The 57,671-nt window shown below is 57.6% G+C and carries 49 protein-coding genes, 1 tRNA gene and 3 rRNA genes (2 of these 53 running past the window's edge); 40 read left to right on the top strand and 13 right to left on the bottom strand.

From position 1 onward, the window contains the following. The 28 genes from argH to CSING_RS07055 all read left to right on the top strand — a co-directional run. Positions 1–546, top strand: the 3' end of a protein-coding gene (argH, locus tag CSING_RS07185) for an argininosuccinate lyase (RefSeq protein ID WP_042530988.1). The gene continues 888 nt to the left of window position 1, outside the view; the window shows 546 of its 1,434 coding nt (coding positions 889–1,434); its start codon lies beyond the left edge, outside the window; its stop codon occupies positions 544–546. A 426-nt stretch (positions 547–972) separates the two neighbouring features. Continuing rightward, positions 973–1,995 carry a hypothetical protein gene (locus CSING_RS07180; protein ID WP_236683942.1) on the top strand — a complete coding sequence of 341 codons (1,023 nt, stop codon included), beginning with the start codon at positions 973–975 and terminating at the stop codon, positions 1,993–1,995. Positions 1,996–2,031: 36 nt separating this feature from the next. Continuing rightward, on the top strand, positions 2,032–3,597 hold the full coding sequence (locus CSING_RS07175) for a vWA domain-containing protein (RefSeq protein ID WP_042530986.1): 1,566 nt from the start codon (positions 2,032–2,034) through the stop codon (positions 3,595–3,597). A gap of 33 nt (positions 3,598–3,630) precedes the next feature. Then, positions 3,631–4,224, top strand: a complete 594-nt coding sequence (locus CSING_RS07170; RefSeq protein ID WP_042530984.1) for a hypothetical protein — start codon at positions 3,631–3,633, stop codon at positions 4,222–4,224. A gap of 11 nt (positions 4,225–4,235) precedes the next feature. Next, on the top strand, positions 4,236–4,415 hold the full coding sequence (locus tag CSING_RS07165; protein WP_042530982.1) for a Trm112 family protein: 180 nt from the start codon (positions 4,236–4,238) through the stop codon (positions 4,413–4,415). A 44-nt stretch (positions 4,416–4,459) separates the two neighbouring features. Then, complete coding sequence (gene tyrS, locus CSING_RS07160; protein ID WP_042530980.1) at positions 4,460–5,719, top strand: tyrosine--tRNA ligase; 1,260 nt, start codon at positions 4,460–4,462, stop codon at positions 5,717–5,719. 612 nt (positions 5,720–6,331) lie between these two features. Next, a 16S ribosomal RNA gene (locus CSING_RS07155) occupies positions 6,332–7,850 on the top strand. Positions 7,851–8,319: 469 nt separating this feature from the next. Beyond that, positions 8,320–11,394: ribosomal RNA gene (locus CSING_RS07150) — 23S ribosomal RNA — on the top strand. Positions 11,395–11,516: 122 nt separating this feature from the next. Continuing rightward, a 5S ribosomal RNA gene (gene rrf / locus CSING_RS07145) occupies positions 11,517–11,634 on the top strand. The 16S, 23S and 5S rRNA genes sit together here, the layout of an rRNA operon. Before the next feature lie 406 nt (positions 11,635–12,040). Further along, complete coding sequence (locus tag CSING_RS07140) at positions 12,041–12,796, top strand: hypothetical protein (protein WP_052471397.1); 756 nt, start codon at positions 12,041–12,043, stop codon at positions 12,794–12,796. A 127-nt stretch (positions 12,797–12,923) separates the two neighbouring features. Continuing rightward, a complete protein-coding gene (locus CSING_RS07135) occupies positions 12,924–13,883 on the top strand; it encodes a tetratricopeptide repeat protein (RefSeq protein WP_042530978.1) in 960 nt (319 codons plus the stop codon). Between the two features lie 2 nt (positions 13,884–13,885). After that, the gene (locus CSING_RS07130; protein WP_042530977.1) at positions 13,886–14,869 is read left to right on the top strand and encodes an HAD-IIA family hydrolase; all 984 of its coding nucleotides are present in this window, start codon (positions 13,886–13,888) and stop codon (positions 14,867–14,869) included. Further along, on the top strand, positions 14,860–15,021 hold the full coding sequence (locus CSING_RS13835; RefSeq protein WP_169744722.1) for a hypothetical protein: 162 nt from the start codon (positions 14,860–14,862) through the stop codon (positions 15,019–15,021). The genes CSING_RS07130 and CSING_RS13835 overlap by 10 nt, the downstream gene beginning before the upstream one ends. 14 nt (positions 15,022–15,035) lie before the next feature. Then, positions 15,036–15,845 carry a TlyA family RNA methyltransferase gene (locus CSING_RS07125; RefSeq protein WP_042530975.1) on the top strand — a complete coding sequence of 270 codons (810 nt, stop codon included), beginning with the start codon at positions 15,036–15,038 and terminating at the stop codon, positions 15,843–15,845. Continuing rightward, positions 15,842–16,753, top strand: a complete 912-nt coding sequence (locus tag CSING_RS07120; RefSeq protein WP_042530973.1) for an NAD kinase — start codon at positions 15,842–15,844, stop codon at positions 16,751–16,753. The genes CSING_RS07125 and CSING_RS07120 overlap by 4 nt, the downstream gene beginning before the upstream one ends. A gap of 44 nt (positions 16,754–16,797) precedes the next feature. Next, positions 16,798–18,474, top strand: coding sequence for a DNA repair protein RecN (gene recN / locus CSING_RS07115; protein ID WP_042530971.1), 1,677 nt, complete (start codon positions 16,798–16,800; stop codon positions 18,472–18,474). A gap of 26 nt (positions 18,475–18,500) precedes the next feature. Beyond that, positions 18,501–19,685 (top strand): putative cytokinetic ring protein SteA, encoded by a 1,185-nt coding sequence (steA, locus tag CSING_RS07110; RefSeq protein ID WP_042530969.1) that lies wholly within the window; start codon positions 18,501–18,503, stop codon positions 19,683–19,685. Then, on the top strand, positions 19,685–20,647 hold the full coding sequence (locus CSING_RS07105; protein WP_042530967.1) for a copper transporter: 963 nt from the start codon (positions 19,685–19,687) through the stop codon (positions 20,645–20,647). Before steA ends, CSING_RS07105 begins: the two co-directional genes overlap by 1 nt. Next, complete coding sequence (locus tag CSING_RS07100) at positions 20,648–21,286, top strand: NUDIX domain-containing protein (RefSeq protein ID WP_042530965.1); 639 nt, start codon at positions 20,648–20,650, stop codon at positions 21,284–21,286. Between the two features lie 41 nt (positions 21,287–21,327). Continuing rightward, entirely contained in the window at positions 21,328–22,206 is an 879-nt protein-coding gene (gene xerD, locus CSING_RS07095; RefSeq protein ID WP_042533265.1) for a site-specific tyrosine recombinase XerD, read from the top strand. Positions 22,207–22,240: 34 nt separating this feature from the next. Beyond that, positions 22,241–23,383 (top strand): EGFR-like transmembrane domain-containing protein, encoded by a 1,143-nt coding sequence (locus CSING_RS07090; protein WP_042530963.1) that lies wholly within the window; start codon positions 22,241–22,243, stop codon positions 23,381–23,383. A gap of 142 nt (positions 23,384–23,525) precedes the next feature. Next, positions 23,526–24,404 (top strand): ParA family protein, encoded by an 879-nt coding sequence (locus CSING_RS07085; protein WP_201773939.1) that lies wholly within the window; start codon positions 23,526–23,528, stop codon positions 24,402–24,404. A 9-nt stretch (positions 24,405–24,413) separates the two neighbouring features. Next, complete coding sequence (locus CSING_RS07080; protein ID WP_042530960.1) at positions 24,414–25,211, top strand: segregation and condensation protein A; 798 nt, start codon at positions 24,414–24,416, stop codon at positions 25,209–25,211. A gap of 41 nt (positions 25,212–25,252) precedes the next feature. Further along, positions 25,253–25,825, top strand: coding sequence for an SMC-Scp complex subunit ScpB (gene scpB / locus CSING_RS07075; RefSeq protein ID WP_042530958.1), 573 nt, complete (start codon positions 25,253–25,255; stop codon positions 25,823–25,825). Between the two features lie 85 nt (positions 25,826–25,910). Continuing rightward, positions 25,911–26,828: a pseudouridine synthase gene (locus tag CSING_RS07070; RefSeq protein WP_042530956.1), complete on the top strand. Its 918-nt coding sequence runs from the start codon at positions 25,911–25,913 to the stop codon at positions 26,826–26,828. Next, a complete protein-coding gene (cmk, locus tag CSING_RS07065) occupies positions 26,828–27,538 on the top strand; it encodes a (d)CMP kinase (RefSeq protein WP_042530954.1) in 711 nt (236 codons plus the stop codon). The genes CSING_RS07070 and cmk overlap by 1 nt, the downstream gene beginning before the upstream one ends. Then, complete coding sequence (der, locus tag CSING_RS07060; protein WP_042530951.1) at positions 27,531–29,159, top strand: ribosome biogenesis GTPase Der; 1,629 nt, start codon at positions 27,531–27,533, stop codon at positions 29,157–29,159. The genes cmk and der overlap by 8 nt, the downstream gene beginning before the upstream one ends. A 313-nt stretch (positions 29,160–29,472) precedes the next feature. Further along, complete coding sequence (locus CSING_RS07055; RefSeq protein ID WP_042530949.1) at positions 29,473–30,858, top strand: anaerobic C4-dicarboxylate transporter; 1,386 nt, start codon at positions 29,473–29,475, stop codon at positions 30,856–30,858. Positions 30,859–30,865: 7 nt separating this feature from the next. Here the strand turns inward: CSING_RS07055 and CSING_RS07050 are convergent, their stop codons facing one another. From CSING_RS07050 to CSING_RS07030, 5 genes are all read right to left on the bottom strand, one after another. Beyond that, a complete protein-coding gene (locus CSING_RS07050; RefSeq protein ID WP_042530947.1) occupies positions 30,866–31,474 on the bottom strand; it encodes a response regulator transcription factor in 609 nt (202 codons plus the stop codon). Then, the gene (locus CSING_RS07045) at positions 31,471–32,586 is read right to left on the bottom strand and encodes a sensor histidine kinase (RefSeq protein WP_052471396.1); all 1,116 of its coding nucleotides are present in this window, start codon (positions 32,584–32,586) and stop codon (positions 31,471–31,473) included. Before CSING_RS07045 ends, CSING_RS07050 begins: the two co-directional genes overlap by 4 nt. Continuing rightward, positions 32,583–33,380, bottom strand: a complete 798-nt coding sequence (locus CSING_RS07040) for an ABC transporter permease (RefSeq protein WP_042530945.1) — start codon at positions 33,378–33,380, stop codon at positions 32,583–32,585. Before CSING_RS07040 ends, CSING_RS07045 begins: the two co-directional genes overlap by 4 nt. A 13-nt stretch (positions 33,381–33,393) precedes the next feature. Continuing rightward, positions 33,394–34,332, bottom strand: a complete 939-nt coding sequence (locus CSING_RS07035; protein ID WP_201773938.1) for an ABC transporter ATP-binding protein — start codon at positions 34,330–34,332, stop codon at positions 33,394–33,396. An 87-nt stretch (positions 34,333–34,419) separates the two neighbouring features. Next, entirely contained in the window at positions 34,420–35,232 is an 813-nt protein-coding gene (locus tag CSING_RS07030; RefSeq protein ID WP_407637920.1) for a class I SAM-dependent methyltransferase, read from the bottom strand. A gap of 71 nt (positions 35,233–35,303) precedes the next feature. On the opposite strand from CSING_RS07030, the gene CSING_RS07025 reads away from it, so the two are divergent. Further along, positions 35,304–36,350, top strand: a complete 1,047-nt coding sequence (locus CSING_RS07025; protein WP_236683941.1) for an alpha/beta hydrolase family esterase — start codon at positions 35,304–35,306, stop codon at positions 36,348–36,350. 25 nt (positions 36,351–36,375) lie between these two features. On the opposite strand, the gene CSING_RS07020 is transcribed toward CSING_RS07025, so the two are convergent. Further along, positions 36,376–37,626: a site-specific DNA-methyltransferase gene (locus CSING_RS07020; RefSeq protein ID WP_042530942.1), complete on the bottom strand. Its 1,251-nt coding sequence runs from the start codon at positions 37,624–37,626 to the stop codon at positions 36,376–36,378. Between the two features lie 520 nt (positions 37,627–38,146). On the opposite strand from CSING_RS07020, the gene CSING_RS07015 reads away from it, so the two are divergent. The 5 genes from CSING_RS07015 (at position 38,147) to CSING_RS06995 (ending at position 45,517) form a co-directional block, all read left to right on the top strand. After that, positions 38,147–38,380, top strand: a complete 234-nt coding sequence (locus CSING_RS07015) for an antitoxin (protein ID WP_042530940.1) — start codon at positions 38,147–38,149, stop codon at positions 38,378–38,380. A gap of 247 nt (positions 38,381–38,627) precedes the next feature. Further along, the gene (locus CSING_RS07010) at positions 38,628–40,031 is read left to right on the top strand and encodes a WHG domain-containing protein (protein ID WP_042530938.1); all 1,404 of its coding nucleotides are present in this window, start codon (positions 38,628–38,630) and stop codon (positions 40,029–40,031) included. A 377-nt stretch (positions 40,032–40,408) separates the two neighbouring features. Further along, positions 40,409–42,229: a collagen-like protein gene (locus tag CSING_RS07005; protein ID WP_042530936.1), complete on the top strand. Its 1,821-nt coding sequence runs from the start codon at positions 40,409–40,411 to the stop codon at positions 42,227–42,229. 256 nt (positions 42,230–42,485) lie between these two features. Continuing rightward, complete coding sequence (locus tag CSING_RS07000; protein ID WP_042530934.1) at positions 42,486–44,837, top strand: FtsX-like permease family protein; 2,352 nt, start codon at positions 42,486–42,488, stop codon at positions 44,835–44,837. Then, positions 44,834–45,517: an ABC transporter ATP-binding protein gene (locus CSING_RS06995; RefSeq protein ID WP_052471395.1), complete on the top strand. Its 684-nt coding sequence runs from the start codon at positions 44,834–44,836 to the stop codon at positions 45,515–45,517. Before CSING_RS07000 ends, CSING_RS06995 begins: the two co-directional genes overlap by 4 nt. Positions 45,518–45,562: 45 nt before the next feature. Here the strand turns inward: CSING_RS06995 and CSING_RS06990 are convergent. The 3 genes from CSING_RS06990 to CSING_RS06980 form a co-directional block, all read right to left on the bottom strand. Beyond that, positions 45,563–45,636: transfer RNA gene (locus tag CSING_RS06990), tRNA-Pro, on the bottom strand. Positions 45,637–45,757: 121 nt separating this feature from the next. After that, positions 45,758–46,156 carry a YchJ family protein gene (locus CSING_RS06985; RefSeq protein ID WP_042530932.1) on the bottom strand — a complete coding sequence of 133 codons (399 nt, stop codon included), beginning with the start codon at positions 46,154–46,156 and terminating at the stop codon, positions 45,758–45,760. An 8-nt stretch (positions 46,157–46,164) separates the two neighbouring features. Then, positions 46,165–47,358 carry a bifunctional alpha/beta hydrolase/OsmC family protein gene (locus tag CSING_RS06980; RefSeq protein ID WP_201773937.1) on the bottom strand — a complete coding sequence of 398 codons (1,194 nt, stop codon included), beginning with the start codon at positions 47,356–47,358 and terminating at the stop codon, positions 46,165–46,167. A gap of 97 nt (positions 47,359–47,455) precedes the next feature. Here CSING_RS06980 and secA2 point away from each other — a divergent pair, with 97 nt between their 5' ends. From secA2 to CSING_RS06955, 5 genes are all read left to right on the top strand, one after another. Next, the gene (secA2, locus tag CSING_RS06975) at positions 47,456–49,747 is read left to right on the top strand and encodes an accessory Sec system translocase SecA2 (RefSeq protein ID WP_042530928.1); all 2,292 of its coding nucleotides are present in this window, start codon (positions 47,456–47,458) and stop codon (positions 49,745–49,747) included. A gap of 87 nt (positions 49,748–49,834) precedes the next feature. Beyond that, positions 49,835–50,266 carry an oxoglutarate dehydrogenase inhibitor Odhl gene (gene odhI / locus CSING_RS06970; RefSeq protein WP_042530926.1) on the top strand — a complete coding sequence of 144 codons (432 nt, stop codon included), beginning with the start codon at positions 49,835–49,837 and terminating at the stop codon, positions 50,264–50,266. Between the two features lie 82 nt (positions 50,267–50,348). Beyond that, positions 50,349–51,098, top strand: a complete 750-nt coding sequence (ftsR, locus tag CSING_RS06965) for a transcriptional regulator FtsR (RefSeq protein WP_042530923.1) — start codon at positions 50,349–50,351, stop codon at positions 51,096–51,098. Between the two features lie 69 nt (positions 51,099–51,167). Then, complete coding sequence (locus CSING_RS06960) at positions 51,168–51,764, top strand: bifunctional nuclease family protein (protein WP_042530921.1); 597 nt, start codon at positions 51,168–51,170, stop codon at positions 51,762–51,764. A 269-nt stretch (positions 51,765–52,033) separates the two neighbouring features. After that, positions 52,034–52,588: a MerR family transcriptional regulator gene (locus CSING_RS06955; protein ID WP_141741443.1), complete on the top strand. Its 555-nt coding sequence runs from the start codon at positions 52,034–52,036 to the stop codon at positions 52,586–52,588. A 172-nt stretch (positions 52,589–52,760) separates the two neighbouring features. On the opposite strand, the gene CSING_RS06950 is transcribed toward CSING_RS06955, so the two are convergent. The 3 genes from CSING_RS06950 to CSING_RS06940 all read right to left on the bottom strand — a co-directional run bounded on the left by CSING_RS06950 (position 52,761) and on the right by CSING_RS06940 (position 55,910). Next, a complete protein-coding gene (locus tag CSING_RS06950) occupies positions 52,761–53,645 on the bottom strand; it encodes a vWA domain-containing protein (RefSeq protein ID WP_236683940.1) in 885 nt (294 codons plus the stop codon). 64 nt (positions 53,646–53,709) lie between these two features. Beyond that, complete coding sequence (locus CSING_RS06945) at positions 53,710–54,567, bottom strand: hypothetical protein (RefSeq protein ID WP_042530915.1); 858 nt, start codon at positions 54,565–54,567, stop codon at positions 53,710–53,712. Beyond that, complete coding sequence (locus CSING_RS06940; RefSeq protein WP_042530913.1) at positions 54,564–55,910, bottom strand: DEAD/DEAH box helicase; 1,347 nt, start codon at positions 55,908–55,910, stop codon at positions 54,564–54,566. Before CSING_RS06940 ends, CSING_RS06945 begins: the two co-directional genes overlap by 4 nt. Positions 55,911–56,083: 173 nt before the next feature. Here CSING_RS06940 and CSING_RS06935 point away from each other — a divergent pair, with 173 nt between their 5' ends. Continuing rightward, positions 56,084–57,049: a hypothetical protein gene (locus CSING_RS06935; protein WP_144403122.1), complete on the top strand. Its 966-nt coding sequence runs from the start codon at positions 56,084–56,086 to the stop codon at positions 57,047–57,049. A gap of 89 nt (positions 57,050–57,138) precedes the next feature. Here CSING_RS06935 and gndA read toward each other — a convergent pair whose 3' ends face one another. After that, a protein-coding gene (gndA, locus tag CSING_RS06930; RefSeq protein ID WP_042530908.1) for an NADP-dependent phosphogluconate dehydrogenase crosses the window boundary here: on the bottom strand, positions 57,139–57,671 show its 3' portion. It continues 925 nt past the right edge of the window; only the last 533 of its 1,458 coding nucleotides appear in the window; the start codon falls outside the window, past its right edge — the gene reads right to left on this strand; its stop codon occupies positions 57,139–57,141.

The following is a 57,671-nucleotide window of genomic DNA, read 5'->3' as shown; positions in this document are numbered from 1 at the left end:
CTCACACGTGGCAAGACGGGCCGCCTCATCGGTAACCTCACCGGTCTACTGTCCACCCTGAAGGCCCAACCTTTGGCGTACAACCGTGACCTGCAGGAAGACAAGGAGCCCATCGTGGACTCCGTGGCACAGCTCAACCTCCTGCTGCCGGCTATGACTGGTCTAGTAGAGACATTGACCTTCCACGAGGACCGCATGCGCGAGCTTGCTCCGCGCGGCTTCACCCTGGCTACCGATTTGGCTGAGTGGATGGTCCGTCAGGGAGTACCGTTCCGTGAAGCGCACGAGGCTTCCGGCGCTTGTGTTCAGCTTGCAGAGTCCCGCGGGGTGGACCTCGTGGATCTCTCGGACGAGGATCTGAGGGGCGTCGATAAGCGCCTGCTTCCAGAGGTTCGTGAGGTACTCACCATTGATGGTGCTGTCGCCTCCCGTGCGACCAAAGGCGGCACTGCCGGCGTACGCGTCGCCGAGCAGCGCCAGCGCGTGGACGAACTCACGGCGAGCTTCCGTGACTGGGCCAGTACCCCTGTGATTCCGGCCACGTAGCTCATAGAGAGCTCCCACGGCAGCATGCTGTGGCCCCTGTATTGCCACCTCGGTGGTGGCACAAGGGGTTGCATCGGCCGTGAACTATGAAGGTGGCCAGTCGCTGTCCACTGTGAGAAAGGTGCAGCCGCAACCAGGAGAATGGTTGACGGCGAAGGCAAGCTAGGAAAGACGAGCAGTGAGCTCGCGCTCCATCTCAGTGATTTCTCACCGCAGGAGATTCTCCGAATGCTTGAGCTCCTGACAATTTGGGGGACTTTTGTGGGGGTGAGTGCGTGTGAAGTTCAGCGATGTGGGCAAGCACTCTTTATGATTTAGGTCATGAGCAGCCCATCGTCGAAAGGACGCAGCAAGTCTTTCGTGGCCGCCTTGGTTTTTCTTGTGATTGCGGTGGTGTCAATCGTCATCGGGCGTGGGGGAATTTCCATGCCAGACTTTGATTCCTCTGAGGATGTCCACCACATCACAGGTGCCATTAGCCCTGAGCACGAAGAGTACTTCAAGGATCCCGCAACGATAAAAGCCTTGAAAGAACGACACATTGAGCTTGAGGTCGATGTGTTTTCAGCACCAGACATGATTGGGCTCATCGAGAACTCCCCCAAAAAGTATGACTTTTTTATGGCCGAGCTGGACGGTGCCGCGCACACTCTTGAGACATGGGACGCTAACACTGTTCGTACGCAGTCGGACGGCAGCTCCAAGCGTGTCTTTTCCACACCACTTATTGCGCTCGTGCACAGCGACCTAGTCGAAGACATGAAGTCCCATAACGTGGTGACTGAGGAAAATGGCTACGAAACGCTCAACCTTCACACGTTGGTCGATCTTTCGCTAGAGGATAAACGTTGGCGGGACATTAGTCCGGCCTTTGGTTCCCCTCGTGCTGTAGATGTGGCGGTACCACGGGTGACGGAGTCAAATGCCGCCCTGCGATACGCCGCTGAGATTAATTCCGTAGCCATGGGGCCTGCCGCCGAAGAAGTTGGCCGCGATGACATGGCGAGAGTACGCGAACGCGCAGGTGAGATCACTCGCCTTCTCGTAGCGGACCAAGGTTACGGTGAGACCACATCACAGGGAATGCTTGATGCCTTTTTACGGATGGGCAAGGGGGAAATGCCCATGGTGCTGACGACTGAGGCGCAGTACCTCCGTCTTGTCAGTGACGGTAAGGATATGTCGGCCTACACCTCGTTGCTCTTGAGTCCATCGGCATCACTCAACAGCACAGTGGTCCCCAGCACAGAGGAAGGAGACATGATGGCTACGGCATTGGGTCAGGAGCCCTTCCAAGAAGCGGCGGCGAAACGTGGCCTCCGGACTGTGAAGCCCGAGTATTTCGCAAACTTTGCGTGGCAACACGACTACGACATCCTCAAGCATGATGACGAGGTAAATCCGCCCATGTGGGATCAATACGACATGCTGTTGAAGGAACTGAGCTAGGACCGGCCAGTGAGAACATCAGGAAGGAAAATGAGAATGTTTCGCTCTGTGAAAGTGCTGCTTGCCATGATGAGCGCCATGGTGTTGTCAGCATGCTCCTTGGAGGGTCTGCTGGATGACACGGATACTCCTGACTCCGGTACGTCCTTCAGTGGCGGCCTCAACATCGTGGCAGCAACGGAGCTGAAGCCTTTGGCGCCGGTGCTTGATGACGCCTCCCGGGCCCTCGGCTTTGATATCACGATGACTACCGAGGACGGCACCCTAGCGAATTCTCATACCCTCAAGCAGGGCGGATTCGACGGCACCTACGATGCCACGTGGTTTGCTACCAACCGCTTTGCACGCATTATTGGTGCCGACGGAAAGCTGGGCAAAGAATATAGTGTGGCACGCTCCCCAGTGGTGCTCGGAGTGCAGTCCTCCGTCGCGACCGAGAAGGGCTGGACCACGAAGCAGCCGACGTGGCAGGAGATAGCAGACTCCGGGATTACGTTTGGTATGACTGATCCAACGACGTCGAATTCGGGTTTCTCCGCCCTGTCTGCGGCGACGACGGCGTTTGCTGACACTGGCCGAGCGCTTTCTGAGGCAGACATCCGTCAGGCCACAGGCAAGGTTCAGAAGCTCTTTGCCCACCAAACCTTGACGTCGGGTTCCTCGGGCTGGCTGGCAGATCGGTTCCGAGAGCACCCAGAGCAGGCTGATGCGATTTTCAATTATGAGTCGGTGCTGTACCAACTTAAGGACGAAGGAGCCGACCTCGAGGTTGTCATCCCTTCCGATGGTGTCATTTCTGCGGATTACCCGCTGTCAGCGCTGTCTAGCTCGCAAGACACGGAGGCCGAAGGAAAAGTTCAGGCTCTAGCTGAATGGTTGGGTGAGCACCCAGAGAAACTTAAGGACTACCACCTGCGAGTTGACGACACTGACTTGCCGGGCACTGTCTTTGAGCTGCCGTACCCGGCCAATGAAAAGACGGTGGAGGCCCTAGGGGATGCCTTCGCTCACGAGCTTCGTAATCCGGGCAATACGGCCTTGGTCCTTGACACCTCTGGGTCGATGGAAGGGCAGCGCATCGACCTTCTCAAGAACAGTTTGCTCCCGTTGATTGACGGAACTGCTGATGGCTCCGCCGACGGCGAAGGCCAGGTCGCCTTCCGTAACCGCGAGCAAATTAAACTCATCCCGTACTCCTCCGAGCCCCAACAGCCAACCCGTGCCCGGGTTGACAAGGACAACCCCGCAACGACGAAGGAGCTAGCGGATCGAGTGGAGCGTCTCGTTGCCGACGGCGACACCGCCACCTTCGAAGCAGTCCTCTCCGCCTTTAACGAGGTAGACACCAACAGCGGAGATATAGGCACTGTGGTTCTCATGACTGATGGTGAAGTGACTCGCGGACGCACGTTCGCGCAGTTCAAGGAAGCATATGAGCAGCTCCCTCCGGAGAAGAAGGAGATTCCCGTCTTCGTCATCTTGTATGGTGAAGCCAACATCCAGGAGATGCAGGAACTGGCAGCACTCACCGGCGGCAAGACCTTTGACGCACTGAACGGTGACCTCGCTGCGGCATTCGAAGAAATCCGTGCCTACCAGTAAAGCAACTCCGCCTACTCCTAGGAGGCAAACCCTATGAACGCTGTGAATTCGCGAAAAGTTGTCGTCGGTTGTGTGGTGACGGCCCTCGTTGTCATCCTGCACGTGCTCACCGGCGGTGGCCTGGGCTTTTTGTGGCCCGTTGTGGCAGTGTGTGCCGGTGCGGCAGCGGGACTGGTGACACCGCCGAAGCAGGAGAAGGTTCTCGAAGCACCGAAGGCCGGCCCGGGCCAGCTAGTCAGTACGTTGGAGGGAATCCGTTATAACTTGCGTCGCCGCAAGGTCCCTGGTCCCGTCCAGCATGCTTGGGATTCCTTTGATGAATCTGCTTTGTGGGTACTGAACAACTGGCATCGTTTGGATGATGCTCCTCACCAGCAGGCTTTGGTACGCGACATGATTCAAGAGCACTCCGACGAGCTGGTGAAGTCTTACCTTGAGGTTACCGACCTGAAGAATCCCGTCGCAGTCCAGGAGATGAGCGAGTCGCTGGGAATCCTGGGCCGTGAGATGGATGAAATCCGTGAAGCTATTGCGCAGAATTCGGTACGAAACCTGCGTAATCACTCGATGGCACTCAAACTCGAATACGACGGGACCCTTCCCTCTATCGAATCTAAGGAGGTGTAGGGTTAGCGACTATGAGTCTCGATCCGAAGCTGCTTGACATCCTGGTGTGTCCGCAGGATAAAGGTCCGTTGAAATATTTGGCTGAGGAGCAAGTCTTGGTCAACGAACGCCTAGGCGTGGCCTATCCCATTGAGAACGACATCCCTGTCATGTTGGTCGACCACACGATCCCGTGGCCGCCCGAAAAATAGTCCTCACAGCACAGCACGGTATCGACATCTAAAAAGGAGCTTTCATGAACATCATTGATGAGCTGCAGTGGCGCGGTCTCATTAACCAATCCACCGACCTCGACGCACTTCGCGAGGCCTGTGAGGAGCCCATCACTCTGTACTGTGGTTTCGACCCGACTGGAGATTCTCTCCATGCTGGTCACCTCGTTCCGATGATTATGCTTCGTCGTTTCCAGGAAGCAGGACACCACCCAATTGCCTTGGCCGGTGGCGCCACTGGCCAGATTGGTGATCCGCGCGATGTGGGGGAGCGTTCCATGCTCTCCCAGGAGACCATCAATGACAACTTGGTGGCGATCAAGAAGCAGTTGCGTCAGTTCATTAACTTTGACGGCGACAATGCTGCCACCATGGTGAACAATGCTGACTGGATTTCTCAGATGTCTGTCATCGATTTCCTGCGTGATGTAGGCAAGAACTTTTCCCTTAACACCATGCTGGATCGCGATACCGTGAAGCGCCGCTTGGAATCGGATGGCATTTCCTACACCGAGTTTTCCTACATGCTTCTTCAGGCCAATGACTATGTACACCTTCACAATGAGCATGATTGCGTACTCCAAATCGGCGGTGGCGATCAGTGGGGCAACATCGTTTCCGGTGTAGACCTCAACCGCCGCGTCAATGGGGCTAAAGTCCATGGCCTGACTGTTCCGCTCGTCACGGATGCGCAGGGGCAAAAGTTTGGTAAGTCCACCGGTGGCGGCAAGCTGTGGCTGGATCCGGAGAAGACGTCTCCTTACGCCTGGTACCAGTACTTCCTGAATGCCGGGGACTCCGTCGTTATTGACTACCTTCGTTGGTTTACCTTCCTGACTCAGGAAGAAATCGCTGATTACGAGCAGAAGGTGGCTGACGAGCCTTTCCGTCGCGAGGCACAGCGACGCCTGGCTCAGGAAATGACCACACTGGTCCACGGCGAGAAGGCCACGAAGTCTGTAGAGCTTGCCGCCCAAGCTCTGTTCGGAAAGGCAGAGCTTGCAGATTTGGATGAAGGCACTCTGGCAGGAGCGCTTTCTGAAACTGAGGTAGCGGAGATCGCAGCCGACGAGCCGCGCACCATTATCGATCTTTTAGTGGCCTCCGGCCTTGCGGACTCTAAGGGTGCTGCGCGTCGTACCGTTAAGGAGGGCGGCGCGTACGTCAATAACCAGCGCATCGAGTCTGATGATTGGGAGCCGGCGGAAGAGGATCTTCTTCACGGTGTGTGGCTCGTGCTGCGTCGCGGCAAGAAGAACTTTGCCGGTGCGAAGCTGAGCTAGCCGAACCATCTGCTGCTAAGGTAACCGCCATCATGCCCGTCGAAATTCTCGACGGGCATTGGTCGTTTTAGACCGTTTGCGAAGCTTAGAACTTTTCGAATAGTAAAAAGCGGGCATGACCTGCCGATTTGTCGAAATATGGGGCCGTGCGTATATTTATCGAGGTCGCCGCGACAAGCGGATGACACGGAGATTAACTCCTAGTTGACAAAGATTAAACTTGTTAGCTAGAGTATGAACTCCAGCCGCTCAGAGCAGCAACCATCAGATGTTAGCTGCGAAGAACGTGCGGATGATGTGTGAGAACTCAATAGTGTGCCAATGTACTTTTTTGTGTTGGTTGGTTTTTATTGTTCTGGCTGTGTTGTGCTGTGTGTGCGGCATGGTTGGTGTATGCCGGATGGCGCTTTTTCAAGCGGCGTCATTGTAAATAACAGTAAGTTGTTTGGGCGTATTGATTTAAATCTTCTAACGTGGCCAGCCTCCTGTATCCCCGTCGGGTTGGGGGTTGGTTGTTGATTTTTTCTTTATGTAATTTTTGGATATGCCAGTCCGTGCTGTGCACGGTTTGGTTTGTCTTTTTTGTCTAGGTTTGGGCTTTTCACGGCCTTTTTTGTGGAGAGTTTGATCCTGGCTCAGGACGAACGCTGGCGGCGTGCTTAACACATGCAAGTCGAACGGAAAGGCCCTAGCTTGCTAGGGTGCTCGAGTGGCGAACGGGTGAGTAACACGTGGGTGATCTGCCTTGTACTCTGGGATAAGCTTGGGAAACTGGGTCTAATACCGGATAGGAACTGCCTTTAGTGTGGTGGTTGGAAAGTTTTTTCGGTGCAAGATGAGCTCGCGGCCTATCAGCTTGTTGGTGGGGTAATGGCCTACCAAGGCGTCGACGGGTAGCCGGCCTGAGAGGGTGTACGGCCACATTGGGACTGAGATACGGCCCAGACTCCTACGGGAGGCAGCAGTGGGGAATATTGCACAATGGGCGGAAGCCTGATGCAGCGACGCCGCGTGGGGGATGACGGCCTTCGGGTTGTAAACTCCTTTCGACAGGGACGAAGCTTTTTGTGACGGTACCTGTATAAGAAGCACCGGCTAACTACGTGCCAGCAGCCGCGGTAATACGTAGGGTGCGAGCGTTGTCCGGAATTACTGGGCGTAAAGAGCTCGTAGGTGGTTTGTCGCGTCGTCTGTGAAATTCCGGGGCTTAACTCCGGGCGTGCAGGCGATACGGGCATAACTTGAGTGCTGTAGGGGAGACTGGAATTCCTGGTGTAGCGGTGAAATGCGCAGATATCAGGAGGAACACCGATGGCGAAGGCAGGTCTCTGGGCAGTTACTGACGCTGAGGAGCGAAAGCATGGGTAGCGAACAGGATTAGATACCCTGGTAGTCCATGCCGTAAACGGTGGGCGCTAGGTGTAGGGGGCTTCCACGTCTTCTGTGCCGTAGCTAACGCATTAAGCGCCCCGCCTGGGGAGTACGGCCGCAAGGCTAAAACTCAAAGGAATTGACGGGGGCCCGCACAAGCGGCGGAGCATGTGGATTAATTCGATGCAACGCGAAGAACCTTACCTGGGCTTGACATACACCAGATCGCTGCAGAGATGTAGTTTCCCTTGTGGTTGGTGTACAGGTGGTGCATGGTTGTCGTCAGCTCGTGTCGTGAGATGTTGGGTTAAGTCCCGCAACGAGCGCAACCCTTGTCTTATGTTGCCAGCATTTTAGTTGGGGACTCATGAGAGACTGCCGGGGTTAACTCGGAGGAAGGTGGGGATGACGTCAAATCATCATGCCCCTTATGTCCAGGGCTTCACACATGCTACAATGGTCGGTACAACGCGCAGCGACACTGTGAGGTGGAGCGAATCGCTGAAAGCCGGTCTTAGTTCGGATTGGGGTCTGCAACTCGACCCCATGAAGTCGGAGTCGCTAGTAATCGTAGATCAGCAATGCTGCGGTGAATACGTTCCCGGGCCTTGTACACACCGCCCGTCACGTCATGAAAGTTGGTAACACCCGAAGCCAGTGGCTCAAACTTGTTAGGGAGCTGTCTAAGGTGGGATCGGCGATTGGGACGAAGTCGTAACAAGGTACCCGTACCGGAAGGTGCGGGTGGATCACCTCCTTTCTAAGGAGCATTATTTTTTAACACCAGTTGGTGTTTAACCATCCAGACCCCCTTTCTTTTTGTGGGTGTGTGGTGGTTGTGGTGGTTGATGTAGACGCGTGTTCTGCTGCCACCTTTTTTTAATCGGGTGGAGATACACCTTAACCAGAGTCTTAATTTATCTAATCGACGCAAGTTACTTTTTTCTTTTGTATGTTGGTGCATTGTTGGGTGTCTGGGGCATTATCCCCTGGTTGTAACCCATGCTGGTAACACACTGTCGAAGCCTTGTTGCTTGGTGGTGGTTGTGGTGTGGGGTGTTGTGTGAGAACTGTATAGTGGACGCGAGCATTAAATCGCATGCTTGTCACCGTGTGGTGGTGGGTGTGTGGTTTGTGTGATTTCTGTTCTTTTGTGTTTTGTGTAGTTCACGCCGGCCGCATACGTGGTGATGGTGCTTTTGGCATTGTTGTTGTGTGTGGTTGGTTGTGTGTTCGTTATTTAGGGCGCATGGTGGATGCCTTGGCATGCTGAGCCGATGAAGGACGTGTAAGGCTGCGTTAAGCCTCGGGGAGTTGTCAATAAAGCGTTGATCCGAGGATGTCCGAATGGGGAAACCTGGCACCTGTTATGGGGTGTTACCCTTCAGTGAATTCATAGCTGTTGTGGGGGTTTACGCGGGGAAGTGAAACATCTCAGTACCCGTAGGAGGAGAAAATAATATTATGATTCTGCTAGTAGTGGCGAACGAACGTGGATGAGGCTAAACCGTATGCATGTGATACTTGGTAGGGGTTGTGTGTGCGGTGTTGTGGGGCCCGATTTTAAGCTAGCTACCACTGGTTTGCGTGGGTGTTGTTGTTAGGCGAAGTGGTGTGGAAACACCTGCCAAAGAGGGTGATAGTCCCGTAGTTGAAGACTTCAGCATCTGTGTGGTTGGGTGCCCGAGTAGCAGCGGGCTCGTGGAATCTGCTGTGAATCTGCCGGGACCACCCGGTAAGCCTAAATACTTAGTGTGACCGATAGTGTATGAGTACCGTGAGGGAATGGTGAAAAGTACCCCGGGAGGGGAGTGAAATAGTTCCTGAAACCATGTGCTTACAATCCGTCAGAGCACCTTTTTTTGTGTGTGATGGCGTGCCTTTTGAAGAATGAGCCTGCGAGTCAGCGGCATGTCGCGAGGTTAACCCGTGTGGGGTAGCCGTAGGGAAACCGAATCCTAATGGGGTGTTTTAGTGGCATGTCCTGGACCCGAAGCGGGGTGATCTACCCATGGCCAGTGTGAAGCAGCAGTAAGATGCTGTGGAGGCGCGAACCCACGTAGGTTGAAAACTGCGGGGATGAGCTGTGGGTAGGGGTGAAAGGCCAATCAAACTCCGTGATAGCTGGTTCTCCCCGAAATGCATTTAGGTGCAGCGTCGCATTAGCTTGGTGGAGGTAGAGCTACTGGTTGGTTGAGCGGGACTACAATCTTAGCAATGTCAGCCAAACTCCGAATGCCATCAATYGTGTTGTGCGGCAGTGAGACTGTGGGGGATAAGCTTCATAGTCGAGAGGGAAACAGCCCAGATCGCCGGTTAAGGCCCCTAAGGGTGTGCTAAGTGGAAAAGGATGTGGGATCGCGAAGACAGCCAGGAGGTTGGCTTAGAAGCAGCCATCCTTGAAAGAGTGCGTAATAGCTCACTGGTCGAGTGGTCCTGCGCCGACAATGTAGTGGGGCTCAAGCACACCGCCGAAACCGCGGCAATAACTTGTTATTGGGTAGGGGAGCGTCGTGCATGTKTKGAAGCGTTACCGTAAGGAGGCGTGGAGTGTGTGCGAGTGAGAATGCAGGCATGAGTAACGAATTGGAAGGTGAGAATCCTTCCCGCCGGATGACTAAGGGTTCCTGGGTCAAGTTCGTCTTCCCAGGGTGAGTCGGGACCTAAGGCGAGGCCGACAGGCGTAGTCGATGGATAACCAGTTGATATTCTGGTACCCGTATGTCCGCGCCCATGATAAAGCACTGATACTAACCACCGCGGATATGATTGATGTGTTCTTTGAACACGTTGGTTGTTGATGTCGTGGGGCCTGATGTGTGGTTCAAGTGATGGGGTGACACAGAGTAGTAGCCATGCCGCTTAGTGGATTGTTGGTGTAAGCGTGTGAGGTGGTGTGTAGGTAAATCCGCACACCGTATAGCCTGAGGCGTGATGCGTAGCCCGATTGGGGTGAAGTTGGTGATCTAGTACTGTCGAGAAAAGCCTCTAGCGATGTGGATGTATGGCCCGTACCCTAAACCGACACAGGTGGTCAGGTTGAAAATACTAAGGCGTTCGGGTGAACTGTGGTTAAGGAACTCGGCAAAATGCCCCCGTAACTTCGGAAGAAGGGGGACCACACGACTTAAACCAGTCTKTGCGCTGGTGGTGGGTTGTGGGGTCGCAGAGAATAGAGGGAAGCGACTGTTTATCAAAAACACAGGTCCATGCGAAGACGTTAAGTTGATGTATATGGACTGACGCCTGCCCGGTGCTGGAAGGTTAAGAGGACCGGTTAGTCAACTTTGTTGGCGAAGCTGAGAATTTAAGCCCCAGTAAACGGCGGTGGTAACTATAACCATCCTAAGGTAGCGAAATTCCTTGTCGGGTAAGTTCCGACCTGCACGAATGGCGTAACGACTTCTCTGCTGTCTCAACCACAGGCCCGGTGAAATTGCACTACGAGTAAAGATGCTCGTTACGCGCGGCAGGACGAAAAGACCCCGGGACCTTCACTATAGCTTGGTATTGGTGTTTGGTTCGGTTTGTGTAGGATAGGTGGGAGACTATGATACGCGTGCGCCAGCACGTGTGGAGTCGTTGTTGAAATACCACTCTGATCGGATTGAGCATCTAACCTTGGCCCATGATCTGGGTTGGGGACAGTGCCTGGTGGGTAGTTTAACTGGGGCGGTTGCCTCCCAAAATGTAACGGAGGCGCCCAAAGGTTCCCTCAGCCTGGTTGGCAATCAGGTAGCGAGTGTAAGTGCACAAGGGAGCTTGACTGTGAGACAGACATGTCGAACAGGGACGAAAGTCGGGACTAGTGATCCGGCACCTACTTGTGGATGTGGTGTCGCTCAACGGATAAAAGGTACCCCGGGGATAACAGGCTGATCTTCCCCAAGAGTCCATATCGACGGGATGGTTTGGCACCTCGATGTCGGCTCGTCGCATCCTGGGGCTGGAGTAGGTCCCAAGGGTTGGGCTGTTCGCCCATTAAAGCGGCACGCGAGCTGGGTTCAGAACGTCGTGAGACAGTTCGGTCTCTATCCGCCGCGCGCGTTGAAACTTGAAGAAGGCTGTCCCTAGTACGAGAGGACCGGGACGGACGTACCTCTAGTGTGCCAGTTGTTCCGCCAGGAGCATCGCTGGTTGGCTACGTACGGAAGGGATAACCGCTGAAAGCATCTAAGCGGGAAGCCTGTTTTAAGATGAGGTTTCATTTGAGGTCCCCTACAGACGATGGGGTTGATAGGCCAGACCTGGACACACCGCAAGGTGCGAAGGCTACTGGTACTAATAGACCAAAACAAACACACCAAACAAACAATGGTTTGGGGAATAAACACAAACACGAAGACAAAAAATCACTGTCGCTCGCGTCCACTACACAGTATCTGACACAACACACACAACCAGACCAGGTGTGCTCTACGTGTTTGTCGGTGGCCTATAGCAGCAGGGAAACGCCCGGACCCATTCCGAACCCGGAAGCTAAGCCTGCCCGCGCTGATGGTACTGCAACCGGGAGGTTGTGGGAGAGTAAGAAACCGCCGACACCAAACAACAACAAACAACTCAATACAAACCCAAAGAGAGGGGACCGCTAAAGCAACACCGCTTTAACGGCCCCTCTTTTCCTGCGTTTTCACACACACCACCCCCAGCACGAACAACACCACAACCTCACTCCGCGCGACTGGTTCCACGCCCTGCCCGTAGGGCGGAGACTTGAACCTAAAAGTGCAGACCTGAAAACCCAGACCCCCAGCACAGCACCCACCACCAGCCACACCCACCAACCAGTCCACCAGCACGTCTGGACATCCAGGTCTGGCCAAATAGAAACCCAGCACAACGTTCGCTCTGTAAGGAGGCGTGGTATACGTGCGTATTAGCGTTGTTCTCGCACTTTTTGCGGGTCTTGTTTACTAATATGTTGCGTAGCGCGATCTTGGCGGCGGGATGGAGGAGATTTTGGTGGATTTTTCCCAATCTTCGGTGGCTTTTAAAAATTCCTATAACCCTGTCTTTCTCGCCGATCTTGAATCTGTTCCATACAAGGAAAAGAATGAAGACGCTTCGCCCTATAATCTCTATGAGGTGTTCAAAGAGGAGGGGCCTGTTCCCGATGGCGGGACGTGGCTGGAGGCCTTTTTGTTTCTAGGAATCTTTGCGCTACTTGAGTCAGTTTTCATCCTCATAGTCTGGGCGCTTAACAGCCAAGACGTTCCGTGGTTGGTCTGTCTCCTACTTGGGGGCCTCTTCGTTTATCACGTGTATCGGATCGTGTCGTGGCGGTTGTTTATGAGAAAGTTGGCTACGGCGTGGAAGAACGGCTGGATCGATTGCTACCCTGCGTGGTTGGGCAGTCTCTATTTCGATGAGAACAATGTAAAGTCTGGGAAATCTAAGTATTTCTACCGGACGAAGCTTATGATCATGGCGCCGAGCGGGGAAACACACACCTTTGAGGATTTTGAGGCGCAAGCGGAAAGCTCGCGTGAGTTGGAGTCAAACAGGGTGGCCCTGGCAAGCGATCTTCGAAGGGTTCGGCTCGACCCTCAGCGCAACAACGGGTGGTCCTTTTTTGCTGTTGTGCGCGGGAAACCGTTGGGGCACGGAAGTTTGGAGACCGGATTGAATAAGGCGCAGATTGCCGCGGGGCTCGAACGCGTCCACTATGGCTGGCCTCTAGACAAGTCACCTTTTGAGGGGTGAGAGTACAGGTTACGGGGAATGTGGGGCGCTTCACTAGCGGCGGAACATATTGCTGTTTTAGGGGTGCTGACCTGTACACTGGTTCGGTACATACGGACGCGTCGATCGCAGAAAGTGCATAGCTTTAATGTCTGAAACCAACTCCCGCGACCACGGCCGCGAACAGGATCGGGACCGCGAAGGGTCCTCGAATGGCAACCGTGGACACAATCGCTCTGGGGGCCGCAAGTTTGACAAGCGCGGCGGATCACAGGGGCGTCGCGAAGAGCGTCGCGGTGATCGCCGTGATGAGCGTCGTGGCAGGCGTGATGGCGCTCACCCGCGTCGTGATGACCGGCGTAGCAATCACAAGGGGCATGACCGTGATAAGCACAAGGTCTCGCACCCCCAGCGTTCTGGTTACCGTGAGGAGCGAATTAACCGTCGCATGACGGACCCGGATCTGCCGTCTGATATTGACATCACTGACCTCGATCCTTCGGTTCTCCAGGATCTTTCGTCGTTGTCGAAAGAGAATTCTGAGGCCGTAGCTAAACACCTCATTATGGCAGCAACGTGGTTGGACGATGATCCGAAGCTGAGTCTTCGTCACGCACGCGCCGCAAAGGATCGCGCCGGACGTGTCTCTGTGGCACGAGAGATGAATGGTATTGCAGCTTACCGTGCTGGTGAGTGGAAAGAGGCTTTGGCCGAACTTCGTGCGGCTCGCCGTATTTCCGGCGGGCCGGGCCTTCTTGCCGTTATGGCTGACTGCGAGCGTGGTCTTGGCCGTCCCGAAAAGGCAGTCGAGCTGTGGCGTAGTGAAGACGCCAAGGAACTCGCACCAGAGGATGCTATCGAGTTGGCCATCGTTGCCGCGGGGGCACGACTGGACATGGGACAGGCAGATTCAGCTGTGGTCACGATACAACGCGCGCAGCCGAACAAGGACGCTACCGGAGTTGCTGCTTGCCGTCTTTCCTATGCCTATGGCAATGCACTGCTGGAAGCAGGCCGTAAGGATGAAGCCAAGGAATGGTTCCAGCACGCGTCTGACATCGATGAAGGAGACTGGACGGACGCGGCGGAGCGTCTGGCCGAGTTTTAACAATGAGTATTCTCAAAACCCACGATTCGCTCTTGCTGGATCTTGACGGAACTGTGTGGGAAGGCGGCCAGGCGTTGCAGTGCGTCGTGGATGTCGTCAACTCGTGCGGTATCCCAACCGTGTATGTAACGAATAACGCTTCGCGTAGTCCGCAGACGGTGGCAGAAATGCTTGGGGAAATCGGTGTTAAGACTGACGCTGGGCATGTCGTCACGTCTGCGCAGGCCGCAATTCGTATGGCTCGCGAGGATCTGTCAGCGGGAGCCAAGGTTTTGATCATTGGCGCCGATTCGTTCCGCGCGCTAGCCCGTGAAGCGGGATTCGAAGTCGTCGACAGTGCTGATGACAAGCCTGCAGCCGTCCTCCAAGGAATGGACAAATCCGTGGGCTGGACACAGCTTTCAGAAGGCGCAATCGCCATCAATAACGGGGCGAAATACTATGCCTCGAATTTGGACACCCAGCTGCCGACGGAACGTGGTTTGGCTGTAGGTAATGGCTCGCTCGTTGCAGCCATTACCTCGACCACTGGCGTGGAGCCCAAATCAGCTGGTAAGCCGGAACCGGCCATGTTTACTCAAGCAGCCAAGCTGGTGGGTGCGACGAAGCCACTTGCAGTGGGTGACCGTCTTGATACTGACATCGTGGGCGGAAATACTGCCGCAATGGATACCTTCCACGTGCTCACCGGGGTGTCCCGGGAGCTAGAACTCATTGAGGCCCCTCCGGAGCTGCGCCCCAACTTCATTGGTGCAGGTTTCCATGAGCTCTCGCTCTCGGAGGCCCAGGCAAGTCCGGGTGCACAGGGTGGGTTCATGGCTCGTTATGACGGCTATGACATCGTGTTGCAGGGCGGTAACGAAAAGTCGACATCGATCGAAGCGCTGCGCACGGTTCTCGAAGTCGCCTGGGCTGGCCCCAAGCCGCCACGCTACATCCAGCCACGCAGTGAGTTCGCTGAGAAGGCCGTATCCACATGGCAGTAAAGCCACATGACCCGCGAGCAGTCATGGCGCCGGAAGCACTCGACGCCTCCGTGGCTGCCATTCTGCAGGAGCCAGCTGATTCCCTCGAGGAGGAGCTGGTGCAGTTGGATCGTGTGCACGCTGTGTTGCGTGATGCTCTCCAAGACAACTGAGGAAAGATTCACATATGCCCCCACAACGTCGCCGCCTCGATGCGGAGCTGGTTCGCCGCAAGATCGCACGCTCTCGCGAGCAAGCAGTGGACATGATCAAGGCTGGACGCGTCACGGTTGGCGGATTCACAGCGACAAAACCTGCCACTGTGGTGGAACCAGAGGTCTCCATCAAGGTAGAAGCAGAGGAAGGGGACGATTGGGCGTCGCGAGGCGCGCACAAGCTCCTTGGAGCTCTGGACGCTTTTGACGTGGACCTTAAGGGTCGACGTGTCTTGGACGCGGGGGCGTCGACTGGCGGCTTTACTGACGTGTGCCTGCGTAAGGGAGCAGCTGAGGTTCTGTCCGTCGATGTGGGCTACGGGCAGCTGCTGTGGAGGCTACAAAATGATGAGCGGGTAACCGTTCTCGACCGCACGAATATTCGCAACCTCACGCTGGAGCAGACCGATGGTCCTTGTGACGCCATGGTGGGAGATCTGTCTTTCATTTCCCTCAAGCTCGTCCTGCCGGCCATTGTTGAATGCATGTCCGAAGGCGCATGGTTGCTGCCCATGGTGAAACCGCAGTTCGAGGTAGGCAAGGATCGCATTGGTTCGGGTGGCGTGGTGCGCTCGCCGGAGCTACGTGCTGAGGTAACTAAGGATGTTGCGCTCTTTGCGCAGAGCCTTGGGCTTAGCGTGCATGGTGTCGCAGCCTCGCCGTTGCCGGGCCCAAGCGGCAATGTGGAGTATTTCCTCTGGCTTGTGAAGGACGGCATGTCTACTTCAGAAGATAAGCTAGACGCCATGATCGACACGGCTATCAAGGAGGGACCACAGTGAGTAGGACTGTTACGGCAGAGGCCACGGCTCGTCGCGAAATTCTCCTTGTCCCGCATGCCAGCCGTGAGGAAAACCTTGTTGCTACGCATCGAGCAGCGGAACTGCTGCAAGAAGCTGGAATTAAGGTGCGCGTGTGCGCCGCAGATACCGTTTTGTCAGGTTTGCAGCACGTCAAACACACCCCGGCGGCGGCCGAAGGGTGCGAACTCGTTCTCGTGCTCGGCGGTGATGGCACCTTTCTTCGGGCTGCGGACATGGCCCGGGCGGTGGATGTCCCAGTGCTGGGCATTAACCTGGGGCACGTGGGCTTCCTTGCCGAGTGGGAGGCAGAGTCCCTTGACCGCGCTCTCGTGAGGGTTATTGAGCAGACCTATGAGGTTGAGGATCGGCTGACAATCGACGTCGCTGTGTTTGATTCCGAAGGTGAGCTCCGCCAGCGTGGCTGGGCGCTGAACGAGGCCTCGATTGAGAATCTCAACCGCTCGGGAGTACTCGATGCCATCCTTGAGATTGACGGTCGCCCCGTGTCCTCGTTTGGTTGCGATGGTGTTCTTATTTCCACTCCGACTGGTTCCACCGCTTATGCTTTCTCCGCTGGTGGCCCAGTGCTGTGGCCCTCTCTGGATGCGATCCTCGTGGTGCCGAACAATGCTCATGCCCTTTTCACCAAGCCCCTCGTCGTGTCACCTGATTCCCAAGTCGCGGTGGAGTCGGCATCGGCGACGACTCCAGCCGTGGTAATCCTTGATGGCTTCCGTGAAATTTCGATGCCACCCGGTGCGCGTGTCGAGATTGTTCGTGGTGAACGTCCAGTGCGCTGGGTCAGACTCGATGATCAACCGTTCACCGACCGCCTCGTCTCCAAACTTCGGTTGCCAGTGGAAGGTTGGCGCGGACCGCGCCGCTAATATGCTCCTTTAAGAGTTGAGCAGAACAAGGAGGAACTGCCGACGTGCTCGTAGACATCAGCATTGCTGACCTTGGCGTCATCGAAAGCTCCTCAGCGGAGCTCTCGCATGGCCTGACCGTGCTCACGGGTGAAACCGGAGCTGGAAAAACTATGGTCGTTACCGGGCTTCGCCTTCTGGCCGGCGGGCGCGCCGATGCTTCCCGGGTACGAGATGGTGCGGCGAAGGCTGCGGTCGAGGGACATTTTTCTTCTCACTCGGAGGCAGTCGCGCAGCTGGTCGAGGACGCCGGGGGAGAGGCTGATGAAAACGGCGAATATATCGCTTCCCGCACGGTGTCCTCGGCGGGTCGCTCTCGTGCCTATTTGGGAGGGCGTGCTGTTCCCGCCGCCACTCTGGGTGACTTCGCCTCCCACCTCATTACTGTCCACGGCCAAAATGACCAGCTCAGATTACTTGCGGCGGATCAGCAGCTGGCGGCGATTGATAGGTTCGAGCCGGCGATCAGCAAAGTCCGTACAGCGTATACGGAGGCGTTCAGCCACTGGCGTGCTTTGGCGAAAGATTTTCAGCGCCGCACGGAATCGCGCCGTGAGATGGCGCAGGAAGTAGACCGCCTCCAGTTCGCTATCACCGAAATCACCGACCTAGATCCGGAGCCGGGTGAAGACGCAGAGCTGGTAACCCTCATTCGGCGATTGCAGGATGTGGATTCCCTGCGCGAAGCCGCCGCTTCGGCACTGACAGCCCTTGATGGTGGTGAAGGTTTTGGTGATGAAGATACTGCCGTGAACCTTGTTGGCGCTGCGGAATCGGCGCTGGCGGGCTCCACCGATGCGGAGTTAGCGAGGTTGGGTGAGCGCCTCAGTGAGGTCTCCAGTCAGCTCACCGACATTGCAACCGAGCTTGCGACGTATCTCAGTGATCTTCCCGCGGACCCTAGTCTCCTCGAAGAATCTCTGCAGCGTCAGCAAGAACTCAAGCGCCTGACTCGAAAGTATGCTGCCGACATCGACGGTGTCTTAGAGTGGCGGGACTCTGCAGAGGCCAAACTCGCCACGCTCGACACGTCCTCCGAGGCCCTCGAGGCCCTTAAGAAGGACGTGATGGAGGCAGAGAAAGTCGTGGTGGCCAAGGCGGAGAAGCTGACATCGGCACGCACGAAGGCCGCTAAGAAACTTGGCTCGCACGTGACGGAAGAAATCCACGGTCTAGCTATGCCGAATTCCACGCTGACGGTCACGGTGAACAAGACCAAATATTCCAAGAGCGGTGCGGACGAGGTGGAGTTCCAGCTCAACGGTAAACCATTGGCATCTGCGGCGTCCGGTGGTGAGCTTTCGCGCGTCATGCTTGCCATGGAGGTCGTCCTTGCCAGCGGTGATGGAACCACCTTGGTCTTCGATGAGGTTGATGCCGGTGTGGGTGGCCGCGCGGCGGTGGAAATTGGGCGTCGACTAGCGCGGCTCTCCACCACACACCAGGTCATCTGTGTCACCCACCTGCCCCAGGTTGCCGCCTATGCGGACTCGCATCTGCATGTGTCAAAGGAGAAATTCACGTCTGGCGTTGCGGATCTCAGCGCTGAGGAACGGGTCGAAGAGCTGGCGCGCATGTTGGCGGGCCTCGATGACACTGATACTGGCCGCGCGCATGCACAGGAGCTTTTTGACCGTGCGCAGGCAGAAGTTGCTGCTTTCCGCGCGCCTTCCACACATTGAGCCTCTAACAGGGGAAACTGTCAGGCATGAGTCTGTTTTCCCGTAATACCGATCTGCCTGGAGAGCACGGCGCGCTCCGTGACTGCACCCCAGGCGGAAAAGGCATGAAGAAGTTCAGCGCCGGTGACTTCGCCGTCATCAATGCCGCCAACATTTCCCGCCAAGAGGCCCAGACCCTTGTCGATATGAAGCCGGCGGCTGTCATTAACGTTGCCGAATTCTCCACTGGGTCGATCCCCAACTACGGGCCGCACATGCTTCTCGACGCCGACGTGACCCTCATTGAAGGCGTGGGCGAGGATTTCGTAGCACACTTCAAGGACGGCAAGAAGGCTCGCCTCACCGAGGACGGCACCGTTTACGTGGGGGATACCCAGCTGACGTCTGGCACCGTAGTCACCCGCGACCGCGCGGAGAAGAATTTCGCATCCGCGCAACGCGAGCTCATTGACCACATGGAGGCCTACTTCGGAAACTCCATCGAGTTCATTCATTCGGAGGGCCCGCTGCTGATCGATGGTCTCGGTGTCCCCGATGCCGGCTCTGACATGGCCGGACGGAAGGTACTCGTTGTATCGCCTTCAGAAGAACACCGCAAGAAGCTCTCGTTGCTACGGAACTTCATCCGCGAATACGAGCCCATCATTATCGGCGTCGATGCTGCGGCCGACACGGTTGTGGAGCTTGGCTACCAGCCTCACTTCATCGTGGGTGATCCTGCTGAAGTGAGTTCTGAGACTTTGCGGAGCGGTGCGCAGGTCATTCTTCCCGCGGAGCCCGACGGCACCGCTGAAGGCCTAGAACGCATCCAGGACCTAGGCATTGGTGCAATGACCTTCCCGGCCGCTACAGACTCGGCTACGGATCTTGCGCTCTTGCTGGCGGATTACCACGAAGCGCAGATGATTGTGCAGGTCGGTGGAGCGTTGGACCTTGATGACATCTTTGCCAACAAGCCCAATGCGACTCCGGCCGCGTTGCTGACCCACATGAAGGCCGGCACCCGACTCGTGGATGCTGATGCGGTGATCAACCTCTACACCGCACCGAGCGGCGGTGCGATGGGCTGGTTGTGGGCTCTGCTCGGCATCCTGGTCGCACTCGCCGTGGTCATTCTTATCGTGGGCCTTGGGGGAGACGAATCCTTCCTTCAGAACCTCATTGACACATGGAATAACTTCGCCCTGAGCGTGCAGGGGTGGTTCAAATAATGGCTTCGCCTAAGTCACTTCTCGTCACAGGCCTCGGCTTCGGCACGGCCCTTGGCGTCGCCTTAGGCACGCTGCTTATCGCGCCAAACATGGACGCCACTCCCGGGGCTCCAGGCGGTGGTTCGAAGGATGAGGTTCGGGAAAAGTATGCCGAGCTCGTGGTCGAAAATGAGATCCACGAGGCTCAGTTAGACTCCGCGGACTCCGTTCTTCGTGAGCTCAACCGTTTCATCGTCGATGGCTCTCTGGCCCAACGTCCAGTCATGGTCCTCAGCACCCCAGATGCCAAAGAGGCTGATGTGAATGCGATCAAGGCGTTGCTGGGCTCTGCCGATTCCACCGATGCTGGTCACATCACGTTGACCAGGAAGTTCTTTGACCAAGGTGCCGCCGACAAGTTGCTTTCCCTGGTCACGAACACTCTTCCGGCGGGCGCCAAACTCAACGAGAAGAAGGTGGATGCTGGAACGCATGCGGGCGAAGCAATGGCAGCCGCGCTCATGCTCGATCCGAAGAGCACAGAGCCGCTGGCATCTGTTGACGACCGCGCCACCTTGTTGCGCGCTTTGCGTGAGGCCGGCTACATCGAGTACGAGGACGCCACAATTTTGCCCGCGCAAGCGGTGATTGTCGTGGGTGGCGCACAGACCGCAAACGACAGTGAGGAAGACGCCCCGGCACGCTACGCAATCGATTCCACTGTGAAGTTCCTTGAAGGTTTCGATTCTGTTGGTACCTCGACTGTCTATGCCGGTCATGTCCGCGCTGCCGGTAATGGCGGGGCGCTAGAGAAGCTGCGCAAGGACAAGACGGAGATCACCACCGTCGACTCCATTGATCACCCCGTTTCGCAGATGGCGGCCGTCCTTGCAGTCAAGGAACAATTGGACGGAGGACACGGCGTATACGGAGCCGCCGCCAATGCCCAGAGTGCCGCCCCAGCGCTTCCGAAGGATCTATAAATGGCGCATGACTTTCGTGTGGTCGGCAGCGAGCTGCTTCTCGACGCCCCCATCCTCGCCGTTCGCCGCGATGATGTCGTTATGCCCGGTGACGTTGTGGCTCAGCGCGAAATCGTGGAGCACCTCGGCGCAGTTGCCGTCGTGGCGCTGGATGAACAGAATCGCGTGGCTATGGTGGAACAGTATCGTCATAGCGTCGGCAGGCGGTTGTGGGAATTGCCTGCCGGCCTGCTTGATGTCAAAGGCGAGGACGAGCTCAGTGGCGCCCAGCGCGAGTTGCAGGAAGAGGCCGGACTCGCGGCATCCGAGTGGGGCGTGCTCGCTGACCTCGTAACCTCCCCGGGCTTCTGTGAGGAGGCCGTGCGTGTGTTTATCGCGCGGGGCCTCTCGGACGTCGACAAGCTTGACGCCGAGGGCGACGAAGAAGCAGACATGGGCTTCGCTTGGGTAGACCTCGATGAGGCCGTGGATAGCGTTCTTTCCGGAGAAATCGTCAACTCCATCGCCATCGCCGGCATTCTCGCTGCGCATGCGTGTGTGAGCGGCGCACGTACTCCCCGTTCGGTGGACTCGCCCTTTGATATCCGTCCGCAATCCATGGCCCGTCGCCGAGCTGGCGTGGACTTGAAGAAACTGTGAGTGGTGAAACCCCTGCGCAGGCGGCAGGGCAGGCGTGGCTCATGCACCTCATGGTGGAGAAGGGCGCTTCCAAAAATACGGTGAGCAATTACCGCCGTGACATCAACCGTTACGTCTCTTGGTTGGCGGAGACTGGAATTTCTGACTTGCGCCACGTGCAGCGAACACACGTGGAGAATTACCTGATTCATCTGCGGGAGTCACTTGCTCAATCCTCTGCCAGTCGCGCACTTATTGTTGCCCGCGGCCTGCACAAGTTTGCGCTTGCTGAGGGACTTGTTGAGACCGACGTGGCAGCGGAGGTCACGCCCCCGAAGCAGGCCCAGACCTTGCCGGAAACGCTTACTGTGGATGACGTCGACAAGCTGCTCAACGCCATTCCGACGGATGAGGCAGCAACCCCTATCGATATCCGCGACCGTGCCTTGCTTGAGGTGCTGTATGGCACCGGTGCGCGTATTTCAGAGGTCATCTCTCTTCATGTTGATGATGTCACTGGTGATACCCCTCGCTCCGTGCGCGATATTGTGCTGCTGAGCGGTAAAGGCGATAAGCAGCGGCTTGTCCCCATGGGTTCTCATGCGGCGAAGGCCGTGGAAGACTACCTTGTCCGGTCCCGTCCGATTCTGGCTACGGGTGCTTCACATGCGCTTTTCCTCAACACGCGCGGTAAGGCACTGTCCCGCCAAAGTGCCTGGGCGGCTATCAAAACCGCAGCTGAACGCGCGCAACTCACGGCAAACATTTCTCCGCATACCCTTCGTCACTCCTTTGCCACTCATCTCTTGGAAGGCGGAGCCGATGTCCGTACCGTCCAAGAATTGCTGGGGCATTCTTCGGTAACCACGACCCAAATCTATACTCACGTCACCGCCGATTCCCTCCGAGAGGTGTGGCGTACCGCGCACCCTCGCGCTTAGAATCGCGGCAGCTATTCCCGAACGAAAGATCTCCATGCTCCATTCTGTTTTCCTTCGTCACCGTCTCGCAGCAGTTGCTGCGGCGGCGTCCCTCGCCGTGGCGCCAGTGGCGGCAGCGAATTGGTACGGTGTTGCTGTTGCGCAGGCACAGGACGCCACGATTCCAGTACCGGCTGGCCAAACCACGACAGTTTCCTTGCCCGTGCCTGTCGACGTCAACGTGGCTGCCGATGGCTGGACCGTATCCGCTTCCGGCGGGACGGCCACTGTTTCCGCCCCTGCCGCAGGTGGTCAACTGAGCGTGCCGGTGACCTACCAGGGCATCACTATGACCTTCCTTCTGGTTGCTGATGAACAGGTGACCGAACAGGACCTCAACGATGCTGCAACGAGCGGTGACCCAGAGAGCCTGGACGGAACTGCTCACACTTCTCAGGAGACAAGCGGGCAAGACGGTCGGAGCTCTGACGGCGGTCATGGCGATGCCCCCGGTGGAGCTCACGATGCTGAGGGCACTGACGGTGATGACGCCCTTGGCGCTCACGGTGACGAGAATTCTTCGGGTGATTCGACTTCCGGTGAGCGTGAAGGGGGAGGGGCGCGAGAATCTACGGCGGGACATGAGCAGCCGAGTGCTCCGCGTACTGGTCGCGGCTGGGATGGCGTCGATGATTCCCAAGCTTCCTACATCAACCTCGAGTCCACCATTGAAGGCCAGACCATCACCGCGAAGCTGGGCCTCAAGCAAGCCTTAGACCTGTATAACCGTTTCAAGCACCTTGAGGATGCTGGCGTTACGTTGCGCTACCTCAATGCACAGGGAGAATTCGTCGAGGGCGTGCAACGAGAAATCGACAAAGCCTCGCGCACGATGACCTTGACATATCCGGAGGGCAAGGAGCCAGATAACCCGTTCATCATGCAGTTCATTAACAAGGAGTCTGGGACCGCGGAGTTGGTGGTGACATTAACGGATCCCACTCAGGAGACCGCACAGGAGGTTCCGTCTGAACAGCAGCTGGATGCTGATGCTGAGGGGAACGCTGAGCCCACAGACGCTGAAGACTCGGGGCTGAGCACCGGCGAGATCATCAGTGGTATCGGCGGGGTGGGGCTGGTGGCGCTTATCGCCGGCGTGGTGATCTGGCTGTGGCGCCGCCGAAAGTCTAGCCACTAGGCTTTATATCCCCATTTTTGCTGGCTATAATCGCGGGGCGGGTGCCTCAGGGGGTACTCTGTAATCACAACGATGTAAGAAGGCGGCGTCGGCAAGCGCTGCAGGCCGGACTTAAGGGGCCGTACAGGTCAAGGAAGCAGGTGTGACTGTGAGCGACGAGGGACTGTTTGAAGCCTCGGAGGCGCAGGTCGGGTTGACCGGCCGCCCACTTCGGGAACTGCCGGAACCCGAGCCGCTGGAAAAGCACGGCCCTGCCACCATCATCTCCATGTGTAACCAGAAGGGAGGCGTGGGCAAGACCACGTCCACCATCAACATGGGCGCGTGCTTGGCGGAGCTTGGCCGTAAAGTCCTTCTCGTTGACTTGGACCCCCAGGGCGCTTTGTCGGCAGGCCTGGGCCTCACTCATGATCAGATCGGTGACACTATCTATGACGTCATGCTGGATAGCGAGGTTTCGGTTCATTCCGCCATTGTGAACACCGGAGTCTCAGGTTTGGATCTGGTGCCGGCTAACATTGACCTCTCTGCGGCTGAGATTCAGATGGTCAACGAAGTTGGCCGTGAACATACCCTTGCTCGCGCTCTGCGCCCAGTGCGCAAGGACTATGACTTCATCATTATCGACTGTCAGCCGTCCTTGGGCCTGCTGACCGTGAACGCGCTGGCTTGTTCTCAGGGTGTGATTATCCCCATGGAGTGTGAGTTCTTCTCCCTGCGTGGCTTAGCGCTGTTGACGGATACGGTGGAGAAGGTTGCGGACCGCATTAACTTTGACCTTGAGGTCATGGGCATCCTCGTTACGATGTTTGACCGCCGTACTCGCCATGCCCGCGAAGTCATGGACCGCGTGGTCGAGTACTTTGGGGATAAGGTCTTCGACACGGTTATTACCCGGACGGTACGTTTCCCGGAGACTTCGGTGGCTGGCGAGCCCATTACGACGTGGGCGCCGAGCTCCCAGGCCGCGAAACAATACCGCGACCTAGCCAAAGAGGTCATCGAGCGAGCCAACGTCTAGCGTGCCAGCATGACGCAACCGGAGATTACCGGCTTCCGTATTGCGCTGGGTAACTTCGAGGGGCCTTTCGACCTGCTCCTCCAACTCATCCAGGCCAAGAAGCTGGACGTTACCGAAGTCGCTCTTTCTGAGGTTACCGACGAATTCGTCGCCTACACCCGCGCATTAGGGGAAACTGCGGATCTTGATGAGACCACAGAGTTTCTCCTCATCGCAGCGACGCTGCTGGATCTCAAGGCAGCGCGACTTCTTCCGCGGGGTGACGTTGATGACCTTGAGGATCTTGAACTTTTGGAGACTCGAGACCTTCTTTTCGCTCGCCTTTTGCAGTACAAGGCCTACAAACAGGTAGCGGATCAGTTCGCGCACTGGCAGCGCCAAGCACAGCGCCGCTATCCCCGGGCAGTAGCAATGGAGGAGCGGTTTAGTGAGCTTCTGCCGCCGGTCAAGCTGGGGCATACACCGGCGAGTTTCGCCGAGCTTGCCGCGGGAGTCTTCCGGCCCAAGCCACCGGAGGAGGTGGCGACCGGTCACATTCATCAGGTGGCAGTCTCGGTGCCGGAGCAGGCTGGCAAGATTCTTGGCACTCTCAAGATGCTGGGCACAGGCCAGTGGATGAGCTTCGACGCGCTGACCAGGGACTGTACTGTCTCGATGGAAATAGTTGGCCGCTTCTTGGCATTGCTCGAGCTCTATAAGGCCAAAGCGGTTGACGCGGTTCAAGAAGAATCCCTCGGACCTTTGGAGCTGGCGTGGACCGGGCTCGATGTGGACCCGGCCGTCGTGGCGGCGGCCAACTGGGACTAGCTGGGACGAGGACGCCTGTGGCTAAGGTACGCTACCCAGTCATGGAAGACCGCACGGAAGCCACTGTACTGCCGCTTATTTCGCAACTGCGCTCACGCGTGGAATCTATCCTCCTCGTGGTAGATTCACCCGCTAGCGTGGAGGCTTTAGCCCGCGCTCTCGATGCGGAGACAACAGTGATAAGTGATGTTCTCCGGTCCCTGCAGCGCGAGCTGAATGAACGCGGCTCTGGTATTGACTTGAGGGAAACCTCTGAGGGCTGGCGTTTTTATACTCGCAAGGACAACGCCGATGCGGTCGAGCAGTTCGTGCTCGATGGCACCCAGACCAAGCTTTCGCGTGCGGCATTGGAGACCCTGGCGGTGATTGCCTACCGCCAGCCAGTAACGCGCGCCCAGGTCGCCGGTGTGCGAGGCGTCAACGTTGACGGCGTGGTCCGTACCCTGACGATGCGTGGTCTCATCCGTGAGCTCGACGGCGTGGAGGGCCTGGCACATCAGTACGAGACGACAGAGCTCTTCCTTGAGCTGCTCGGCATTGACTCTCTAGAGCGTCTCCCAGACCTCGCGCCGCTGCTTCCGGACATCGAACAGATTGATGAGGACTACTCATGACGCCACACTGTGGGGTAGGATTGCGCCCGGACACCGGCGCCTCTTTGCGCCGCAAATTGAAGAACTATTGAGAGGACACATTTCCGTGACTCCACCCGCTCGCCGCGATGGCACACCGGAGAAAAAGAAGCGAGACAGCGACATGATTGTCTCCAACGCTAAGCCGGCTCGCCATCAGCACGTGAAAAAGAAGAAGGCCACCGCTGACTCTGTCGCCCGTGACTTGGGCGCAGATTGGTTGGTAGACGGCGCTGATAAGAAATCCGACAACCAGGGTGAACGTCTGCAGAAGGTTCTGGCGAAGGCTGGCGTGGCCTCACGCCGCCACGCAGAAATCCTCATTGAGCAGGGCCGCGTTGAGGTCAACGGTCAGGTCATCATTAAGCAGGGCACCCGCGTGAACCCTAACAGCGATGTCATCCGCGTGGACGGCACCCGCATCAATGTCAACGAAGACACCCAGTACTTTGTACTCAACAAGCCGCGTGGCATGCAGTCCACGATGTCGGATGACATGGGCCGTCCCTGCGTGGGCGATGTCGTCGCTGACCGTGTTGTCTCCGGTCAGCGTCTCTTCCACGTCGGCCGTCTTGATGCTGATACCGAGGGTCTGCTCCTGCTCACCAACGATGGCGAACTGGCGAACCGTCTTATGCACCCGAAGTATGAGGTCACGAAGACTTACCTTGCCACCGTGCTGGGAGAAGGCGATAAGAAACTAGTCCGCCAACTCCAAGAAGGCATCGAACTTGAGGATGGCCTGGCCAAGGCAGATTACGTGCAGATCGTTGACAAGAACCAGGGCTACTCCCTCGTACGCGTTGAGCTGCACGAAGGCCGCAAGCACATCGTGCGCCGCATGTTGAAGGAAGCGGGCTACCCAGTCCAGCGCCTCGTGCGCACCAAGCTTCACACGGTGCAGCTTGGTGATATGAAGCCGGGCTCGATGCGTGCGCTGAACTCCAATGAACTAACCAGCTTGTACAAGGCGGTGGGGATGTAATGATTTCAAACATGCCAAACCAAGGGCTCATCGTGGCCGTCGATGGGCCGTCCGGAACAGGCAAGTCCACGACGTGCCGCGCGCTGGCCAAGCGTCTCGATGCCAAGTACGTCGACACCGGCGCCATGTACCGTGTGGCCACTCTTGCTGTGTTGCGTGCCGGCGTGGACCCGGCGAATACCGCGGCCGTTATCGAAGCTACAGCTAACCTTCCGCTGGAGGTTTCGGATGACCCGGATTCCACTCAGGTCATCTTTGACGGCGAGGACGTCTCCCGCGTTATCCGTGAAGACGAGGTCACCCGCAACGTTTCGGCTGTGTCCGCCATTCCGGAGGTGCGCCAGAATCTGGTGGAGCTGCAGCGCTCCTTGGCTGCTCAGGCACACCGCGCAATTGTAGAAGGCCGCGATATCGGCACTGTTGTGCTTGCCGATTCTCCCGCCAAGGCGTTCATGACCGCCTCTGCTGAGGTTCGTGCACAGCGTCGTCACGATCAGAACCTTGCGGCCGGCATTGAGTCTGATTTCGACACCGTGCTTGCCGACGTCCAACGGCGCGACGCCGCCGATTCCTCCCGCGCCACGTCACCGCTGCGTCCTGCAGAGGATGCTGTGCTCGTGGACACTTCCGACATGACCCGTGACGAAGTACTCGACGCACTCGTCGCCGTCATTGAGGATTCTGCTACCAAGGAGGCCGCTGATGACTAATCAACCGCAGAACCCTAATCTCAATCCTGAGCAGGAGCCGGAGGATTTCGAGACCGAATTCCACTATCCAGTGGGCAAACTCGAGGAAGAGATCGTGCGCGATCCACACGGCGGCTGGGCTCCCGATGATTTTGACTCCGATGAATTTGATTATGAGTTCGACGAGGCGGAGTTCGATGACTCTGAGTTCGGTGAGGCAGACTTGGGCGAGGACGAAAGCGACTCCGACGGTGACGCTCCGCTGAGCGAGGAAGAGTGGGAAGCACTTTCCGCCGAGTTTGGCGTGGATGATGGGCACACCGAGGAAAACCTCTGCACGGTGGCCATCGTGGGCCGCCCGAACGTGGGCAAGTCCTCGTTGGTGAATCGCTTCTTGGGCCGCCGTGAAGCAGTGGTGGAGGATCATCCAGGTGTGACCCGCGATCGCGTATCCTACGTCGCGGACTGGAATGGCCAGCGATTTTTCGTCCAAGATACTGGTGGCTGGGACCCCAATGTCAAGGGCATCCACGCCGCTATTGCGCGGCAGGCAGAGCTGGCCATGGCTACGGCAGATGTCATTGTCTTCGTTGTTGACACCAAGGTTGGTATTACCGAAACCGATGCTGTGATGGCTCGCAAACTGCAGAAGTCCGATGTGCCGGTCATCTTGGTGTCTAACAAGTTCGACTCGGAGACTATGTACGCCGATATGGCCGAGTTCTACGCGTTGGGTTTGGGCGATCCGTGGCCGGTGTCCGCACAACACGGTCGCGGCGGTGCCGACGTTCTCGATGAGATTCTGCGTCTGTTCCCGGAGGAACCCCGCAACTCGTCGATCACCTCCGGTCCGCGCCGCGTGGCATTGGTGGGCAAGCCAAATGTGGGTAAGTCCTCGCTGCTCAACAAGCTGACGTCGGAAGAGCGCTCCGTCGTGGACAACGCTGCCGGCACGACCGTCGATCCCGTCGATTCGCTCGTTCAGCTTGATGAACGCCTGTGGAAGTTCATCGATACCGCGGGATTGCGCAAGAAGGTCAAGAACGTGCAAGGCCACGAGTATTATGCCTCCCTGCGTACGCGTGGCGTGATCGATGCGGCCGAGGTGTGCATCATGCTTATCGACGCCTCCCAGGAAGTTTCCGAGCAAGACCAGCGCGTCCTCAACATGATTCTTGAGGCCGGCAAAGCCCTCGTCATCGCGTTCAATAAGTGGGATCTCGTCGATGAGGATCGTCGTTACTACCTGGACCGTGAGATCGATGAGAACCTGCGCCACCTCCCGTGGGTTACCCGCGTCAATATCTCGGCGGAGACAGGCCGCGCTTTGCAGAAGCTGGAGCCAGCCATGATTGAGGCTCTGGACAGCTGGGATCAGCGCGTGTCCACTGGCCAGCTCAACAACTGGATGCGTGAGGCTATCGCAGCCAACCCACCGCCAATGAACAACAATCGCTTGCCCCGCGTGCTGTTTGCCACCCAGGCATCGACCCAGCCGCCGACGATTGTCTTGTTCACAACCGGCTTCCTGGATGCTGGCTACCGCCGCTATCTGGAGCGCAAGTTCCGCGAACGCTTCGGTTTCCACGGCTCGCCAGTACGCATAGCCGTGCGCGTGCGTGAGCGCCGCCAACGCCGCTAGGAGCCGCGGAGGCGTTAATAGTGCTACCCGGCTCCTCGCGCACGCGTGTCCCGCACAACGCCTCCTATCTCTCAAACCCCCGACCAGCAACCCGAAAGCTCCAGCGTTGTGTTAAGGGGTGAACATGAGGCTTGGAGAAGGGGGACCAGTAAATAACAGTATGCCCGTTACGCTGGGATTATACCCTATGGTCGAGCGATTTGAGCACACAAACGCGTGTGAGAATTCGCTCGTCCTTCCGCTTATGTCCGGTAGTGTTTGACCGGATATGGTGTAGTCAGTTCGTATCCAATTCTGAGCGAGAAAGCATGGCATGCTAGCTAGTGTCATCGCGCCAGATTCCGTTCTGGCCATCATTCTTCAAGTCATCATCATCCTGGGAGCACTGCTCCTCGGCACCCGATACGGCGGTATAGGCCTAGGCCTCATCTCTGGTATCGGCCTGTTGCTGATGGTCTTTGCTTTCGGGCTTGCCCCAGGCGAACCACCAGTTTCGGTCATGCTCACGATCATCGCCGTCATTGGGTGCGCTGCGACACTCCAACAGGCCAAAGGTTTGGAAGTGATGATGCAATTTGCGGAGAAGATTCTGCGATCTCATCCAGAGCGCATCACGATTCTCGCGCCTCTGACGACGTGGTTCCTCACTGTTCTCTGCGGTACCGGCCACGTGGTGTACACGATGTTCCCGATCATTGAGGATATTGCTCTTAAGAAGGGCATTCGCCCAGAGCGCCCCATGGCTGTGGCATCGACCTCAGCACAGATGGGCATCACCGCATCGCCCGTGTCTGTAGCAACGGTGTCTCTGGCGTCGATCATCGCGGAGAACGCCGGAGTTATTGATAAGGCCTATTCCATTCCGCAGATTCTGATGGTGGCCATCCCGGCCTCACTGTCTGGTGTCATCCTCGCCTCTTTATGGTCACTGCGCCGTGGCAAGGATTTGGATAAGGACCCTGTCTTCCAAGAGAAGATGAAGGACCCAGAGTTTGCAGCGCGCATTAATGAGAGCACTGGCTCGCTGTTGAATGAGGTCTTTACCAAAGAAGCTAAGCGCTCGGTGGTGGTGTTCTTGGCGGCGATTGCTGCAGTCGTCGCGCTCGGCGCCTTCGAATTTCTGCGTCCACTGGTCCCGGGGAAAGACGGTGAGCTGAGTCCGCTGTCAATGAACCTCGTTATTCAGATGCTCATGCTGGTTGCCGGTGCGATTATTCTCCTGAGCTGCCGGGTTGAACCTTCCAAAATCGCTTCAACCCCGGTGTTCAAGGCCGGAATGACTGCGGTGTTCTCCGTCTTCGGTGTGGCCTGGATGGCGGATACTTTCTTCCAAGCACACATTGAAGCTCTTGAAGCCAACCTGGGTAATGTGGTCGAAGCAGCCCCATGGGCTTACGCTGTGGTCCTCGTCATCGTGTCCAAGCTAGTGAATTCCCAGGCAGCTGCACTTGTTGCTATTGCTCCTATTGGGCTACAGCTAGGCATCGACCCGGCGATCATCGTGGGTTTCTACGGTGCTGCTTATGGTTACTTCATTCTGCCGACGTATCCTTCAGACCTAGCCTGTATCGGGTTCGACCGTACTGGAACGACGCGTATCGGCAAGTTTGTCATCAACCACTCCTTCTTAATCCCCGGCGCGATTTCAGTCGTGACCTCTTGTGTGGTGGGCTCTCTACTCGCTCAGGTCTTGCTCTAATGAGTTCTTAAATCCAACCGTTGGTTTCCGCCCGCCGGGCGGCCTCAAAGCGGTTGGCCGCTCCAGTCTTGGACATGATGGCGGAAATATGGTTACGCACGGTGCCGCCGCTGAGATGCAGCTGTGCTGCGATGGCGGTGGAGCCAAGTCCGCGTACAAGTAAACGGCAGACCTCGATTTCCCGCTCGCTGAGAGGATTATCTGGGGCAAAGAGGATGTCTTGAGCCAGTTGCGGATCGACCACGCGCAGGCCCGAATGGACGCGGCGAATGGCGTCGGCCAGCTCGTCTGGGGGTGTGTCTTTGACAAGGAAACCGTCGACGCCTGCGTCAAGTGCGCGTTTGACGTAGCCGGAACGCCCAAAAGTGGTGACGATGAGGCTTCGACAATCGGTAGCGGCGATCGTCTTAGCAGCATCGATGCCGTTCATTCCCGGCATCTCAATATCGAGCAGCGCCACATTGACGCGATGCTGAGCGACGAGGGCGGCGACCTCGACTCCGGATGAGCACCCAGCAACAACCTCGATGTCCGGCTCGGTATTAAGCAATGCTGTCAGCGCTCCGCGGACTAGCGACTGGTCTTCGGCAATGAGCACCCGTATAGGAGGTGTCATGGTCGCGGAACCTCCTTTATCTCGCAGACACCATCAAGAGTAAGTAAGACAGTGGTCAACCCTTCCGCTCGCTGAATAATGACATCGCCACCGACATCTTGGGCTCGGCGCCGAAGACCCGCGAGCCCCGTAAGGCCCGCAGCAAGCGCTTGCGTAGCGTCCTCGGTAAAACCGTCTCCATCGTCTGTGACCTGAAGAGAATCTTCGCTGAGGATAACCCAGCAGTGCGAAGCCCCAGAATGGCGTACGACGTTGGTTGTGAGTTCACGCAGCGCCCACGAGAATAAGTCCTCATGCGCCCGTGGAGAGATAAGAGTTTCAGGTAAGTGGGGATGGATGTCGGCAGTTTCTAAGATGCGGCGTGCGGCCTGAATCTCACCAGCGAAGGTGGGGTTCTTCATGCGCGTGACGGTGGACCGTACCTCTGCGAGGGATAAACGCGACAGCGAACTGATGGCATCAAGCTCGGCGGCGGCTTTGGCTGGATCGCGGTCGATAAAACGACGCGCTACTTCGGCCTTGAGATTGATAGCTGTCAAGGTGTGGCCGAGGAGATCGTGGATGTCGGCGGCAATGTCTTCGCGTTGTTGGGCTAAATCCAAATCATGCCTTAAGGCGGTTTCGATATCTTCGCGCTGCGATAACGTGCCGAGAGCCAGTATAAGCACAGGCCAGCCAAAGAAAATGATTATGAAGTCGACAAAGTTTTGACGGTCGAAAATCCACGTGGGGATACTAGCGATGATTCCGGTGACGGTGATGACAGTGGCTGCAGTTCTCAGCGGCTGGGTGTAAGCGACTAAGGCTCCAAGATACGGAACGAAGTACACAGCCCACACGCCGTGCGAAGGAATTGCGGCAAGTGCTAGCACAGCGAGTATGCCCCACCGGAGAGCGACTCGACGCTCTAGGGACCACCCGTGCGGGAAGGTATGAAGGGTACCGAAGGAAACAAAATACGTGACGCAAAATACCACGGTGATGGCAACGGCCCAGAAGCGTTGAACCGTGGAATATGAGGGCAGAACAAGGATCCGTACGAGTCCTATGAGAAGAAAGAGCAACCAAATTGCGGCGAAGCACGCGTCCCGCAGCCTGAAATCACGCATCATGCTCGGTTCTTGTCGCGGTTGCGAAGAAACACGCAGAACCCGACGAAAACCACTGTCCATACAGTGATGTTAACCCATGCGTACCAAAGTGGGTCCTCAACGAAGGGGCGCTCACCGTCGATCATTTGAGCACCTTCGGATAGTGGCCACCGGGCAAGTGCCTGTGCGCCGTACATTGGTGTGAATCGCCCAATCTCAAGCAGAGATTCTTTGAGCGGCATAAAGACATTTCCAGCGAAAGCGAGGATGACGATGCTCGACGACGCGATGGAGACGGTGTTTTCCGTTGGGATGAGCATGGCGCAGGCCATACCGTAGATACCGAAAGGGATGGCACAAGCCGAGGTAATGAGAAAGGCGAGGAACCACTGGTCGGGTTGCATCGTTGCCTTGGTAAGCCCACCGGTGAGGAAGACAGCAGCTATGGGCAAGATAGCGCGGACCGCGATGTTGAGGACGTGGGCAAGGCCAAGCTGAGATGCTCGGAGGGGAGTGAGCGCCAGTTGACGGCCCCACCCGGCGCGGTTTTCGGCAACCATGGAGCCAGCTGCCCCAACGGCACCAGTAGCGCCGGCGTAGAGCGCCATGCCAATCATGACGAGAGCCGCGACGTTTCCGCCATTGAACTCGGTGTCGCCATACTCCTGCATGGCGCCGAAGAGCATGTAGAAAATGACGGGCAGGCCGATGCTAAAAAAGAGCGTTGGTAGGTCACGGCGCAAGCGCTTTAAGTCGTGTGCCGCGTATTTCAAGGTCGTACCAAGCGTTGGTGTAGCAGAAGTGGTGATGCTCATGACGGATAACTCCCTAATTTGTGATGGGGTCCGGAGAAGCGCCGGACAGCTCAAGGAACGAGTCCTCGAGACTATGGCCAGTAATGGTGATATCGTGCGCTGTGGTTTCAGTGAGCAGGTAGCGGGCTACCGCGTCAGAATCGCGCGAAGTGATTTTGAGGCCAGTGTCTGTGGCCACTTGATGGAGAACTCCCGGTAAAGGTTCGTTCAAGAGACGACTCGGCACGCCATCAGGGAAAGCGGCCCGGATGGTGCGGGTGGAGCTTGCGTTGCGGATGTCTTCAGTGCTGCCGTCAGCGTGTATCTCGCCTTTGTTGAGCATGACGATGCGCTGCGCAAAGGTGTCGGCCTCTTCAAGGTAATGAGTGGTCAGCAGGATGGTTCTTCCGGCTTTGGCTTCCTCTTTCATGGTTTCCCAGAAGTGGCGGCGGGCACCAGCGTCCATGCCGGTGGTTGGTTCGTCGAGCAGCAAGAGCATCGGATCACCCAATAGAGCCAATCCGAAACGCAGGCGTTGCTGCTCGCCACCCGAGCATTTCCCCACCCTGCGCGAAAGGATGTCACCTAGATTGGCGCGCTCGATGATGTCCTCGTATGGGCGGTGTGAGGGGAAGGCTGCGCCGAGGAGCTCCAGAGTTTCCTTCACGGTGATGTCAGAAAGGAGGCCTCCTTCCTGCATGACAGCGCCGATGCGCCCGCTTTTCACAGCGGTGTGCGGGGTTTGGCCGAACACCTTGATGGTGCCTGATGTCGGGGTAGTCAGCCCCAAGATGAGGTCAATGAGCGTGGTCTTGCCTGCACCATTGGTTCCGAGTAGACCGACGATTTCACCTTGGGAGATGGTGAAGGAGACGTCGTGAAGCGCATGCACCGGACTACGAGAAGAGGCGTTGAAGGTTTTGCTGATTCCGGACACGTCGATGGCCGGGGGAGAGGTGTGTGTCGTGTTCATAGCCTCACGTTAAGGCTGTGCGGATTCTGCAGCGTAGACATGACGTCATGAGTTTTACATGACAGTTGTCATGGGTACAGAAGGCGGCTATTCGCCAGGACGGGCCAGGACGAAGGCATCGGTGCGGTAGGGGATTGCTAGCTCTTCGCCGGGCTGGAACCCCATATGTTCATAGAGGTACCAATTGAGGTTGTAGGTCATGCGCTTGTGAATCTTCTCGCCATTACGGAGCCAATAGGAACGGGTATGCATGAGTTGGTGCAGCTGCTCGGGCGTAAGAGTGTGGTTCCAGGTGAGGCGCAACTCATCCCGGACTTCCCACGGAGCGGCAAGGGTGGGATAGAAGCCTGGGCGGTGGACATCTCCTGAGTGCATAATCCGAGCGAGTCGAAGGATCCAGGGATCCGCGTTCACGTCGAGTGTGTTCCAGACGAGCACGACCCGGCCACCAGGGCGAAGGATACGGTCAAACTCGGCGCAGGCGCGGTCCACATCGACCCAATGCCAGGTTTGTGCGCAGGTGACGGCATCAAGTGACGAACTAGTCAACGCAGTGTCCTCCGCTGTGGCCCGCCAGCATGGAATGCCGAGACGGCTGAGAACCCTAGTCATGTCCGGGGAGGGATCACTGGCGAATACTTCAGGGTTGGTGAGTGTTGCGGTGAACTTGCCGGTGCCGGCGCCCACATCCAGGACCGTGTGTGCGGATCCAACGAGTGCAGCCACGTCGAATGGATAGCTGGGGCGCACATCCTGGTAGTTTTCGGCGCCCTCGACGAAGGCGCGGGCAGCGCGCGTTCGCTGGTGCACAGTGCGGAATGTGGGGCCCTCCTGCGTGGATGCCTTGCGATAGCTGGGATAATGCTCAGGGCGCGGGGGAGGGGAGCTGATGGAGGACATAATGCTTTCAATCTACCGCGCCGCTACGTGTTCGTTGATACGGAGCTGTTACCTTGTAGTGGCTAGGATCTATGAATCAACGTCCAGGGGGTCAGACACCGGTGAAGTTGCGCGGTAAGACAGCCCACCAGCCGCGCGTTCTGCGAGCTTTGTGTGCTGCTGTGTCTTCTGCGGTATGTGTGGGAGCACTGGGAGCTTGCGCTGGGACTGACGGCACTCCGACTCCCACGACGTCGGCCGTCTGGACTAATGACCTCGGGGTGCCGGTGGCCCCCATGCTCGTGGGACCGGAACCCGGACACACCAAGAACATGAAATTGGCGTCTGGGCGCAGCTTTCTTCTGCATGTTCCTGAGAACTACACACCGGAGCGCTCGTGGCCGGTGCTCCTTTCCTTCCACGGCTGGAACGACAGTCCTGAAAACATGGAAGGGTACACCCAGTTCGATGCCGCCGAAGCCATTGTGGCCTACCCACAGGGAGTCGAAAAAGCGTGGACTCCGGCTCCCTACGCAGCAACCAGTGAAGAAGAAGATGTGGATTTCGTCCGCCAGATCGTCGATAGCCTGCGGGCGACGTACAGCGTGGACGATGACGCCATTTTCGCCGCTGGTTTGTCCAACGGGGGTGGATTTGCGGCTTTCTTGGCCTGCCGGATGCCGGGCACGTTCCGATCTGTGGCAACGGTGTCAGCGGCGTATTACGAGGGAATCCACTCTGAGTGCTCTGAGCGGCCTGTGGGCCGCCTCGATATTCACGGCACGGATGACCCGGTGGTCAATTACGAGGGCGGTGTTCGCCACGGTACTGCCTACTCTTCGGTCGCAGAGGTGCTCGGTCAGCATCAAAAGCGCAATAAATGCGTAGGCGATGTGGAGAGCCTGCGCCTGACGAATGACGCCGTTAAAGAAACATGGACCGGCTGCAAAGCACCGCTGCAACATATTAGGATCAACGGTGGTTCCCATGTGTGGCCAGGTCGTCCCAGTAAGGATAAGCCCGAAGTGGGGCGCGGCTTTGCTACTGACACGGTCCTGGATTTCTTCGGAATCCCGGGACGCCCAGAAGGCACGGAAGAGCACGGCGTTGCTGAAGCCTCCCGCCATGCGGCGTCGTAGCCCCCGCACTACCGGCGCAGGGCTCCTACTCCTCTATTGGCGTGAGGCGTATGTGGCTAAAGTCCAGTCCGTCGAGCGCCTGGACTCGAGCCAGGCAAATATCGGCAACGGAGTCGAAACCGGCACGGCGTGCGGGGCTCGAGGCTTCTGTTGGCTGAGCAATCTGTACGAGATGCACACTGCGGCTGCCGCCATCCTCCCGATTGAGTTCCGCCACGGCCTGAGCAGTGGTTCCGGATCCAGCAAAGAAGTCGAGGACGACCGCGTCGGCGCCGCCGGCGATGGCGATAAGATGCTTGATTAGCCGGACAGGCTTGGGAAAATCGAAGGTTCCTTGAATGCCGAGAGCCTCCTCAGCATCTTTGCGTCCAGTGCGCGTGACTCCAAAGCGTTCGCCATCAAGTATTGAACGTGGGCGTGCCCCCTTCTTTTCGTAGTTCTTGGTGTAGACGAAGCCGCGTCGAAAGACTAGCTCCTCATAGTGTTCGGAGACTTTATCCTTGCCCCACCGCCAGCGTGCCACCTGGCTTTTTCCTTCCGGTTGATGTGGCCAATACTCACGACCATCGGGGCCTGTAATGGAAAAATCGAGAGAGGGCAGGTAGCCCAGCGTCTTGGAATCAAGGCGCACGAGAGAGTAGTTCCCCTTTTCGTCGCTGTGGTTGTACCTCGTTGAGGTCTGTGCGTGCGGGTCGAGATTGAAGCCCGGATTGGATGCGCTCTTGGCGTAACAGAGCACATACTCGTGCTCTATGACCGCGTATTTGGAGTCATTTTTGCCCGTGCCGCCCTTCTTCCAGATGAGTTGACCGGCAAAGCAATCTTCCCCAAACACTTCATTCATGATGAGTCGCAGGTGGGCAGCTTCAGACTCACCAATCGATACAAAAATGAAGCCAGTGTCTGCGAGGACCTCACGCGCCAAAATAATCCGCGGCAACATCATGGAGAGCCATTCCGCGTGCCACTGCCCGAAATGTTCAGACCGCACCTCGCGACGCTGGCGGAAGTTATCTCGGTAGACGAAATCCTTCCCGGTGTTATAAGGGGGATCGATATAGATGACGTCAGCGTGAAAACCTCGGGCGACGAAGTCCTTGAGAGCATCCAGGTTGTCGGCTTCCGTGACAGTGTGTGGAGAGGAGCTGACGCGCTTGACGACGTCCCTCCGAACCTTCAGCTCTCCATGAGCCTGCACAGCAGCCTCGTTTTTCCCTGGCCATGTGAGACCAAAGTAGGTAGTCGATGATGGGGGAGAAGAGTGGTTCGAGGGCATTGTGCTGAAAATTTTCTAATGAGATCAGGGCTGCAAATCTAGTTGATAAGACCCCAAGGCTTGGTGAATGTATCACGGTTTCTCGGGTGGTCCCTGTGGTGTATGGTGCGGCGGAAACGGAGAGCCACGGGCTATTACTGAGGTTTAGCGTACAAGTCTTCTCAATTGAGAGTGGGGTGGCACACCGCATGGTGTTGAACGAAAAGGGGTAACCGTAGGGGGTGAACTTTCTCAACTAACCTTAATACTCTCAGATTGAATTACTGCCCACGGATATGGGTGTTTCTCATCGCACGAAGCTTGGGAGTGGCACTCATCGTGGCGAAGTGTGAGTTGCGTCGGTACCGTTGGTGAAGTGGTCGCGCGAAGGGCGTGAAAATCCTCCGCTGTGGACACCCCACGCATGCGGGAACGCGCGCGTTCTCCGTGGTGTGGGGATGCATAGCGGCGGGAAAGAAGCTGTTCCTTGCTGTGGCCTGCATAGATTATCAAGGTAGTTAGAAAGAAAGGACGATACGATATGGGTATCTTCGATAAGGCAAAGGATGCACTGAACTCCGACAAGGGCGAGCAGGTTTCTGACTCTGCACTGGACAAGGGTGCTGACTTTGCCAAGGGCAAGCTGGGTGAGGACAAGGCGGACAAGATTGACTCCGCTCGCGACCAGCTGGACGAGCGTATTGGCAACCAGGGTGCTGAGGGCAACCAGGGCGCTGAGGGCAACCAGCCCGAGCAGGATGGTCAGGAGCAGTAAAACCTGCTTCCGGCTCGGACGCTAGCTGGGTGGACTAGCTTGGCGTATGAGCTCGCATAGAGGAGCTCCGTCCCCACATTGTTGGGGTCGGAGCTCTTTCTTTGTTGTAAGCATAGAGTGTTCGAATGCTTACTAGGTGAGAAATTAATCCTTATCCTCCGAGTTAGATACTGTGTAAAACCTTTAAACTTGCTAAATGCTGTAGGGTGAAGCGAAATCGAGACGACTCCTAGGTAGGCTATTACCCGTGATTACTTCAGTAGGTGCGGAAAAGGGCAGTCAGCCCTCACGGCAACTCCTCATTGAGCAGGCCGGACGTGTCATCGCCAAGGCCGGCATCGACGCAGTTCGTCTGCGTGACGTTGCCGACCAAGTAGATGTCCCGTTCGCCGAGGCTCAAGAGTATTTTGCTAGTGACGCCGAACTGGTGGAGGCGACAACGGAGACGTTGAATGCAGCTCTGCTGTCCGTAGTTGACATGCACTTCAAGCGCCTTCCGGAGAACGCAACGGCCGTCGATAGGCTTCGTTCCGCGTCAATGTCCTATTTCTCTTTCGCAGTGGAGGATCCAACCTCCTTTGCAGCCTTCACGGCAGTACAGGCTTCCCCTCGCGAGGACCTAACCGCTGAAGTCTTTGCCTCCGAAGGGGGTCGTGCTGACACGTGTCCCATTCTCGAGCTTCTTTATGACCTGACGGATGACGCCGTTAAAGAGGCCGGTGGAAGCAGTGATGCGCACGGCACAATGCTCTTCGCGCTTGCAATCTTCTCGCATCTGCATGGTGTGACTCAGCTAGCTGCCGAAGGTATCCTTCGTTACCTTTCTCCAGCCGCCAAGAAGCAGACCTTCAGCGGTGTTATGGATACCTTTAGTGTTGGTCTTTACCCGTTTCTCCGGGGCGAGCGGCTTGAGCGCACTGCCCCGTTCGGCCTTGTTGGGGAGCAGCCAGAGCCGCTGTTGGCTAAGGCTGTTGATTTCCCGCGTGGCACCGAGGAGGAAAAGCGTACCGCGCTTCTGCGTGGAGCGATCGAAGAATCCCTTGATCACGGTGTTACGGGCCTACACATCGGCGGCGCTGCCACTCGTGCTGGTCTTACCGTTCAAGAGGCGGAGCACCTCATTGAGAGCGATCAAGAGCTTGCGAGTTATCTAGAGCGTTACCTTGACAAGATCAACTACGAGTTTATCTACCGCCAAGTGGCTGCTGTTCCAGAGGGCTCTAAGGCGCTCTCCCTCATCAGGGCAACTGGTTATGGCTATGTCTCCCATGCGTTGGCTGACCCGCAAGGCTTCGAGGCTCTCATCAAGATCGCGTCCGGTCCGATCGTTCCGATGTCCTTTGAGGATGACTTCCTTCCGAACGCAAATAAGGCCGCGGAGGTCCAGCGTGACTTCAGCGAGTTCGGTCAAGCCTTTGGCTTTATTATGTCGCTAGTGCGCCAGGCCATCGATGAGGTTAATGGCCCGCGTGCTCCGTGGGTGCTCTACACTCTCGTGATTTCGGTGTGGGCCGGTGCACACGGCCTGGCCATGCTTGCCACTAAGGGGCCGCTGCGTGGCTATGACACGGACTTCATCTTCGAAATCCTTACGCATTACATGGATATTTGTCTTGGCGGTGTCATGCGCAGCCTCGGCGGCGCAGAGTAACTCTGCGTCGTAGCGTCGTAATGCCGTGTCTCTAGTGATGTAATCTTGGACACTATTTTCCCTACCTTTCCCTTCTGGAAGGTAGGGAATATTTTTTCGACACCATCGCCTTAACTGAAGGTAAATGATCTCACCATTCGTGGAAATCTCCTAGTGGAGGACTTGCCCTTTGCTGTGTGAAATGTTTCTACATATTGAATGTATGCGATGTTAACTAAGTGCTTCTGGTTAGCAGCTAGCGGGTGGTGCCGTTGCTGGGTGGTTTCTCCACTGTAGAAATTAAATTTCATCGGCGGTAGGGTAGCCACCGGTCCGAATTCATTGCGCTTATCGCGTACGGTAAGCAAGCCTTCATCGAGATTTAAGAAAGAACCGCCATGCGCCGCATTCCTTCCCGCATCGTTGCCACTGCTGTGGCCGTCGCCACCTTCTCGTCCGTGATTGTTGCCCCGCAGGCACTCGCGGTGGAGTTGCCTACTGTTTCCGCGTTCGTCCACGAGGACGCAGGCTCCGACACTGTCGATGTCAACGGCACTCTCTTTGATGAGGACGGCAACCTGATTGACTCTAATAACGCTGGCGATATTGCTATCGAGGATATTGAGCGAGAATCCCGCGACAATGATTTCAGCTTCTTCGGCACCGAAAGCACGAAGCCTACGACACTCGCTGAGCTTGAGAGCACCGAGGCCTCTACTGCCGACGTCACCGTAACCGCAGCAGAAAAGAACGGAAAGCTAGTTTGTGAAATCACTGACGCTCCTGGCAAGGAAGGCCAGTTGCTTGAGCGCAAGCTTGACCTAGCAAAGGCATTCTACGACGGCGGCAACAAGCTGCTCCAGACCGTCTGGGAGGTTATCCCAGTCGTTGGCGATCTTATCCCGTCTGATTTCATCAAGAAGATTGGTGCGAGCTCCTGGGAAGGCATTGCCAAACTCGTCCGTAAGGGTGAGGCAGACAAGGCCGTAACGTGGGACCTGGCTCGTGCACAAGGCATGGCCATCGGCCGCATTGACAACGCTGATGCAGAGGTCGATCTCAACAACCCGGATGCTGCGAAGAAGACCGTATCGAACCTCATCAAGTTTGCTGACGGCGCCTTCGGTAAGGGTGTCTCCGTCGTCCTCAAGATCTTCAATGCTGCGGTGACCATCGCTGGACTTTTCCCGGGCGCCAGTGCAGCCAAGGACCTTAAGCTTTCCGACGACCAGCGCGCTGAGATTGAGGAGACTCTCAGCGGCATTTCTGCCTCCGCCTCTGCTCTGGCTGAAGTTAATGCGCCTGCCGGCCAGAAGTGCGCTGACATGCTCAACGGCAAGAAGGTTTCCAATGACAAGCCTGCCACGCCGACCGAGTCGGAACCGGTCAAGCCCAGCGAGTCCGCTCAGCCGACCGACTCTTCCGAACCGTCTGCCTCCGGCAAGCCCACGACCGAGCCGTCTGAGACTCCCTCCGCCGGTGCCGACGGTAAGGACGGCAAGGATGGCGAGCCGGGCCGCGATGGCAAGGACGGTGTCGACGGTAAGGACGGCAAGGATGGCGAGCCGGGCCGCGATGGCAAGGACGGTGTCGACGGTAAGGACGGCAAGGATGGCGAGCCGGGCCGCGATGGCAAGGACGGTGTCGACGGTAAGGACGGCAAAGATGGCGAGCCGGGCCGCGATGGCAAGGACGGCAAAGATGGCGAGCCGGGCCGCGATGGCAAGGACGGCAAAGATGGCGAGCCAGGTCGTGACGGCCGCGACGGTCGTGACGGCCGTGACGGTAAAGATGGCGAGACAGGTCGTGACGGCCGCGATGGTCGTGACGGCCGCGATGGTCGTGACGGCCGCGATGGCAAGGACGGTGTCGACGGCAAAGATGGCGAGTCGGGCCGCGACGGTAAAGATGGCGTTGACGGCAAAGATGGCCGTGATGGTGCGAATGGCATGAACGGTGCCAACGGCGCACCAGGTCGCGATGGTATCAACGGGCAAGATGGTCGCGATGGCCTGAACGGTCTTAACGGCCGTGATGGCGTCGACGGCAAGGACGGTAAGGATGGCAAGGACGCCGATATGTCCTCTATGGTTGGCTATTCCTTCCTCGCGGCCCTTCTTGGCGGCGGCCTCATCGTCTCTGTACTTGGTGCGATGGATTACCTTTACCTGCTGGGCTACCTGCCTAAGGAAGGCATTCCGTGGCGTGCTGGCCGCTAAGGATGCGCTAGCTACTGTGCCAAAGGCTCTGTAAACCCTAGAGCGAGCAATCAAGGCCACCGTCTCCGGCATCTTTGCCGGGCACGGTGGCTTCTTTGTGTTGTTTGCTAACTCGGGAGGTATCGCCTATGGAGGGATGTCGTGGGGTACATCATGTCGCATAATCCGTACGTGGGAGGGGGTGCTGAAGTAAACTCAACCTTACAGAGTAAGGCTCTCTTTCGACGGTGAGGTGATCCACCCAATGTTTGGCAGAATGCTTCGCAACGATGTCCGTCGAAATACCGTGTTGACCTTTGCAGTTACGGCCCTCATGGCGGTCTCGGTCGCGCTGGCGACGGCAAGTGCTGGGCTCATCGCGCAATTGGGCGGGGCAGCCGATGCTTTGCTCGACCAAGCGCGGGCACCACACCTCGTGCAGATGCATGCGGGGGACGTCGATAAGCACAGCATCGACAGATTTGCCCAGGACACCCCTAATGTCACCGACCACCAGATCGTGGAGCTCCTCACACTCAACAGCTCCGACCTTGTCTTCGCTGGTGTGGACCAACGCGATAACGTCCAGCAGAACTCACTCGTTGTTCCGCCGAAGAGTGGGGACCTCTTACTCGATGAGGACAACCAGCCCATTGGAGCGGTAGAGCCCGGCACCGTCATCATGCCCATCATGTACAAGATTGAGGGTTCCCTGCAGGTAGGAGACGTTGTGGAGATCGGCACTGGGCCCGGCGCGCGCTCGTTGACGGTTGTTGGTTTCACGAGGGATTCAATCATGAATCCACCGATTGCCGGTTCCAAGCGTATCGCGGTCAACGACGCGGATTTTATGGATATCGCAAGTAACTATGGCACGCGGGAGTACCTTATCGAGTTCTGGGTGCAGGATCCGGACACCCAGATCCCAACGGTGAGCACCGCATACATGGATGCTGGATTACCGGCCAATGGCCCTACGGTAGACCGCGCGACCTTCCGTATGTTCATTGCAGTGGGCGAGGGGTTTAGTGCCGGAGCGATTATCTTGGCGTCGTTGCTTCTTCTCATCGTGGGGTTGCTCGTTCTGCGCTTGTCGTTTTTGACAACGTTGCGCCACGACGCCAAGGAGATTGGCGTGCTCAGCGCTATTGGCGTACCCACAAGCAGGATCCGGCGGCTGTATTTAGTGAAATACGCTGCGCTAGCTGCCATTGCTGCCGTAGTGGGGTTGGCACTTGGTCTGGGGTTGCTACCCCTGATGACACAGCGGTTATCTGCCTACCAAGGCGTACAACATGGTGGGGCGGGCGTGGCCGGCGCGATGTGTGGCGCGCTGCTGATGTTTGTTCTTACCGTTCTGTTTGTCCTCGTCATGTTGCGCAGGGTGGGACGCACGAGCGCCGTGGAGGCGCTCCGAACAGGAGGCACACAGGAGGTTGGCAGGGGACCGCGCCTTAGCCTCGCTACGGCGAAGCGGACACCGACAAATATTCGTCTGGGCTTTATAGCGCTGCTGCGTGGACTGAGCGCCCATGTCCTTCTCTTCTGTGTTCTGGTGATTTCCACCTTCATCGTCATTGTGCCCACCGCTGCGGCCAACACAGCCAATGATCCGCGGTTCAGCACCTATATGGGCATTGCGCAGGCAGACGTTTACTTCGGCTGGCGTGCAGAATCACCTGCGGATGCGGACATTGCTCACGACATTGACGCCACCCTGCACCACGCCGATTCCGTGGCTCACCACGTCCTCACCACCACGTCCCGTCACGATGTTCTCGTGGTCTCTGGAGAACGCATTAGCATGAACATTGTCAGCGGCGACCACGACACCATGCCCACCGCCTATGTCGAAGGCCGTGCACCACATACCCCTGATGAGATCGCGCTGCCGCTGATGTCCTTGAGCGCAACCGGCTATGAGGTGGGGGAGACGATTCCCGTGGAAGTACGGGGAGAACTGAAACCTCTGACCATCGTTGGTTCATACCAGGACATCACCAACGGTGGTAAGACTGCCAAAGCGCTGCTGGATACAAAGCCTGAAGATGTCACGTGGTACACGGTGTTGGTTGATCTTCAACCTGGCGTTGAGCCTGCGGACGTCCTGGAGGAGTGGTCTCACCGTTGGCCTAAAGCTAATCCCGTCGCCTTGGAGACCATGGCAGAGCAAACCTTCGGACCTGTCGCCCAGTCTCTGCGGACCGTGGCCTTGATTATCCTGGCCACAGCGGCACTGCTTGCGGCTCTGATCACGCTGATGTTCGTGCGTATGCTCATTGCTACCGACTCCACGCCGATTGCCATTCAGCGCGCGTTGGGCAACACCGTCGGCGGTATCCGCACCCAGTACCTCACTCGGACTCTCTCCGTGCTGGCGTGCGCGGTTCCGGTGGGAATGGTGTTGGCCCTTATCGCCGGGGAGGGCGTGTTCAACCTCGGTATGGAACTCATCTTCGGCGGGATGGAGGCAGCTGGCCAAGGCGGCAGCCAAATCCAACTCATGGTCAATCCTTGGCTGGTGTATGGTCTTGTTCCCCTCGTTCTTTCTCTTTCGGTTGCCGCTGCCACGTGGCTGGGTAGCCGCTCCATCAGTCGTACCCATATCACGGAGGTGACAGCACAATGACAACCATTCTGTCCGCCCGCAACGTAACCAAGGCTTTCGGCGATAACACCGTGCTTCACGGAATAAGCGTTGACATTGATGCCGGGGACATGGTGGCCATTACCGGGCCATCTGGGTCAGGAAAGTCCACACTGCTTTATGCGCTCAGTGGAATGGATAGCGTTACCTCGGGGCAGGTTACACTGTGCGGCGAAGACCTCACCCAGCTCAGCCAGAAGGAATTGGCGCGACTGCGACTGACGCACATGGGCTTTGTCTTCCAACAGATCCACCTACTCACTAACCTCAACGTGCTCGACAACATCATTTTTCCTGCCTTCCTTGCCGGCCTTGCGCCGCGGGATGAGCTCGTGGAACGCGCACAAGAACTCATGCAGAACTTGGGCGTAGAATCCTTAGCGCGCCGCGACATCACCGAAGCCTCGGGAGGCCAACTCCAACGAGCCGGCATCTGCCGCGCGTTGATCAACAAACCCCGCATCATCTTCGCTGATGAGCCCACGGGTGCTTTGGACAGTGAGAATAGCCGCCAAGTTATGGACATCTTCCGTGATATCAATGCGGCGGGCACGACGATCGTCATGGTTACTCACGATGAGGACATTGCGTCCTCGAGTCCCCGCCGAGTTCACCTCGTAGACGGGCTCGTAGACTACGACACCCGGACGGACGAACAATAAAACAATGAAAGCTGGTCAGAACTTCTCTGACCAGCCGGAAAGCTGTCGGACTAACAGGATTTGAACCTGCGACCCCTACACCCCCAGTGTAGTGCGCTACCAAACTGCGCCATAGTCCGCCGTCGCACTCATTGGTGCAACTGCTACAGATTACACCAGCGGTATTCGCTTCAACAAATTGCTGTTCAGGCGTGTATTTCGCTCAGCGGTTGGATGGGGCGAGGGCTCTGCCCGAAAGTCCTAGAACTCACCAGCGGAGTACACCCACAGCCCGTCCTGGCGGCGGAAGGAGGAGCGCTCGCGCTGGGAACCTTTCGCCGCGCCCTTGTAAAAGGCCTCAAACTCGACGACTCCAGTGTCATCGAGAGGCCCGCCAGCCACGGTATCGAGGATGTCGAGACGATAGAAGCGTATCCCGGTCTCGGCCAGATCGAGGCGCTCAGGGCGGGTGCGGGGATCCCAGGTGCGCAGCAAATAGTCTTCATCGCCAGTCACAAAGGCGCTGAAACGGGAGCGCATGAGCGCTTCTGCAGAAGGGGCGGGTGCCCCAGCGTGATACCGCGAGCAACACTCGCCAAAAGAGAGGCCAGTTCCACAGGGACAGCGTGCCCCAGGTTCGAGGGGATTGAGGACAATCATCGGCGAGCCTAGGCGGTGGCGGTGACAGTATCGGCCGTCACGACTGTGGTGGTGACGGTGGCATCAAGGAGGGAATCGATGGGGGTGGCCGTGGAGGCGTCGACAAGCGCGGTGCGCTGCTCCGAACTCAACGAGTCCGGAAGGGAGATGGTGCGGGTGAAGGAACTATCTGAGTCCTGCGTGACGGTGACGGTGAGTTCCTCCAGCGCCTGTGCGTCCACCTTCTGCTCCTTGCCCGCAGCCTTGAGCGCCTGGGTTGTGGCGGTGGCGAGCGCGGACATCAGCAGACCTTCGGCAGTAAAGCCCTGTCCCTTGCCACCGCCCTTCTTCGCGCGGTCAGCGGTCACGGCACGGTCGTTGCTGCGCACGACAACGCCCATGCGTGTGCCCACGGCGGGGACGGCCACAGCAGTGTCCGCATCGACCGGTTCAGGGAGGTTCTCTGGCACGATGTACTGCTCCGCCCAGGCGCCGATCAGGTCAGCGGCGCGTGCGGCGGCGCCCTGCTTCGTCACGAGGTGGTCTGCCTTATCCAAGGCCACAAGGGACTTGGGGTAGCGCGTGGTGAGGAAGATGTTCTGGGCGTTATCAATACCCACGGTCTGATCGATGGGGGAGTGCAGCAACAACAGCGGCTTGCGCAGGCGTGGCAGGTACGCTTCCGGGTTGGTCTCCGCGAGGTCCTCGAGGAAGTGGCGAGAAATGATGAGCGCGCGACCACCTAGGGTCACTTCAACTTCACCGTTGGCGTCGACTTCACCAATCTTGTCGGCATAGTGAAGAACCGAGTGCGCTGGGTCGAACGGTGCGCCAATCGTGGCCACGGCCTTGAGTGAACGGATGTCATTCGCGGCGGCGAGAGAAGCCGCGCCACCCAGAGAGTGACCCATGAGCAGCTGCGGGGCGGAGTAATTCTGGGTGAGCCACTCGGCAGCAGCCTGGATGTCCGCAACATTCTGGCTGAAGTTCGTCTCCCCAAAGTTGCCTTCAGACTGGCCTAGGCCGGGGAAGTCGAAGCGCAGGGTAGCGATACCAAAATTGGTGAGTTGCTTACTTACGCGGGCAGCACCCGGGGTGTGGCGGGAGCCGGCGAAGCAGTGGGCGAAGATGGCGAAGGCTTGCGGCGGCGTGTCGGGGAAGTCGATGGTTCCGGCCATCGCGGTGCCGGTGCTGGAGGGGAGCGTCACGTTCACGGATTGCATGCTCATAAGGATATAAGGGCAAGTGCGCGCCGGCGAACCGGGGTTGACTAAAGTCGAAGGGAGATGTGTAGGCCGCACAGAAAGGTGAGGAGTGCTCATGGGCGCATTCGATTGGTTCTGGAAGGCGATGGGCGCGCAGTCCGAGCGCAACAACAAGAAATCTAAGGCTGTGGTGGCAGCCGCGGATTCGGCTGTGGAGGATGTTGCTGCGCTGGATGATGCCGCTGTGGCCGACGCCGCCCGCTCTTGTGTGAAAGATGGCGCCATTGCGGACAAGTCCCGCTTCCTCGCGGCACTTGCCGTTGCGAGTGAGCGCAAGTTGGGGATGCGCCCCTTCAACGTGCAGTCGCAGGCAGTCCTGCGTTTGCTGGAGGGCGATGTCATCCAGATGGCCACCGGAGAAGGCAAGACGCTCGTGGGAGCCATGGCAGCAACGGGTTTTGCTCTGACTGGCAAGCGCGTGCACCTGGTGACAGTGAACAATTATCTTGCTGCGCGTGACGCTGAGTGGATGCGCCCGCTCGTCGAGTTCTTCGGACTTACCGTGGCTTCCGTGACGGAAAAGCTCGGACCAGAAGAGCGCCGGGCGGCTTATCAAGCGGACATTATTTATGCCCCGGTCAATGAACTGGGCTTTGACGTGTTGCGCGATAACCAAATCACCTCGCGTGAGCAAACGGTCCAAGCCCGCGCAGATGTAGCGCTTGTGGACGAGGCCGACTCCGTCCTCGTTGATGAAGCCCTCGTGCCGCTAGTTCTCGCTGGAAACCGGCCGGGCGAAGAATCGACGGGCCACATCACCAATGTGGTCTCCCGACTACGCGAAGAACACGATTACGTCATTGCGGAGGATGGGCGCACGGTTGCGCTCACGGATGAGGGCGCGGCGCGGGTTGAGCGCGAGCTGGGGCTGGACTCCTTGTACTCCGAGGAGAACATCGGAACGGTGCTGGTCAAGGTTAACCTGGCACTGCATGCTAAGGCCCTGCTCATCCGGGATATTCACTACATCATTACGGACGGCAAGCTGCAGCTTATCGACGCCTCCCGCGGCCGCGTTGCCGACCTCCAGCGCTGGCCCGATGGCCTCCAAGCAGCCGTGGAAGCCAATGAGGGCCTTGAGGTTTCCGAGGGCGGTCGCATCCTTGACACCATTACCCTCCAGGAACTGATGCGCCGCTACCCGCTGGTGTGTGGCATGACGGGTACGGCGGTGGAGGCCACCGACCAGTTACGTCAGTTCTATGACCTGCACGTCTCCGTCATTGATCGCAACCAGGAGCTGCAGCGCTTCGATGAGGCTGACCGTATCTATGCAACGGTGGACGATAAGTCGAAGGCCATCGTCGAAGAGATCGCCGCCATTAACGCCACCGGACAGCCGGTTCTCGTGGGTACCCACGATGTGGCTGAGTCAGAAGATTTGGCCGATGCCCTGCGGGAACGGGGGATTACGGTCAACGTCCTCAACGCCAAGAACGACGAGGACGAAGCCCGCATCGTGGCCGAAGCCGGCGATGTGGGACGGGTGACCGTGTCTACCCAGATGGCAGGTCGTGGTACCGATATCAAGCTTGGCGGCGCGGATGAAGCAGATCGTGATGCTGTCGTGGAAAAGGGTGGTCTAGCTGTTCTGGGAACTTCGCGTCACCGTTCCTCCCGCCTAGACAATCAGCTGCGCGGCCGCGCGGGCCGCCAAGGAGACCCTGGCATGTCGGTATTCTTCGTGTCCCTTGAGGATGACGTCGTACAGCAGGGTGGCGAGGATGAATCCCTGTCGGCGCGCCCCAATGCCGATGGACTCATTGAGTCCAAGCGAGTCAGCGACTTTGTGGCACATTGCCAACGCGTGACCGAGGGCCAGTTGCTTGAGATTCATGCCCAGACCTGGAAGTACAACCAGCTGCTCGCAGACCAACGCGTCATCATTGATGAGCGTCGCGCGAAGCTTCTCGATACTGCCCAGGCTTGGGAGGAGCTCGCGGAGCGTGCGCCTGAACGAGCCGCCGAGCTTGGCGATGTCCCTGCCGCCGCCCGCGAACGCGCCGCCCGCGAAATCATGCTTTATCACTTGGATCTAGCCTGGGCAGATCATCTTGAGCTCATGGACGATGTCCGCGAGTCCATCCACTTGCGCGCGATCGCCCGCGAGACTCCCATCGATGAGTATCACCGCATTGCTGTGCGCGAGTTTAAGGATTTGGCGCAGCGCGCAGTGGATGATGCCGTCGATACATTCAAGAGCGTTGTCATCGATGCCGAAGGTGCGCATCTGGAAGACCACGGTTTGTCCCGCCCGAGTGCGACGTGGACCTACATGGTGTCTGATAATCCGCTGTCAGGGGGCGGAAATTCGGTGCTCAAGGGTATAGGTAACATCTTCCGCTAATGTAAATTACAGCGAGGCGGCTCGCGCGGGCAGCGGAGTCGCTAATATAGATTAGGTCAACATCGATCCGACCCTTCGGAGGTAAAAATGAGCGAGAACACCGGAACGCCGGAACCGCAGGCAGAGACTACTTCTGTCTTCCGCGCCGATCTTCTCAAGGAGATGGAAAACGGCACCGCGGCGAGCTCCGACGATTCCGTCGCTGGCGCTGAAAACCTGGCTGAGGGCCAGGCGCTGCTCGTCGTGAAGCGCGGCCCCAACGCTGGTGCGCGTTTCCTGCTGGATCAGCCCACCACCACCGCGGGACGCCACCCAGAGGCAGACATCTTCCTCGATGACGTCACCGTCTCCCGCCGCCACGCTGAGTTCCGTGCCAACGATGGTCAGTTCGAGGTCGTCGACGTCGGATCCCTCAATGGCACCTACGTTAACCGCGAGCCACGTAACGCACAGGTCCTCGAGGTCGGTGACGAGATTCAGATCGGTAAGTTCCGTCTGGTCTTCATCGCCGCCAAGTAAGTTCCAACCGGCGGGGCGGGGATAGTTGTCTCTGCCTCGCTGTGTTCTCAAGACCGTGTAGAAAGCAGAAGTAGTCCCCATCGTGAGCGCACAGAACTCCTCCGCCGTCGCGGCACCCTCTGCCGCTAGGAAGCCTAAGGCCGCCAAGCAGAAGCCGATGTCTATCGGCGTGACGCTGAAGCACCTGCAAAAGCAGTTCCCTGATGTCACGGTGTCCAAGATTCGCTTCCTTGAGTCGGAGGGGCTGATTACCCCTGAACGCACGCCTAAGGGCTACCGCCGCTACTACCAGAAGGATCTGGATCGTCTGCGCTACATTCTGACCGCGCAGCGCGATAACTATACTCCGCTGAAGGTCATCCGTGAGCAGCTGGAAGCAATGGACTCCGGCCAAGTCACCGCGATCGTGTCCTCGCAGGCTGAGGCTCTTATCAGTGCTGAACAGCTCCGTGCTCCAGTGGTCAATAGACTTACTGATGCCGACGTGGCCGACCAGGCAGGCGCCACCCAGGAAGAAATTGCGAGCTTGGTCAAGGTGGGGCTCATCAAACCAGATGCTGCTGGTTTCTTCGACACCGATGATGTGTCTATAGTCACGGCTGCGGTTGCCCTTGAGTCTTTCGGCTTCGAAGCCCGCCAGCTCAAGGCCCTGCGCAACGCGGCTCGCCGCCAAGCTGACCTTATCGCGCAGGTTGCCACGCCCGTCGCTCACTCGAAGTCCGATACCGCGCCGCAACAGGCGGAAGAACTCTCCCAGCAGATGGCTGCGCTGGTGCTTTCGCTGCACAGCACGTTGGTGAAAACCGAATTGCGTGACGAGTTCTTGCCGTAGTGTCCCTCGCTTCAGCCGTGCGCGCTGGGACGCCATCCATGCACTGCCAAAGTGTGGGAGAGTGGAACCATGAACTCTGAAGAACTGAAACTTTTAGGTATCCATCCAGTCGGCCCCGAAAACAATCTGTGCGCCCTTTTCTATTGGGAAGAAGCAGACCGCCACGTTCCTGTGTGGGTGTCACCCATTGACGGCGCGCGTGTGCTGCAGGTATTAGAACACCATTTTAATGCGCGCCCCAGTACCTACGAACTCCTGATTGCCTTCGCTGATCAACTCGATGGCATTGAGAGTATCTGTGTCTCGGAGTACCGCAAGGGTGCGTTCATGGTGGATCTCATTGATGGCAGAGGGGAGGAGCATGACGCCCGCATGTGCGATGCTCTTGTGTTGGCGGATCACTATGGCGTGCCCATTACTTTTGAGAAGGACGTGCTCAATGAGGTTGCCATCTATATCAGTGATGAAGACCTGAAGGAGTACTACGGACTTGAACGTGAGTCCGAATCCCCTGAAACCTTCCCTGAGAAGCGGCTGCGTGACGTCGATGAACGGGTTGCTCAAAGGAAAGCCCAGGAAGATGATGATTTTGAGCAGCTAATGCGCGATTCTGGAATCTCCGAAGAGGATCTTTTCAGCGAGGATGAGTCGGAGGATGAGAACTAGATTCCCGTTTGGTTTATCATCACGCGGCGCCCCTCCAGGGCGCCGCTTTTTCTTTCTGCCTGGGAGATTTTTAATGACACGCGTGTGACTAATGATGACAAAGGGATGAAACAAGTCTAAAGTTCTACTAGAGGTTCAGCGCGGTCTACCCTTGACGCGGGTAACGGCGTGGCCTTTAATAGAAAACTAGAACTCCCTTCAAACACCATTGGAGTAATTACGTGAGCAGTAAAGACCTTTACATCGAGAATCTCGAGGCCGAAAGCCAGCTGGACTACGGCACGAGCGAAAGCTACGTCCAAGAGTCACTCTTTGATATTGGCCCGGATGAGGAACTGGGCTACCGTGTTCCCATCGCCTGCCAGGTAGCGGGAATTACCTACCGCCAGCTGGATTACTGGGCACGTACCGATCTAGTCAAGCCTTCCATCCGCACCGCCCGCGGCTCTGGTTCCCAGCGCCTGTACTCCTTCAAGGACGTACTTGTGCTCAAGATTGTCAAGCGCCTGCTGGATACCGGTATTTCCCTCCAAAACATCCGCTTGGCCGTGGACTCTTTGCGTGACCGCGGCGTCAATGACTTGGCTGAGCTTACCCTTGTCTCCGATGGTACGACCGTCTACGAGTGCCGCTCCAACGACGAAGTCATTGACCTTCTTGCCGGTGGCCAGGGCGTCTTCGGAATTGCAGTGCCTGGCATCCTGAAGGAACTCTCCGGCACCATTACTTCCTTCCCTGCAGAGCGCATCGTGGAGGAAGAAGAGGCTGATGTTGTCGTCGGTCTTGACGAGCTCGCAGCTCGTCGTAAGCGCAAGACCTCGTAAGCCCGAGGCCCGCTGAGGAACATCTTTAGCCGCCGCACATCCCAGCACTGCTGCTCACGTCAGTGCCAACCGGGGTGCGCGGCGGCTTTGTCTTTCCAGAAAGTAGCCTTCACCCCCAGAGCTAGTACGTGTCAGGCATAGAACTCGTACTCGTCTGGGCTTAGGCGTGACGCTAGTGTGCACCAGCGGCGGCAGCGAAGCTGTTCTTGTCCTCGGTAAGGTCGGCGGGATTTGCTACGGCGGTGAACGAATCCGCTGCCTTTTCTAGTTCGGCGTCCTTGTCGCCGTCACCAATATGAACAACGCTCAAGCTCACACCGTCGCCGCGTGCATTTTTCACTGCTTCGGCAAAAGAGGCATCATCGATATCCTGCTGCGTGCCGGTCGTAATGAGAACGACGCGAGTGTCCTTTCCGCTCTCGGACACTTGGTCCGTGGCGTTACCCAGGGCCGCGATGACAGCACTGCGCGTTTGGGGAACTCCGCCGGTGCCAAACATCTGGGCGGCATAAGCCACGTTGTCAGCATCGCCATAAGCTACGTTTTGGCGATAACCCACCGTAGCGGTGGCGGAAATGGGGGAGGAGTAGTTCCACAATCCCACCTGGCTTCCCTGTGCACCGGCAGCTCGTGCGGCCTCAGCTACACCTTGGCTTACCGGATCAAAGTACGGAGTGAGATTCTCAGAGGTATCGAGGAGGAACAACGTATTCGGTGCGACCTCATCGGCTGCGCCTTCGGGCTTGTTCTCCGAGCTAGGCGCAGTGACAGTGGAAGATGACGCGTCCTCAGAGGCCTCGGTCGATGTTGAGCTTACAGAGGATGATGGAGCTGCCTTCGCGGTAGGGGAGACTGCTGTGGTGGCGTTCCCGGAAGTCTCCTCGGGCGTAAGCGCTGTGGAGGATTTTTCTGCCACGGTCTCGGATGAAGCAGGGTCATTTCCACGGAAAAGGAAGAAGCCACCGATAACAAGCGCGAGCACCGCGAGGATGGCCACGATAATGAGCCACGGAGCAAGTGCGTAGTTATTCTTTCCATCCGAGTGCTGGGCCATCATGTTCCTTCCGCGCTGGGGGCCACTTGACCTATCGACTCAACGTCACGCGCGCCGACAGGTCACATCAATGGTTATTCATTGTAGCGGGCAGCGCTGTGCGAATAAGGGAGACAAGCCGCGCGCGGAGAGGCTCGGCGGCGTCGGAAAGCGCGCGCTGGCGGCGTACATACTCAGCCTTTCCCTCCGGAGTTTCAATGGGCACGACCCCAAAACCCCACTCGCGGCAGTCATATGGCGAAGCCTCCATGTCTAATGTGCGGGCAGCCACCGCCAGCCGGAACGTGTCCAAAAAGAGCTCTCCGGGAACGAGCGGCCCCAATTTCCACGCCCATTTGTAGAGATCCATCGTTGCGTGCACACACCCGGCTTGGTCGTGCTGCGGCTGATCCTCACGAGTCAGGACCGTAAGGTTAAGTGGACGTGCAGGTTGAGTGAAGAAACGGAAGGCATCGTAGTGTGTGCATTTGATGCGGTGCTTGTCGACGACCTCGTTCGTCCCCTCTGCCCCCAGCCGCAAAGGCAGATCGTGGCGAGGGGAATCAGTGTGGTAGACCATTGCCCATTCATGCAGGCCAAAACAATCGAATTGACTAGGGTTGTGAGTGGTCTTATCGAGCAATTCCAGGATGTAGCGCACCGTACCGCCACGCTTTTCTAAGAAAGCCTCGCTGTCGAGTGTGATGCCCGCGTCGCTGTGGTGGTAGAACCTCCACTCCTCATGCGGCACCGTATCCCCGGCAAGTACCACGCCGAGGCCAGGGTGCCAACGGCGCAGGTGCGATGGCCGCACAGGATAGTACTCGAAGAGGAAGTCATACACAGGATGGTAGGAACCTGGATGGCGATAGCGAGCAAGGTACTCATCCGCAGCTTCCTCGTGCGCACGCATCCGGGCCTGCCAATCCTTGGGCTGGAGAATCATCGCTGACCCGAATTTCCTGTCCGGCGACGCTGGTTTCGGCGGCGTCCACGCTGGCTTTGGCTTCCTGCTCGGCGGTGTGAAGTCTGCTCTTTAGCGTGTTTCGGGGGAGTCTTCTGGGTTCGCTTCTTCGGCTGTTGCTGGTGTGGCGGTCCAAGCGGCTCGCCTGAAGGTTTACGAGCTCCCGTCATCTGGGCTAGATCTGGGCTGCTGGCCGGGTTCTGTCGAACACTGATGTCGAGATCCGTATGCTCAACACCGGCCTTTTTAATGAGCTTGGCTACCTCGTCGCGCTGTTCATCGGTGACGAGCGTAACGACGGTTCCGGACTCGCCGCCGCGCGCCGTGCGCCCCGAGCGGTGTAGGTAGGCTTTGTGCTCAGCGGGCGGGTCAACGTGGACGACGAGCGATACGTCCGCGATGTCGATGCCGCGAGCAGCAATGTCGGTGGCGACAAGGACTGGCACGCTTCCATCGGCGAAACCTTCGATGGCTTTAGTCCTCGAGCCTTGGCCCTTATCGCCGTGCAGGGGAAGCGCGTTGATACCAACTCGGCGCAGCTTCTTGGCTTGGCGGTCGACACCATGTTTCGTGCGCATAAACATGATGGTCTTGCCCTTGCGTGCGCCTAGGCGCAGCACGACGTCATTGCGAGCTTCACGTGTGCCAACGAAAATCAGGTGGTGATCCATCGTGTCCACCGCTGCTTCAACCGGTGCAGTCGAGTGAGTGACGGGATCATGCATGAACTGGTTCACCAGCTTGTTGACCTCTCCGTCGAGGGTTGCGGAGAACAGCAGACGTTGCCCGTTATCTGGTGTGAGCTTGAGTAGCTTCCGCACCTGGGGGAGAAAGCCCATGTCCGCCATCTGGTCAGCTTCGTCCAGTGCCGTGATGGTGACATCATCAAAAAACAACTTGCCTTGATCAATGAGATCCTGCGCGCGGCCCGGTGTGGCAACGAGTAGGTCTACCGGCCGGGCAAGGGAGCGAATGTGGTTGTTGATGTTGACACCGCCGACCACTGCGAGCACACGCAGCCCGAGAGCTGCTGCAGGTTCGTCGAGTCGCTGCTGAATCTGGGTGGCGAGCTCACGCGTCGGTGCCAAAACGAGTCCACGCGGGCGGGCAGGACGTGAGGTGCCGGATTCCGCCAATCGGGCGAGCATCGGCAGACCAAAAGTGAAAGTCTTGCCGGAACCGGTTGGCCCGCGGCCGAGGACATCTCTTCCGGCGAGGGCATCCGGAATTGCGGCTGCTTGGATTGGGAAAGGAGTTGTGATGCCCTGCTTGTCTAGGACACGCACAACGTCACGGGGAAGGCCGAGTTCGGCAAAAGTAGTCATTGCTTCACAAGTCTAGTGTTCGTGGCAGTGATACCGAAATGACTGATACGCCCATCACCGTGTAGCTTGCCGTTAGCTGCTCAGGTGCTCAACGTTGCGGCTTGCGGGGACTTCCACCCATGTCTTATTACCTTGGCGAGAGCGTGTGCTGGGATTTTGCTACTTTGTCAAGCATGACGCCCCCTCACAATCAGTCGCCTTATCCGCAGGGCAACCAGAATTCGCACCAACCGCACACCAATGTCAATCATCCTGACCCATACGCAGCGCATCAGTCTGTCCCCTATGGAACAGGAGCGCAGGCCTTTCCCGCAGTCGATGAGCCGCAGAGATCATCGTCCTCGACCGCACGATGGATTATTCTTGTATTTCTCATCCTTGCGCTGGTTCTGGCCGGTCTCGGTTTCGCGGCATACCGCCTGATTTCAGGCAACGATAGAGAGGATTCGCACCTCGGAGCGCCACTGAGCGAGACGCCGACGGCTGTGGAGATGACCACGGAGGCTTCATCGGTTCCGAGCCCGAGTGAGGCCGCAAAGGCTTCTAAGAATCCCACTTCCCACAACGAAGAGGCCACACAGGTCGAGGCCGCACCTCTCGCGCCGCTGGAAGGCTTGCCCGCTGACTACTTCGACCACTCGCTGTCTATGGAGGAGGCGGATAAGATCCGAGAAGGTGAGATTGTTGAAGCCCCAGTGCCGGAAGAGCTCGCTGGGTTGACGGACACGTGTATCCAAAGCGCCTCATTCTTCGGAAAGCCTGATGACCAGGGATTTTTCTCTAGTGGCATGGTGCCGACGATTACCTGCTTCTTCGGTAAGGAGGGCGAACTCCAAGTCAACTACACCAGAAATAAGGACGCCATTGCTGCCGCAGCGAAACCGGTCAAGGAGCACGTAGGAAAATTAGGGAGCCTTTCAAGCAGACTTAATCTAGCTGGACGGGCTAATGAAGTGAAAACGACCCGCGGTTCGATGCTTTTCCTGATCTACAACTCGCATGAAGGCCAGAAGGAATTCGTGATGTCGGAAGTTCTTGCGGGGGAGACTGCCGCGATCGAATACATCTCCGACACGAGTCAGGTACTGCTGCGCCAACCGCTCGTCGATGCCGGGATTGTCGAGCGCGACCGTAAATAAGAAAAGTAGCCGAAGCACCACGACACAAGCGATACGGAACAAGCCCCTCACGAGGAGGGGCTTGTGCGTGTTGTGGCCGATGACTGAGCTTAGTACTCGCTCAAGGAACGGTCACCCGACCACTCGATGTGGAAGGTACCTTCGCGGTCCACGCGCTTGAAGGTGTGGGCGCCGAAGAAATCACGCTGGCCCTGGATCAGAGCAGCGGGCAGACGCTCAGCGCGCAGGCTGTCGTAGTAAGCAAGGGACGACGCAAACACTGGTGCCGGCAGGCCCAACTGGGTTGCTGCGACGACGACGCGGCGCCACGGGTCGATGAGGCCTTCCAACTCGCCCTTGAAGTACGGATCCAGGATAAGTGCGGGCAGGTCAGCATTGTTGTCATAGGCCTCGCGGATGCGGTCGAGGAACTTGGCGCGGATGATGCAGCCGCCGCGCCAGATGGTGGCTAGATCGCGTGGGTCCACGTCCCAGCCAAACTCTTCAGAGCCGGCCTTAATTTCGTCGAAACCCTGGGAGTAGGCGATGAGTTTCGCGGCATACAGGGCGCGGCGAACGTCCTCGATGAATTCGGCCTTATCGACGTCGAGTTTCTTGATAGTGCCGGATGGGAGCTGGCCTT

Origin of the sequence: Corynebacterium singulare (assembly GCF_000833575.1) — a bacterium.
GTDB classification, from domain to species: domain Bacteria; phylum Actinomycetota; class Actinomycetes; order Mycobacteriales; family Mycobacteriaceae; genus Corynebacterium; species Corynebacterium singulare.
Note: the sequence above shows the minus strand (reverse complement) of the source record. Positions and strands in the feature narration are given on the sequence as shown.

What these genes read in the sequence shown, in the direction of transcription:
- CSING_RS07175 (WP_042530986.1), top strand. Translation starts at nt 2,032, where the DNA reads ATGTTTCGCTCTGTGAAAGTGCTGCTTGCCATGATGAGCGCCATGGTG.
- CSING_RS07100 (WP_042530965.1), top strand. Translation starts at nt 20,648, where the DNA reads ATGGCGCATGACTTTCGTGTGGTCGGCAGCGAGCTGCTTCTCGACGCC.
- CSING_RS06940 (WP_042530913.1), bottom strand. Translation starts at nt 55,910, where the DNA reads ATGACTACTTTTGCCGAACTCGGCCTTCCCCGTGACGTTGTGCGTGTC.
- CSING_RS06960 (WP_042530921.1), top strand. Translation starts at nt 51,168, where the DNA reads ATGAACTCTGAAGAACTGAAACTTTTAGGTATCCATCCAGTCGGCCCC.
- CSING_RS07055 (WP_042530949.1), top strand. Translation starts at nt 29,473, where the DNA reads ATGCTAGCTAGTGTCATCGCGCCAGATTCCGTTCTGGCCATCATTCTT.
- CSING_RS07030 (WP_407637920.1), bottom strand. Translation starts at nt 35,232, where the DNA reads ATGTCCTCCATCAGCTCCCCTCCCCCGCGCCCTGAGCATTATCCCAGC.
- cmk (WP_042530954.1), top strand. Translation starts at nt 26,828, where the DNA reads ATGATTTCAAACATGCCAAACCAAGGGCTCATCGTGGCCGTCGATGGG.
- der (WP_042530951.1), top strand. Translation starts at nt 27,531, where the DNA reads ATGACTAATCAACCGCAGAACCCTAATCTCAATCCTGAGCAGGAGCCG.
- tyrS (WP_042530980.1), top strand. Translation starts at nt 4,460, where the DNA reads ATGAACATCATTGATGAGCTGCAGTGGCGCGGTCTCATTAACCAATCC.
- CSING_RS07025 (WP_236683941.1), top strand. Translation starts at nt 35,304, where the DNA reads ATGAATCAACGTCCAGGGGGTCAGACACCGGTGAAGTTGCGCGGTAAG.
- CSING_RS06945 (WP_042530915.1), bottom strand. Translation starts at nt 54,567, where the DNA reads ATGATTCTCCAGCCCAAGGATTGGCAGGCCCGGATGCGTGCGCACGAG.
- CSING_RS06980 (WP_201773937.1), bottom strand. Translation starts at nt 47,358, where the DNA reads ATGCAATCCGTGAACGTGACGCTCCCCTCCAGCACCGGCACCGCGATG.
- CSING_RS07090 (WP_042530963.1), top strand. Translation starts at nt 22,241, where the DNA reads ATGCTCCATTCTGTTTTCCTTCGTCACCGTCTCGCAGCAGTTGCTGCG.
- CSING_RS07080 (WP_042530960.1), top strand. Translation starts at nt 24,414, where the DNA reads ATGACGCAACCGGAGATTACCGGCTTCCGTATTGCGCTGGGTAACTTC.
- CSING_RS07050 (WP_042530947.1), bottom strand. Translation starts at nt 31,474, where the DNA reads ATGACACCTCCTATACGGGTGCTCATTGCCGAAGACCAGTCGCTAGTC.
- CSING_RS06985 (WP_042530932.1), bottom strand. Translation starts at nt 46,156, where the DNA reads ATGATTGTCCTCAATCCCCTCGAACCTGGGGCACGCTGTCCCTGTGGA.
- CSING_RS07040 (WP_042530945.1), bottom strand. Translation starts at nt 33,380, where the DNA reads ATGAGCATCACCACTTCTGCTACACCAACGCTTGGTACGACCTTGAAA.
- secA2 (WP_042530928.1), top strand. Translation starts at nt 47,456, where the DNA reads ATGGGCGCATTCGATTGGTTCTGGAAGGCGATGGGCGCGCAGTCCGAG.
- CSING_RS06995 (WP_052471395.1), top strand. Translation starts at nt 44,834, where the DNA reads ATGACAACCATTCTGTCCGCCCGCAACGTAACCAAGGCTTTCGGCGAT.
- CSING_RS07130 (WP_042530977.1), top strand. Translation starts at nt 13,886, where the DNA reads ATGAGTATTCTCAAAACCCACGATTCGCTCTTGCTGGATCTTGACGGA.
- CSING_RS07135 (WP_042530978.1), top strand. Translation starts at nt 12,924, where the DNA reads ATGTCTGAAACCAACTCCCGCGACCACGGCCGCGAACAGGATCGGGAC.
- CSING_RS07035 (WP_201773938.1), bottom strand. Translation starts at nt 34,332, where the DNA reads ATGAACACGACACACACCTCTCCCCCGGCCATCGACGTGTCCGGAATC.
- steA (WP_042530969.1), top strand. Translation starts at nt 18,501, where the DNA reads ATGAGTCTGTTTTCCCGTAATACCGATCTGCCTGGAGAGCACGGCGCG.
- CSING_RS07045 (WP_052471396.1), bottom strand. Translation starts at nt 32,586, where the DNA reads ATGATGCGTGATTTCAGGCTGCGGGACGCGTGCTTCGCCGCAATTTGG.
- scpB (WP_042530958.1), top strand. Translation starts at nt 25,253, where the DNA reads ATGGAAGACCGCACGGAAGCCACTGTACTGCCGCTTATTTCGCAACTG.
- CSING_RS07170 (WP_042530984.1), top strand. Translation starts at nt 3,631, where the DNA reads ATGAACGCTGTGAATTCGCGAAAAGTTGTCGTCGGTTGTGTGGTGACG.
- CSING_RS07005 (WP_042530936.1), top strand. Translation starts at nt 40,409, where the DNA reads ATGCGCCGCATTCCTTCCCGCATCGTTGCCACTGCTGTGGCCGTCGCC.
- CSING_RS07015 (WP_042530940.1), top strand. Translation starts at nt 38,147, where the DNA reads ATGGGTATCTTCGATAAGGCAAAGGATGCACTGAACTCCGACAAGGGC.
- CSING_RS07020 (WP_042530942.1), bottom strand. Translation starts at nt 37,626, where the DNA reads ATGCCCTCGAACCACTCTTCTCCCCCATCATCGACTACCTACTTTGGT.
- CSING_RS06935 (WP_144403122.1), top strand. Translation starts at nt 56,084, where the DNA reads ATGACGCCCCCTCACAATCAGTCGCCTTATCCGCAGGGCAACCAGAAT.
- CSING_RS06950 (WP_236683940.1), bottom strand. Translation starts at nt 53,645, where the DNA reads ATGATGGCCCAGCACTCGGATGGAAAGAATAACTACGCACTTGCTCCG.
- CSING_RS13835 (WP_169744722.1), top strand. Translation starts at nt 14,860, where the DNA reads ATGGCAGTAAAGCCACATGACCCGCGAGCAGTCATGGCGCCGGAAGCA.
- CSING_RS07165 (WP_042530982.1), top strand. Translation starts at nt 4,236, where the DNA reads ATGAGTCTCGATCCGAAGCTGCTTGACATCCTGGTGTGTCCGCAGGAT.
- CSING_RS07180 (WP_236683942.1), top strand. Translation starts at nt 973, where the DNA reads ATGCCAGACTTTGATTCCTCTGAGGATGTCCACCACATCACAGGTGCC.
- CSING_RS07000 (WP_042530934.1), top strand. Translation starts at nt 42,486, where the DNA reads ATGCTTCGCAACGATGTCCGTCGAAATACCGTGTTGACCTTTGCAGTT.
- CSING_RS07105 (WP_042530967.1), top strand. Translation starts at nt 19,685, where the DNA reads ATGGCTTCGCCTAAGTCACTTCTCGTCACAGGCCTCGGCTTCGGCACG.
- xerD (WP_042533265.1), top strand. Translation starts at nt 21,328, where the DNA reads ATGCACCTCATGGTGGAGAAGGGCGCTTCCAAAAATACGGTGAGCAAT.
- CSING_RS07140 (WP_052471397.1), top strand. Translation starts at nt 12,041, where the DNA reads ATGGAGGAGATTTTGGTGGATTTTTCCCAATCTTCGGTGGCTTTTAAA.
- odhI (WP_042530926.1), top strand. Translation starts at nt 49,835, where the DNA reads ATGAGCGAGAACACCGGAACGCCGGAACCGCAGGCAGAGACTACTTCT.
- CSING_RS07125 (WP_042530975.1), top strand. Translation starts at nt 15,036, where the DNA reads ATGCCCCCACAACGTCGCCGCCTCGATGCGGAGCTGGTTCGCCGCAAG.